The organism is Anaerobiospirillum sp. NML120448, assembly GCF_023050945.1.
Classification (GTDB): domain Bacteria; phylum Pseudomonadota; class Gammaproteobacteria; order Enterobacterales; family Succinivibrionaceae; genus Anaerobiospirillum.
Genome location: NZ_JALKIM010000027.1, coordinates 1 through 46,402, shown reverse-complemented (window position 1 = coordinate 46,402; position 46,402 = coordinate 1). Strand labels below are relative to the sequence as shown.

The 46,402-nt window shown below is 40.6% G+C and carries 12 protein-coding genes; 7 read left to right on the top strand and 5 right to left on the bottom strand.

Annotation, left to right across the window (positions count from 1 at the left end; all coding sequences use genetic code 11):
- The first annotated feature begins 669 nt into the window (after positions 1–669).
- From MXE38_RS06410 to MXE38_RS06390, 5 genes are all read left to right on the top strand, one after another.
- Positions 670–6,456 carry an autotransporter outer membrane beta-barrel domain-containing protein gene (locus tag MXE38_RS06410; protein WP_246913305.1) on the top strand — a complete coding sequence of 1,929 codons (5,787 nt, stop codon included), beginning with the start codon at positions 670–672 and terminating at the stop codon, positions 6,454–6,456.
- A gap of 1,092 nt (positions 6,457–7,548) precedes the next feature.
- A complete protein-coding gene (locus tag MXE38_RS06405; protein ID WP_246913303.1) occupies positions 7,549–13,347 on the top strand; it encodes an autotransporter outer membrane beta-barrel domain-containing protein in 5,799 nt (1,932 codons plus the stop codon).
- A gap of 1,010 nt (positions 13,348–14,357) precedes the next feature.
- The gene (locus MXE38_RS06400) at positions 14,358–20,078 is read left to right on the top strand and encodes an autotransporter outer membrane beta-barrel domain-containing protein (RefSeq protein ID WP_246913301.1); all 5,721 of its coding nucleotides are present in this window, start codon (positions 14,358–14,360) and stop codon (positions 20,076–20,078) included.
- A 901-nt stretch (positions 20,079–20,979) separates the two neighbouring features.
- Positions 20,980–26,781 (top strand): autotransporter domain-containing protein, encoded by a 5,802-nt coding sequence (locus tag MXE38_RS06395; RefSeq protein ID WP_246913299.1) that lies wholly within the window; start codon positions 20,980–20,982, stop codon positions 26,779–26,781.
- A gap of 1,724 nt (positions 26,782–28,505) precedes the next feature.
- Positions 28,506–29,870, top strand: a complete 1,365-nt coding sequence (locus MXE38_RS06390) for an MFS transporter (RefSeq protein ID WP_246913297.1) — start codon at positions 28,506–28,508, stop codon at positions 29,868–29,870.
- 189 nt (positions 29,871–30,059) lie between these two features.
- On the opposite strand, the gene MXE38_RS06385 is transcribed toward MXE38_RS06390, so the two are convergent.
- The gene (locus tag MXE38_RS06385; RefSeq protein ID WP_348647364.1) at positions 30,060–31,151 is read right to left on the bottom strand and encodes an ISAs1 family transposase; all 1,092 of its coding nucleotides are present in this window, start codon (positions 31,149–31,151) and stop codon (positions 30,060–30,062) included.
- Positions 31,152–31,369: 218 nt separating this feature from the next.
- On the opposite strand from MXE38_RS06385, the gene MXE38_RS06380 reads away from it, so the two are divergent.
- Complete coding sequence (locus MXE38_RS06380; RefSeq protein WP_246913295.1) at positions 31,370–31,513, top strand: hypothetical protein; 144 nt, start codon at positions 31,370–31,372, stop codon at positions 31,511–31,513.
- Positions 31,514–31,792: 279 nt separating this feature from the next.
- On the opposite strand, the gene MXE38_RS06375 is transcribed toward MXE38_RS06380, so the two are convergent.
- The 4 genes from MXE38_RS06375 to nadE all read right to left on the bottom strand — a co-directional run bounded on the left by MXE38_RS06375 (position 31,793) and on the right by nadE (position 42,192).
- Positions 31,793–37,144 (bottom strand): type ISP restriction/modification enzyme, encoded by a 5,352-nt coding sequence (locus MXE38_RS06375; RefSeq protein ID WP_246913293.1) that lies wholly within the window; start codon positions 37,142–37,144, stop codon positions 31,793–31,795.
- A 938-nt stretch (positions 37,145–38,082) separates the two neighbouring features.
- Complete coding sequence (locus tag MXE38_RS06370) at positions 38,083–38,589, bottom strand: hypothetical protein (RefSeq protein ID WP_246913291.1); 507 nt, start codon at positions 38,587–38,589, stop codon at positions 38,083–38,085.
- 34 nt (positions 38,590–38,623) lie between these two features.
- On the bottom strand, positions 38,624–39,580 hold the full coding sequence (locus MXE38_RS06365; protein WP_246913290.1) for a site-specific DNA-methyltransferase: 957 nt from the start codon (positions 39,578–39,580) through the stop codon (positions 38,624–38,626).
- 572 nt (positions 39,581–40,152) lie between these two features.
- Positions 40,153–42,192: an NAD(+) synthase gene (gene nadE / locus MXE38_RS06360; protein ID WP_246913289.1), complete on the bottom strand. Its 2,040-nt coding sequence runs from the start codon at positions 42,190–42,192 to the stop codon at positions 40,153–40,155.
- Between the two features lie 1,628 nt (positions 42,193–43,820).
- Here nadE and MXE38_RS06355 point away from each other — a divergent pair.
- Positions 43,821–45,908 carry an isoamylase gene (locus tag MXE38_RS06355; RefSeq protein WP_246913288.1) on the top strand — a complete coding sequence of 696 codons (2,088 nt, stop codon included), beginning with the start codon at positions 43,821–43,823 and terminating at the stop codon, positions 45,906–45,908.
- Positions 45,909–46,402: the final 494 nt, after the last annotated feature.

Sequence of the window (46,402 nt, the reverse complement as noted above, 5' to 3'; positions counted from 1 at the left end):
CAATATCAGTTTTAAATTTACGTACTTTCATGTTAAGAGACTATATTGAGCTATACCTAAAACTATTTTAACATGAATGTAGTACTAAGCTTATTTATTACCTAATTATTTATGTCGTTTACTATAACTTATCGCCATAAGGTTTATTTCATCTAATTTTAAAGAACCGATAGAATAGGCATAGATTATGCTTTTTTTTTTTTTCGACTAATTTTTAGATACACCGTTTAAAAACACCATTACAGAGCTCTTTTCACGTTATTGAGCTCTACGTATTTGTTTTGTCTTACGTCCCGCACTAGTAGTGTCTCTTTTAAGTTGGTACCTTCCAACAATAGAGAATGTGACCCTTTTAAATTAGCTTTAGCGTGCTAGTTTAAAAGCAAGTCTTTACTACTTTTACCTCTTAGCTACAAGCTCATCATAGACTGCTTGTACAACCTTAAATTTAGGCTTCGAGCCTATTAGCACTTTAGCTTTTGTGTATATATGTAAGGAATGACTTAGTCATCGACAAATTCCACATTATACCTAATGCTTGAACGTCATTTTTATCAGTAAATTTAAACGCCCTCTCAGTACAAGGCGAGAGCTTACTGCGACATCAACCAGATTAAGCTAAAGCTGCCAAGACAAAACATCCCACACATTTTTCATTTCATATTACAAATGAAGCAAACTAACAATGCCATTAAGTTCTTAATGGCTCAATACCGTGCAATCTTCCAGAATGCATATTTCAAAGGCTTAGCTACCGCAGCTGTAGTTACTATGGGCTTAGCCGCTGGCCAGGCTCAGGCTGCTGAGACCGTAACAAATCAAGCTTCTTGGGAAAAGTTACAAGGTAATGATTTAACTGGTACTGTTATCATTGATGTATCAACCAGTGGTGTAACAGCAAACAACACTAAACCAGATGGCTTCACCTTAGCTTTAACTGGTGGCACTAACTCTATTGCTGGAAGTGGAAGTAACGCTGTTTCTCTTACCTCAAAACAAGGTACTCTTAAGCTTGCAGACGCTTCAGCTGCTTTAACTATTGGTAAGAATTCTGATGGCGCTGCAACTACCTTAGATATCAAGGCTTTAGATATTCAAAAAGGCACTGTAACTGTTACAAATACAGCTACTAAAGCAACTACCGTAAGCCTCTCTGAGAAGTTAGGCTTAGGCAATGGCGGTAAATTAGTTGTTTCAGGTAGTGACACAAGTGTCACTGTTGGTACAGCCGATAAAACCACTATCGAGCTTGGCTCTGGCGGCACCATTGAGTTCCAAGCCTCTGGCTCAGTTATTGGTAAGCAGTTAGTTGGTACTGGTGGTACTATCCACTTCTCTGGTGATGGTGCTAACACTTGGACTATTCCTAACTATGTAGAAGGCTCTACTGGTACCGCTCAAAAGCAAAACATCACTGTTGATGCAGAAAAGACTGGCACTATTGCTTTAGTAGGCGATGATACAGCTAAAAAGCGTGGTGTTATGCACTTTGCTTCTGGATCAGTAATTGACTTAGCTTCACATGCTTCTACTCCATCAACCTTAAAGATTGATAGTGGTTCAGCTGCTCTTGGCTCTTTAGTTATTCTTGATGCTAATGTTGATTTAAAAACATCTGGAGCTGAAACTTCTGGCTCTTACCTAACTATTCAAGGTGTTGCCTCTGCTGACTCTCCAGAGAAGTACTCAGAATTACGCTCTGATGCTGATGTAATCGGTAAGTACTTAACTACTGGCCCAAAGGCTGACGTTGTTTTAAAGCAGGACGCAAAGCTTGTTTTAGAAGGCAAGAAAGTTGTTTTAGGTAATTCTACCGCTATTGCTGATGAAGCATTAACTCTTAAAATTGCTAGTGGTGCTGGAACAGATAAAGCTACAGGTGTTGTAGTTGTATCTGGAACCAATAGTATTGTTCACGCTGATAATTTTGAAATTGCAGCACAAGCAGGCAATGGCTCTAATCTTGCCACAAAGCTAACTCTTTCTGCTAATAATATGACCTTAGGTAAAGCTGGTTTTACCCAGGCTATTGGTGCAAAGCTTCAAGCTAAGAATGTTACCTTTGTAGAAAGTGCAGCAAATACTCCATTTGCATTACAGGACTCATTAACTTTATCTAATGTTTCAGGTACTGGTACTCACGCAACTGCACAGAAGGGTAACATCTCTGGTGATGTTACTGTATCTGGCACTAGTGCCACTTTTGCAGTAGATGGCGGTAATTACTCTGCAAATGGTATTAAGTTAGATAAGGGCTCTTTATCTGTAGGTAGCACTGCATCTTTAGCAAGTTCCAACTTATCCATTTCTAAGTTAACTATTGATAACACCAATGCTGCTAATACTATTACAGTAGAAGGTGCTGAGAATAAGGGTGCAACCTTAGACCTCACTAATACTGAGTTTGATTTAACTGGTAATGCTAATAATCTAACAACTATTAATGTTAAAAAACACGGTCAGTTAGATATTTCCGTTGATAATTTTAACAAGCTCTTATCTAATAGTGCTGAAGATTGGGCAAAAAATCAAACCAAGACAGCTGGTTTTGCACTTAGTGGTGGTGTCATCAATTTAGGCGATGGTACTCTCAAACTAAATGCAGATGCATTCACTGCAACAGGCACTGCTACTACTCAAAAGATTGATTTCCATGGCACTGATGGCGGTACCATCAAGGCTAAGAGCATGACTCTTACTGAGACAGCTGCTGCTGGATTAGGTATTGGTGCTTCTGGTAATTTAGCAATTGCTGATACTTTAACTATCGAGAACACCCAAACAGCTAGTGGTAATTTTGTTGTTAATACTGGTAATTTAGCAGTAGGCAATACTATCCAGTCTGAAGATACCAGCGCTAAGCTTGTTATTGGTAAAGATACTACTAGCAAGGCTACCTTAACCTTAGGTGAAATTGTATCTAAGACCAATCACACTGCTGACCAAGGTGCTATTAATGTTGACCTATCTTTAGCTGGCCAAGATAATGCTAATCGCTCACAATTAGACATTGAGTATGGCACTTGGGATGCTCAGTCTATTGCAACCAAGAACGCTAATATTGATATTGGTGCAGCCACTATTTCAGCTATTGAGCTACAAGATGTTGACCACAAGTGGGGCTTAAATGTTAAGAAGTTAGCTCTTGGCTCTACTGGCGATACCGTTAATGTTTACCAAAACATTGAGGGCTCAACTCAGGATCAAGAACTTACTGTTGCTGAATTAACCTCTGTTGCTGGCGCTAAGATCAATGTTAGTGGCGACATGACCTTAAATGGTAAGTTAGATAACAAGAACACTCCTGATAACCATGACGACGACACCTATGGCCTCGATATTAAGGCTGGCACTATTGTTATGCAGGCAGGTGGCCAATTAACCATTGATAAGGATGCTCTAACTGCTATTAATATCTCTGGTGGCACTGTAACCTTAAAGGGTTATGAGGCTGGTTCTATCGAATCAGCTACTGGCTCTACTGTTAAGCTCAATTTTGCTGCTGATTATGGTGTAATTTCTGATGCTGCGGTTGTTGAGCTACGTAAGCAGTTATTTGGTAAGACTCAAGATACCGACCGCTTAAAGGGTACTTTAAACTTAGGTGGTGCTGATCTTGAAGGCCTTAAAGTTGATAAAGAGACCAATGAAATTGCCTGGAAGGACGTTGAGGCCAAGAAAGACATCATTAGTGATGTTACCACCAGCAAGTTAGAGAATGCTGAGGTAACTGGCATCAAGTCTACCGATACTGTTCGTGGTACTTTTGGCTCCTTAACCTCTACTGAGATGAAGGCTGGTTCACAAATCAAGACTGATGAGAACTTAACCTTAGGTAATGCCACTGGCAACGATGGCTATTTTGCTGCTCAAGTTGATAAGAATGGCAATGAGGGCAAGGTTCTTGGCGCTCTTGGTTTCAATGTAGAAGCAAAGACCAACTTAACCTTAAAGAATGGCGGTATTGCTGATAAAGTAACTTTAGGTACTGGTTCTAAGCTTGTTGTAGACGGCAAGAACGGCGAAACTACTTTAACTAAGGTTACTGGTGATTCAGGTGTTGTTTCCTTAGAGTCTGGCGCTCTAAAGGTAACCCATGACGACGGTGTAGTTGTTGGTTCATTAAACTCTAAGGCTGGTTCTAGCTTAGCTGCTAACAAGTTAGAGTTAAAGTCTACTGGTAACTCTAAGATCGCTGGTGACTTAAATATTACTGGCAAGACCACTGTATCAGGCTCAGCTGAGTTTAGCGGTAACAACCAATTTGGTGACCTCTTCACTGCTAAGGACGATGTTGAGTTCACTGGTGGCAAGACTACTTTTACTAAGAATGCTAATGTAACTGATTTAGGCGTTTTTGGTGGTGTAGTAGATGTTCAAGGCGCACTTAAACTTGATGGCACTAAGACTATCAATGTAGGTCAAGTTTCTAATGCTAAGGAAGGCATTGAGGGCGCAACTGGTTCCTTATCCGTAAATCGTTTAGATTTAAATGGTGGTACCTTAGTTGTTGATCCAGACTTTGGTTCTAAGAGCTCATTTGCTGGTGTTACCAAGTTTGGTAACAATGACAAAGCAGCTGATGCTGGCTCTGTAAATGGTAACTTATATGCCTTACAAAACGGTATTGCTTCTGTAGGTAATAAGGACGAGGCCAAGGTTAAGGAAATCTTCGCTCAGTTTATCGACCCTACTACTGGTTCTTTACAAGATCCAGCTAAGCAGGCTAAAGGCGTAGGCGCTATTGCTTATGTAGCAGATCAAGTTACATTAGGTGCAACCTCTAAGATTGTTGTTGATCCAGCAACCACCTCTGATGCTAAGGCTGACAACTTCTATAACAAGAAGGCTGCTGAGTATGCAAAGGGTGATATTTATATCGGTACTAATGCTGCTTTAGCAATTGATGTTACCGCCTTAAACGAGGCTGGCAAGGCTGCTATTACCTTTGACAACAAGGGCGGTAATGCAACTGTATTTGCTGAGGACAAAGATAATTCCAAGCTCTTCATTACTGGTAGCTTAGCTGATGTAAATGGTCAGATTAACTTATTTGACAATAGCACTAATAAGGTATTGTTAGACGGTGCTGACTCCTTAACTGTTCAGACCTTAAATGGCTTATATTCTAAGACCTACAATAAGGGCGAGGACTTAGGTGTTGATAACATCAAGCTTGACTTCAGTCAGACTCTTGCAGAGCAACAGTTCTCTGTAGTATCTGAGCCAGTTAAGACTACCTTAATTGCCTTAGGTTCTGAGTACAACGACTACACTGCTGAGACTCCTGCTGACAAGATCTTAGGTATCCAAGCTGCTGGTTACTACACTAATGGTACCAAGTTCTACACTGATAAAGACAAGACCCAGGAGGTTGCTTCAACTGATCCAAACAAGGATCGTTTAGTTGCTGAGACTATTGATGGTCAGCAAGTTGCTTACTTCAAGTATGACAACAAGCTTCTCAGCAATATCCTTGTCAATGGCGGCAATGCAGTAGACGCTGAGACTGTAGCTCGTTTAGCTGTATTTGGTGGTGCTCCACAGGCAGCTATTGAGGCTGGTGCTTCTACCTACGAAGCTATCTCTGCTCGCATGGGTGTTGGTGTAAGCGGCGTGAGCGCAGCTGCTAACGGTCAGGGCGGCGCAATCTGGGTAACTCCAGTTTACAAGAGCGCTGAGTCTGATGGCTTTGCTGCTGACAACAAGTCCTACGGCGCAGACGTAACCTTATACGGCTTAGCTTTAGGTGCTGACATTGAAGTTGCTCCAAACTTCAAGGTTGGTGGTATGTTCAACGTAGGTTCTGGTGATGCAGACGGTCAGGGCTTAGGTTCTAACGTATCTAACGACTTTGATTACTATGGCTTAGGCTTATATGCTGGCTACAGCATGGATGCCTTCTCCTTAGTTGCTGACGTTACCTACACTGCTGTAGACAACGATATTGAGGGCAATACTGACTTAGGTAAGGTAACTACCTCTATCGATTCTACTAACTTATCTGTTGGTGTAACTGGTCAGTACAAGTTATCTGTTGCTGGTATGGACGTAACTCCACACGCTGGTGTTCGCTTCTCCAAGCTTGATATTGATGACTATGCAACTGAGTATGCTCAATCTTCTAGCGATAGCTTAAACATCTTCTCCGTACCTGTTGGTGTAACCATCGCTAAGGAATACGTAACTGATACTTGGACTGTTAAGCCAAGCTTTGACTTGACCTTAACTGGCAACTTTGGTGATGACGAGTTTGAGGGCAATGCTCAGTGGGCTACCTTCTCTAACTTATCTACCAATGTTAAGTCTGAGATCATGGACAACTTCACCTACGGTGCAGCTGTTGGCGTATCAGCTACTACTGGCAACTTTGGTTTAGGCTTAGGTGTTAACTACACTGGCTCCTCTAACACTGATGAGTTTGGTGTAAACGCCAATGCACGTTACATGTTCTAAGCTTAAATAGAACATTTAACTAAAACTACTTAAATTGAGGCTTGAGACTTGGCAGAAAGGCAAGCTCTGTTAGGTTGAGAGCCTCTTTTTAGGTAGTCCAAAATACAAAAGGCAGGACGCTTATTAAAATAAGCGAACTGCCTTTTTGGCTTGTACGCAAAACCTTTAAAAGTTAAATCGCCCGCTCAATCTATATGATTATGGCTGATAAATATCAGAAATTAGGAGACATGAGGCCAAATAAGAACTTGCTCATCCTTAAGCCTAAAGTGACTAGTTGCTTCCATGTAAGCAATACTGATAGCCGTTTTCTTACAAGGTGAAAAGCAGGAAGGAACGATACATTAACTTTAATAAGTCATAAGCTACAAACAATTTAATTTAAATCCGATAAATAAGCTGTTTTAATGGCTTATTTTGGCCATGCTTATTGCATTACTTAAAGCTACTCACAGAGATAGCATTACCGCTATAAAATATATAGCTTATCTGTTATTGGCCCAAAATCGCACCTGTTGCTACCCTTAAATTTTGCTAATGATCTCTGTTTTTATCTCACTGCAATAGGCTACTCCACAGTGTTTTATCAATTATGACTGATTTTTATTTGATTCGAACAATATAGGCACAATTTATGCTTTTTTTTTTTTCGACTAAATTCTAGACGCATCGTCTTAAAACACCCGCCATGGGCTCATTCACGTCTTATAGAGCTCTTTCTTGTGTTTTGTCTTATCTTTCCCGCACTAGTAGTATCAAATAGACTTTAGCAAAATATAAGCTTTAGCGTGCTTATCATTACAAGGTCTTAACTACTTTTACCTCTTAGCTACAAGTTAATCACTTTTACTTGTACAAAATCATATAAGGCTGTCAGCCTTATCCTTATCGCCCTTTAATTTGCCAACCTATTTTGTAAGACCTTATTCTCTTAAGTTAACTCTTACATCATATCACAAGCTTATAGCCTCTCTATTTATAGTAAAAACTATCATGCTCAGTACTAAGCATGCTCTTTTGCTATGGCCGTAATCTGCAATTTAAAGCGCTAAGACAAAACAATCACATTATCTTTCATTTTATTAAATACAAATGAAGCAAACAAATAACGCCATTAAGTTCTTAATGGCTCAATACCGTGCAATCTTCCAGAATGCATATTTTAAAGGCTTAGCCACCGCTGCTGTCGTAACTATGGGTTTAGCTGCTGGTCAGGCTCAGGCTACAGCTCCTACTCTAACAGACTTAGCCAATCAAGGTGAACTACAATTTACAGACACAGATCAGGTTGCAATCACAGGTAAGGACACTAAGGATTGGAAGGCTGATGTAAAAGTTACTGGTATAAATAACTCTACTGCTCACTCTATTAGGGCTGATGGTGGTGCTCTATCTTTATCAGGTAGTGGTTCTTTAACTGTACAAACTGGAAAAGCAACTGATGGCATTAGTCTTGCAGCTGCCGATGGAGCTGCTTTAACTGTAAAGATTAATCAGATTGACGTACAGTCTGGTTTATTAGATATTGCAGGAGCTGCTGGAACTACAGCTTCCGCTGCAACCGTTGAAGCTAATACCATTTCTGTTAAGGGTAAAGATGCAAAGATTTCTCTTACTGCTGCAACTGGCGCTGAAGTCGCAACTTTAGGTAGAGCTGCCGCTGAAGCTAAAGCAGCTTCTCAAATTAATTTATCAAGTGGTGGTACTGTTACCTTTGATGGTGGCGCAGCATCTAAAGCAATTTTACAAGGTGAACTTGTAAGTACTGGTGGTGTCTTAGATGTTACTGCTAAAAAGTTCGGTACAATTTCCACTTTTGGTACTGCTGAAAAGCTTGACATTAATGTTGGCAACTCTGGTTCTGCTACTATTTCTCTTGCTGATGATATAAAGAAAACTACTGATAAAGAAGATACTTTAAATATTACCAGCGGAACTATCACTCTTACCGCAGAGGCTAATGATACAACTCTTACTATTGATAAGGGTAACGTAAACCTTGGTAATAGCGTAGTTTTACAAGGTGCTGGTCAGGGTAATGGTAAAGCTGTAGTTACTGTAGGTTCAGGAACTAATGTTGCTAAGTTAGCTATTAGCAAGGATACACTTGATAAGTTCTTAAACTCTGGCACTGGTGTAGAAAATGCTAAAAAAGGTGCTTTAGATCTAGGCAAATCAGGCACTGTTGTTGTAAATGGTGATATTAACTTAGCTGATTACACATTTGCATCTGATGCCGCTGCCGCTGGTAAAATCAGTGCAACTGCTGCAGGAAATTCTACTCTTGAAGCCAACAACATTACCGTGGACAAAACTGTAACTGGCGCAGCTAATCTTACTTTTGAAGCTAAGGAAACTTTAACATTAGGCAGCACTGGTGCCGAAGTTAAGGCTGGTGCAGCATTAAAGACCAAGAACTTAGAGTTAATTGCTCAGAATGGTAAGTCTGCATTTAAGCTCCAAGATAAAGTTACCTTACAAGCAACATCTGAAGCACAAGATACTGATGGTAAGACTATTTTAGTATCTGACAATGGCTCTATTACTAGCAAGGCCATTAATGTTAGTGGCGGCGGCTTAACTGTTGCTGCTGGTAACTATTTATTCACTGGCGATGTTACCATTAATGATGGTTCTATCAAACTTACTAGTGCAGTATCTAATCAAGCTACTACTGCTAAGATGCTTGACTCTAAGTTGACCATTGATGGTGGCGATATCACTATTGCAAACAAAGCTGGTAATACACTTTCAGTTGATGGTGCCAATGCAGAATTAGATATTTCTGGTGCTAATAATGTAGCCACAAGCAAAGCTGGTACTGAGGCCGATATTGCTCTCTCAGTAACCAACTCTGGTACCTTAATTATGAAGGGTGAGCATGTTGCTTCCTTCGTAGGTAAAGTAACTGGTACTGAAGGTAATAAAGTAGCTTCTATCCTTCTCGATAGCAATGGTGTTTTAAAGGTTAACTCTTTAGAAATTGCTGCTGCTACCTTAAAATCTGGCAATAACTCAAGTGGTGTACCTGGCACTAATGGTGTTATTCAGTTTGATAACCAAAGCACTGACTCAGGTAAGTTAGAAGTAACTGATACTTTAACTTTAAAGGACTTTAATACTGACGCTCTAGATATCGGCGAGCATGGCAAGATTCAAGCTGGTACTTTAGAGTTAAAGCAAAGCAGCTCATCTAGCGCTACTGATATCAAGCTAGGCGCTGGCAAATACACTGTATTAAAAGGCTTAAGCTCTGATAAAGAAGTTAATCTTTCAACTGCAAATTCCGTATTGAAGCTAGGTGATGTAAAGACTGAAAATAGAATCTCCTCACCTTTATCTTCTGGCGGCAGCATTAACCAAAACCTCAAAATTTCCGCTGGTAGCGTTTCTGTAGTTGCTGGTGATTGGATTGCAGAAAAGGATGTTACTGCTACAGCTTTAACTATTGGTAATAACACCACTTTAGATGCTGATGGCAACCAAATCCATGCTGGTTTAAAGGTTAATGGTCTACTTACCGCTACTGCTGGCGTATCTGTAGCTAAGGGCTCTTCCTTAGTTGCCAACGCTATTGATGCTAAAGTCTCTGCAATTACAGTTAGTGGCGACGTAACTATCCTTGGTAAGCAAGACAAGGGTGCTGATAACAAACTTGGTACTGCTGACGATACCTATGGTGTTACTTTAGCAGCTGGCTCTATTGTTCTTAATGATGGTGCAAACCTTACCCTTTCAGGCGCTGCTACAGCTGGTATGACCTTAGACAAAGATGGCGCTCTTACCTTTGCATCAGATCTTAGCAAATTTGTAGACGGTGCTATTACTTCTGCTTCTGGCTCTAACGTAGATTTGATTTTTGCTGATGGCGAAAAGAAGATCAATCAGACTGGTTTAGATACTTTAACTAAGAAGTTATTCGGCGGCACAGCTCCAAGTGGTACTGTAACCTTAAGCGACAATGTAACAATTTCAGGCATTGACACTACTGGTGATACTGTAGCTTGGAAAGACAATGCTGACGGCTTTGCTAACTACTTACCAACTTATATTGATCAAAACTTAGTTGATAAGAAATTAACCAAGGTTGAAACCACTGATAAATTAGCTGGTCACTTCGGTTCTGTAGTAACTGATCTTATCACTAACGAAGGTGAGTCTGTAACCTTCACTAAGGGTGGTGGTCTTTACAATGCAGTTGCTAAGGAAGCAGGTTCTACTGACAAGTACTTTGCTCTTGGCAGTGGTGGTGTAGTTTTAGGTGTTACCTTAGAAGACAAAACCAACTTTACTTTAGCTAATGGCGGTATTGTTGACCATGCTAAGATTGGCGCTAACTCTACCTTAACCATTGATGGTGCTAAGGGACAAACTAAGGTTCTTAAAGACCTAACCAGCACCGATACTACTGGTAAGCTTAACATTAAGAGCGGTGTTACCCAGGTTGATGGTAAAGTTAAGTTAGGCACTATTGACTCTGCTGCTGGCTCTAAGCTCGTAGTTAATAAGACCTTTGAGTTAACAAGTGCAAATACCTCAAACATTTCAGGCGACTTAGAGGTTAATGGTAATACAACCTTAACAGGTCCAGTAAACTTTGCAGGTAACAACAACTTTAATGGCACATTCACCGCTTCCAAGGATGTAGAATTTGCCAACGGCGCAACCACTTTTGTAGGCAAGGCTACCTTCAATGAAGATTTAGCAATCTTAGACAATGCTAACGTTAATGTTCAAGGCTTATTACTTGGTGAATCTGGTAGGCTTATTTCTGTAGGTGAATACCACCCAGATCACGCTGATGAGCAAAACTCAACTGGTTTCTTATCAGCTAAGCATGTAAACCTTAATGGTGGTGTATTATTCTTAGATCCTGACTACTCTAAGAAAACTGCTGTTGCTGAAATTGGCTCTTTCACTGATCAAAGCAATACTGCTGGTGCTGATAGTATTGTTAACGGCAATGTTGTAGTTGGTCAAAATGCTGCTTTATTAGTTGGTATTAAAGAAAACGGTGAGATTAACTTAGACTCAGCTCGTTCTTACTTAAAGAGCATTCAAAACACAAATGGCTCATTAAGCAATGAGAAAGATCAGTTAGGCTCAGTTCTTTATGTTAACTCTCAGCAGACAGTTAATGATGGCAAGAAGATTATCATTGACTCTAATGCCAATGCTAAGACTGCATTTAAGACTGGCACTAATTTAGCTGATAAGTACACCAAGAAATATACATACAGCGGCACTCCTAATACCCCACAAGAAGCTGACTTATACTTAGGTAAAAACTCTGCATTAGTATTAGGTGATGGTGCCAATGTTTCTGGTGGTGCAATCAAGTTCTTAAGCGATGATGCAGCTGTTTATGCCGAGGAAGGTGCCAAGATTGTTCTTGATGGCAGTTCATTCTTAAACGGCTCTCGTGAAGTCACTGTATTTACTGATGCTGGCACGACTAATACTGGCGTTAAGATCTTAGGTGATGACACTAATAGCATTCGTGTTGAGACTGTAAACGGCTTAATGTACTTTACTCTTGAGGCAGGCAAGGAAGTTTCTAAGGACACCTTAACTCTTGATACCACTAAGGTTGATAGTGCCTTTACCGCAGCTTCTGCTCCAATGCGTGACTTCTTATTAGGCTACACCACTCTTACCAAGAACTGGGAGGAGATGTATCCACGTGATGGCGCTCAAGTAGATCCTAATAAGGCAGAGTACTTAGTTGCAGGCAAGGCTGATGTTCTTAAAGAAGATGGCACTATTGATACCTCTAAGTTACCAGAGGGTACTACTGCTAAGGACTTTGTAATTGTTACTGAAAAGGTTGACGGTCAGGACAAGAAGGTTGCTTATCGCTATGCTAACAACCAGTTCTTAGAGAAGGTTGTACGTAATACCAATGGTGCTGCCGCTGATCAAGCTGCACGTATGGGTGATTTTGGTGGTGCTGCTGAGACTGCTTTAGTTGCTACCTCTACCACTTATGACGCTGTTGCAGGTCGCTTCGGTATGGGCCAGCAGGCTGGTACTATGACTATTGCTAACAATGGTCAAGGTTCTGGCTTATGGGTAACCCCAGTTTACAAGAGCCACGAGTCTGATGGCTTCGACGCTGACGGCTTAGGCTACGGTTCTGACATTACCTTATACGGCGTAGCCTTAGGTGGTGATGTAACCTTAGCTAACGGCGTACGTGTTGGTGCTATGTTCAATGTAGGTTCTGGTGATGCTGATGGTCAGGGTGCTGCCTCTGTAGTATCTAATGACTTTGACTACTTCGGTGGTTCTATCTACGCAGGCTATGCTATCGACAACTTCTCAATCGTTGGTGATGTTTCTTACACCACTATTGATTCTGATGTTGAGGCTAACACCGCTGCTGGCAAGACCTCTACCTCCTTTGATACCACTGCCTTAAGCGTTGGTGTAACTGGTCAGTACGCCTTAAAGGTTGCTGAGATGGACGTAACTCCACATGCTGGCTTGCGTTTCACTCGCATCGACATGGATGACTACACCATTGATTCAGCTGATTTTGGTGAGGTTGGTCAATACAATGCAAGCTCTGCTAATGTATTCTCCATCCCTGTTGGTGTAACCATCTCCAAGGAGTATGTAACTGACACTTGGACTGTTAAGCCAAGCTTTGACTTGACCTTAACTGGCAACTTCGGTGACGACACTGTTGATGGCACTGTATCCTGGACTGGTGTAAGCAACTGGGACGTATCTACCAAGGCTGAGTTTGTTGACAACTTCACCTATGGTGCAGCTGTTGGCATCGCTGCTAAGACTGGCAACTTTGGTTTAGGCTTAGGCCTCAACTACACTGGCTCCTCTAACACTGATGAGTTTGGTGTAAACGCCAATGCACGTTACATGTTCTAAGCTTAAATAGAACATTTAACTAAAACTACTTAAATTGAGGCTTGAGACTTAGCAGAAAGGCAAGCTCTGTTAGGTTGAGAGCCTCTTTTGAGGTAGGCCAAAATACAAAAGGCAGGATGCTTATTAAAATAAGCATCCTGCCTTTTTGGCTTTTTGCTCTAGAATTTGACAAGAACACTGAGCACTTGATCTTGCATAGAGATATTTCGAATTTGCGGGAAATCGCAGTATTAGTTCTTTTGCAGAGTGAATGTTATTGAAAGCATAATCCTTAGCTTAACTTAACTTAACTTAACTTAACTTAACTTAATTAATGTTGCAAACAAACTACCCACGCATATTTTGAGCTTGTTGCTCGGCTGTAAAATCATACCTTTTGCATACCATTGCTCTCTTTCACGCGAAATTAATCACTGCTTTTAAAATTTTCCATTAACATTGAAACCACACACTAAAAGCATTATTAACTTATCGCCATAAGGTTTATTTCATCTAATTTTAAAGAACCGATAGAATAGGCATAGATTATGCTTTTTTTTTTTTTTTTTCGACTAGTTTTTAGATACACCGCTTAAAAACACCATTCCAGAGCTCTTTTCACGTTATTGAGCTCTACGTATTTGTTTTGTCTTACATCCCGCACTAGTAGTGTCTCTTTTAAGTTGGTACCTTCCAACAATAGAGATTGTGACCATACTAAATTAGCTTTAGCGTGCTAGTTTAATTACGGTCTTTACTACTTTTACCTCTTAGCTACAAGCTAATCAACGATTGCTTGTACAACCTTAAACTTAGGCTTTTAGCCTATTTGCACTTTAGCTTTTTGGTATTGTAAAGAACTTCATATTCTTATTGAAAGTTCCAAATTACACCTAATGCTTGAAGGTCATTTTTATCAGTAAATTTAAACGCCCGCTCAGTACAAAGCAAGGCTTTACTGCGACCTCAACTAGACCAAGCTAAAGCTGCCAAGACAAAACATCCCACACATTTTTCATTTACTATTACAAATGAAGCAAACTAACAATGCCATTAAGTTCTTAATGGCTCAATACCGTGCAATCTTCCAGAATGCATATTTTAAAGGCTTAGCTACCGCCGCCGTCGTAACCATGGGCTTAGCTGCAGGTCAAGCTCAGGCTGGATCCACTAACACTGCTTTAGAGGCTGACGAGCTTGCTGGTTTAACTGGAACTGTTGAAATCACAGGTGGCTCAGAAACAGGTGCCGATAATAAGTGGAAGAATATTACTATTGAAGCTACAGACGCAGACTTAACCTTAAATGCCAATGTAGTTATTAGTGGCGGTAAATTAGCCGAAAATAAAATTAATCTAGGTTCAAATGCATCTGCCGATAAATCTTTAACCATTCAGAATTTAACCATTGCTACTGGCGATGTTGCAAATGGTTTAACTATTGCAGGTACTGATACCAAAGGCAATATGACTGTTAAAGCAAAAGCAGTTGCCTTAGAGTCTGGTACTTTGAAATTAGCTTTAGATACTGGTAAAGTCGGTAAACTTGAGGCTGACACTATAACAATTGGTAAAGCAGAGTTAGCTGAAGGCAAGGCTGTATTAGACCTTGATGATAAATCTGTTGCAGGTAAAACAATTACAGCTACTCGCACCAATAACACCGACATTACTTTAAATGCTGGCGCTTTAATCAAGGCTGCCCAAAGTGGTGGTGCTGGAGCATCCTCTATTACTTTAAATGCTGATACCTTAACCATTAACGCTGGTGAAATTCAAACTCAGGGCGATGGCACTAATATGACTGGCTTAACCATCAACTTAGTTGATGGCTCTATGACTGGCGGTAAGCTTAGCGTTAAGTCTGGTGACTCTGTAAACTTTGCTTTTGCTGATGCAGTAACAGATAACAGCGCTAAGAAGTTTGATATTACTGGCGGTGTATTAGACCTTGAGGGTAAGGTAACTCTTTCTGGTTCTGGTGTTGTAACTCTTGACTTAGGTGCAGAGAAGGCTTCTATTGGCAAAACCAGTGATGAGTCTGCATTCTTAATTAGCGGTGGCTCTACCTTAAAGACTGATTTGGCCAGTGCTAAAACCTTAGCAAGCAAGGCTAAGACTGAAGTAGCTGCAAGTTCTACTCTTGATTTAGGTGCTTCCACTCTTGATTTAACCGCTGCTGATGGTTTGAAATTAGCTGCTACTGCTGATACAGCTGCTAATCAAATCAAACTTACAGATGGAACCTCTGCTGTAAAAGCTAACGAGATTATTTTAGGTGCAGACTTAGCATCAGCTGGTAAGCTTGTTGGCAACACTCTAAAGGTAACTGCCGCTGATGCTCAAGAGGTTGCTATTACTAATGCAGTTTTAAGTGCCAATAGCGGACTTACAATTGATGCTAAGACAACTCTTAAGGCTGATTTGAACTTAGGCACTGATTCAATTGCTGAAGTAAATGGTAAAAAAGGCTTTGCTGATTTAGATGATGCCGCTAAGATCAAGGCTTTATTAGCTAATACTGGCACTATCAGCAAGGGTGCTAACGCAGCTAGCGCCTTAACTGTTGAAAATAACAAGTCACTTAAGATTGACAATGGCTCTTGGACTAATGACGTTGCTTTAACTTTAGGTACTGACTCTGCAAAGGGCTCTTTAGTAGTTGGATTAGACGATACTACCAATAAGACTGCTGCTAGCTTAAAGTTTAATGCTGGTTCAAAGCTTACATTAACCAGTGGTGATATTACTGTAGGCGGCGGTTCAAATAATAACCTATTCCAAGCTACTCTTGATTTATCTGAGCTTGAGTCTGGTAACTTTGTTATTGGCCCTGCCCAATCTTCATCAATGAAAGTTGATAAGAAAGGTACTATCATTCTTTCAGAAGATATTGCTAAAAAGATTGTTTCAGCAGACAACACAAAGTTAACCACTCTTGTTAAAGAGGATGGTACTTTAAAGGTTAATGGTGACTTTGAGATTTCATCTGCAAATCTTACTAATACAGGAACTGGCGCTGCTGGCAAGATTGATTTGGCTGGCGCTTTACAAGCCAATGAGTTATCAGTAACTGGACTTAATGGTACCGCATTAAATATCAAGACTGGTACTTTAAAGGCCGAAACACTTAAGCTTACTGCCGATAAGCCAGATACTACAGAAGCAAATATTGGCTCAGGTACATTCTTAGCAAATAGTGCTGTGGATTCAACAGGTAAGTTAGCTAATATTGTTTTAGAGCAAGGCTCTGTATTGCAATTAGGTGATATTGAGAATGAAGTAGCTCTTTCTCAAGGTGGCAATGTCAATGTTAACTTAAATGTAAATGCTAAAGCAGCCAATAATGGACAAATCTTAGTATCTAACGGCAATTGGACTGGTAAGGATGTAACTCTTACTCAAAGTGGTGACTTTGTTGTAGGTGGTGAGACCTTAAAGGATGGCAAGTCTGTAGCTTCCTTTACTTCAACCCAAGGCGGCTTGACCATTGTTGATGCTAACTCAACAGTAACCATTAACAAAGACAGCTCTGCAACCTTTGCTAAGTTCAATCAAGCTGAAGGTACCGTAAATGTATATGGTAGCTTAACCTTAACTGGTCTTGAGTCAGGTACTGCTGAGTCTGGCGATTTAACCTATGGTGTAGAGAATGCTTCTGGTACCATTACAGTTGATGGTACCAAGGCAGTCTTAACTTTAGGTGAGACTGCAATTAAGGGCATTGGCTTTGAAGGCTCAGGCGATACTACAGCAATTAAGTATGCTGATGGCTTAGCTAATAAGGATCCTTTTGCTAACACTGTTAAGTTAGACAACTTTGGTACCTTAAAGCTTGCTTTTGCTGAGGGCACTGAGTTTACTACCGCTCAAATTGCTGCTTTACGTAAAGAGTTCGTATCTAACCCTGATGGTAATGGCTACCTCGACTTAAGCAAGGCAGTTATTACTGATGCTGGTGTAGTACAACAAGAAGATGGCTCTTACACCATTACTCATGAAGAGCTCAAGAAGATTGAAGATCTTAACAATGTTGTGATTGCCAACTTAGAAAAGGCTACGGTTACTGGCATTAAGCCAGGTGATGCTGTAACTGGTGTTGTTGGCAACTTACAGGCTGAGGGCTCTGTATCAGATATTACCATTGCAGGCGCAACCTTAAATGATGGTTCCAAGGGCTTTGCAAACAACCAGTCAGGCACTACTGTAGACTTATCTGTAAATGCCTCTGGCTTCTTACACTTAAAGAATGGCGGCACTGCTAACAAGATTACTTTAACTAATGGTACTGCTAACAATGTAACTCAGCTCATCGTAACAGATGGCTCTAACACTATTGCTAAGATTGATGGTAAAGGTGCTGAGACCTCTCTATCTTTAAATGGCGATGCTCAAGTTAAGGTTAACGAGAGTGTAAAGGTTGGTTCTATTAATACCCAAGAAGGTACTTCATTAGATATTACCACCAACTTAACCACCTCAAATAAAGATACTAAGAGCGTAATTAAGGGTGATTTAAAGGTTGCTGGCACTTCAACCTTTGCTGGTGAGACTGAATTAGCTGGTCAAAACAATGTTCTTGGCAATGTAACCTTCCAGAAGGCTGCAACTCTTTCAGGTAAGAGCAATACTTTAGGCGTAGCAACCTTCCAAGATAACGCTAAGATTACTCAAGGCCAGACTTTTGCTACTGATGTAAAACTTGCTTCTACCAAGCAGTTAGTTGTTGGCACTGAGCCTTCTGAAGCCTTAGTAGATGGTGCTTCTGCATACTTAGTAACTGACAAGTTAACTTTAGCTGGTGGTACTTTATATGTAGATCCATCCTACAATGTAGCAAGCTCTATAGTGGTAACTGGTGATTTAACCAATGCACCAGCAGCTGACAAGACTGATGCAGGTTCTTTAGGTGGTACTGCTGTAGCTTTACAGAACTCTATTTTAGCTGTTGGCTTAGACACCACTGATAAGGCTGCTGCTTTAGCTGCTGTTAAGTCTGAGTTAGCTCCTTTATTCAAGGCTAATGGTGCTCTAGATAAGGATAAGATTGGTGCTGTAGCTTACACCGCCAAGTCAATTACTTTAGGTGCTAATGATAAGCTAGTTGTTGACTCCACCAAGTCTTTAACTGACTACCAAAATGCCACTGCTCCAACTCAAGCTTTATACTTAGGTAAGAACTCTGCTTTAGCTGTTGATGCTCAGGCATTTGAGGGTACCAAGGCTCCTGTTACCTTACAAAACAACTCAGCAGTTTATGCTGGTGAGGGTGCCAAAGTTCTCTTAACTGGCTCTAATGTTGTTGCTAAGGTTAAGGGCGAGAAGTTATTTGATGGTACTGCCTTAACTCTTGATAGTGCTTCTGTAAATGCAGAGCAAAAGAAAGTATTACGTGTAGAAACCATCAATGGCTGGTTCACTCAGGATATTACTGACTTAAACACTGATACTTTAGCTTTATCAGTAAATGACACTAAGATGAAGGGCGACTTAGCAGGTATTTCCGCTCCTGTTGCTGACACCTTAATGTCTGTTGCTTATGGTCATAAGAACTATGAGGCTGTAAAGGCTGATCCAAATGTTGAACAAGATGTTGTTTATGGTGATGCTACTGGCTTCTATAAGAATGCTGATAAGTACTACACTGATCCTGAGTTCAAGAATGAGTTCACTCCTGATTCAGAGTTAGTGAAGAAGTTAGCAAACGAGCAGGTTGATGCTAAGACTGGTGCAGTTTACTTCGCTCCAAAGAACGAGTTAATCGACAACATTGTTTACAACAATGGCTCTGCTATCGATGCTGAAACCAATGCACGTTTAGCTGTATTTGGTGGCGCACCACAGGCTGCTATTGAGGCTGGTGCTTCGACCTACGAGGCTATTTCCGCTCGCATGTGTGTTGGTGTAAGTGGCGTAAGCGCAGCTGCTAACGGTCAGGGCGGCGCAATCTGGGTAACTCCAGTTTACAAGAGCGCTGAGTCTGACGGCTTTGCTGCTGACAACAAGTCCTACGGTGCTGATGTTAAGCTTTATGGCTTAGCCTTAGGTGCTGACATTGAAGTTGCTCCAAACTTCAAGGTTGGTGGTATGTTCAATGTAGGTTCTGGTGATGCAGACGGTCAGGGCTTAGGTTCTAACGTATCTAACGACTTTGATTACTACGGCTTAGGCTTATATGCTGGCTACAGCATGGATGCCTTCTCCTTAGTAGCTGACGTTACCTACACTGCTGTAGACAACGATATTGAGGGCAACACCGACTTAGGTAAGGTAAATGCCTCTATCGATTCTACCAACCTTTCTGTAGGCATTACTGGTCAGTACAAGTTATCTGTTGCTGGTATGGACGTAACCCCACACGCTGGCTTACGTTACTCTATGATTGATATGGATGACTACTCCACTGCTTACTCACAGAATGATAGCGATAGCCTCAATATCTTCTCTGTACCAGTTGGTGTAACCATCGCTAAGGAGTATGTAACTGATACTTGGACTGTTAAGCCAAGCTTTGACTTGACCTTAACTGGCAACTTTGGTGATGACGAGGCTGAGGCTACCGCTAAGTGGAATGGCTTCTCCAACTTATCTACCACTGTTAAGTCTGAGATCATGGACAACTTCACCTATGGTGCAGCTGTTGGTGTATCAGCTACCTCTGGCAACTTTGGTTTAGGCTTAGGTGTTAACTACACTGGCTCCTCTAACACTGATGAGTTTGGTGTAAACGCCAATGCACGTTACATGTTCTAAGCTTAAATAGAGCATTTAACGAAACTACTTAAATTGAGGCTTGAGACTTAGCAGAAAGGCAAGCTCTGCTAGATTGAGAGCCTCTTTTGAGATAGTCCAAAATACAAAAGGCAGGACGCTTATTAAAATAAGCGAACTGCCTTTTGGCTTTTAGCAAAATACTTTTAAAGTTTAAAACGCCCGCTCAGCAAATTGGAAATTTGATAAACAAGACCTTATTGTTAGGAAATGTTCTTAATATACAAATTGATTAATATCAATTAAAATCTATTCTTTGTGATAGTTCACATCACACTGTCATACCGTAAACTTGCTTCCAATTAGGCTTTTCTCTTCTTTTAAGTTTGCTCAGCTATGAGACACTTCTAACAATTACAAACTACCAAATTAGATATTTTGCGGGAAAAGGTAATTTTTTATTAGATTTCAACAATATAGGCACAATTTATGCTTTTTTTTTTTTTCGACTAAATTCTAGACGCATCGTCTTAAAACACCCGCCATGGGCTCATTCGTCTTTTCGAGCTCTTTCTTATGTTTTGTCTTATCTTTCCCGCACTAGTAGCATTAAATAGAAAATAGACTTGAACTAATATAAGCTTTAGCGTGCTTATCATTATAAGGTCTTTGCTACTTTTACCTCTTAGCTACAAGTTAATCATTTTACTTGTACAAAATCATTTAAGGCGTTTAGCCTTATCGCTCTTTATCTTGCCCCTATCTTGTAAGACTTTATTAACTGAAGTTAACTCTTACATCATATCACAAGCTTATAGCCTCCCAATTTCTAGTAAAAACTATCATGCTCAGTACTAAGCGTGCTCTTTTGCTATGGCCATAAACTGCAATTTAAAGCGCTAAGACAAAACAAACACATTATCTTTCATTTTTTTAAATACAAATGAAGCAAACAAATAACGCCATTAAGTTCTTAATGGCCCAATACCGTGCAATCTTCCAGAATGCATACTTCAAAGGCTTAGCCACCGCCGCTGTCGTAACCATGGGCTTAGCCGTAGGCCAAGCTCAGGCTGCTGAGACTGTAAACAGTAAAACTACTTGGGAAGCATTAAATGGCCAAGACTTAACTGGAACTCTTTCAGTAACTGGCGCATCTGCTGCTGTAACAGCCAACAATACTAAAGCAGATGGCTTTATCCTATCTCTAACTGGGGCTAACAATAAGGTTCAAGGTACTGATAATGCTGTTTCTTTAACTGCAGAAAGAGGTACCATCAAGTTAGCTACTACTGGATCTGCATTAGCTGTTGGTGATGGTTCTGCCGATTCTGGCACCACTTTAAATATCCATGCATTTGATATCCAAGAAGGTACCCTGACTGTAGCAAACACTACAGGCAAGGAAACAACTGTTGGAGTCAATAGTGTAGCTCTAGGCAAGAGTGGTGTTTTAACCATTACTGCTGCTGATGATAACTTAAAGTTTGGTAGCGGTGATACTGTCTATACCTTAGCTGATGGTGCTAAAGTTAATTTAACCAAGGCTACTTGGGAAGGTGATATCTCTAATGCATCTGGTGCAACCATCTCCGTTGAAGATAATTCAACTATCAAAAATTATGGTTCCAATGTTAAAGTAACCTTATCAGTTAAAGAAGGAAAAACAGCCACTGTTGAGTTAGCTGATGTGCCGTCCACAAAAAATAAAGACGAGGAAACATTACAATTAGTTTCTGGCTCCACTATTAATATTGGTGGTAATGGCACTTCTGGCGCTATTCTTAATTTAAAGGCTGGCAAGTTAATTCTTAACGATGGTGTAGTAGTTGCTAACACTTCATCAGATAGCACTGCTGCCACCAAGGCTGGTAATTTAAAAATTGGTGGAGATACTACAGAGGCAACTCTTTCTTTAAGCAAGACTACCTTTGATAATTTCTTAAAAGGCGACAAGAAAGGCGTATTAGATATTGCTCAATCTGGCTCTGTAGTTGTATCAGGTAATATTGATTTAGCTGATTACAAGTTTGCAGCTTCTGCTGAAGTTGGCTCAATTACAATGAGTCATGCTAAAGCTAAACTCAGCGCAACTAATGTTGTTGCAAAAGCCCCACTTTCTGGCACAAAAACTAATGCTAATATTGTTGCAACTGGAACTTTAACATTAGGTGGTACTGAAGCAATTGGTGCTGCTTCTTTAGAGGCAAAGAACCTTACAATCGAGTCTGATGGTGAGTACAAATTACAAGATGCAGTTACCTTAAAGGCTATGGGCGACGGCAAAGACGCTGATGGTAATGCAATCAAGGTAGCTCAAGATGGCACTATCGTTGGCAAGGCTATCAATGTAACAGAAGGCAAGAGCTTAACTGTTGCTGCTGGTAACTATACCTTTGGTGAGAATGTAACCTTAACTAAGGGCTCTTTAAGTGTTACAAGTGCTGAACCAGTAAAAACTGGTGGCGATAAAGTAGCCTCAAAGCTTGCTCTTAAGAATGGTGTTGTTACTTTAAAACTATCTAAAAGCAATGGCAGCGGCTCTATTCTAGTTTCAGGAAGTAACGCTGTTTTAGATTTATCTGGCGCTAATGAAGTTAAGTTAGATGCAACCGCTGATGTAGATGCAGATGTTATCGCAGTAAAAGCTTCTGATGGCGGTACTTTAATTCTAGAAGGTGCAGATGTCACTTCAATTGTTAAAAAAGTAGGTACTGCTCAAAAAGCAAGCTCAATCAACTTAGCAAAGGGCGGTACCTTAGAGATTACCGACAGCCTCTCAATTGATGGTGCTATGTTAGGTTCAACTGACAGCTCAACAGCACCAACAACTGCAACTATCAACTTTGATAAAAATTCAAGTAATTCAGGTGGCAAATTAGATGTTGCAGAAACTCTTACTTTAACTAATCTAACTACTAAAGCTGTTGACATTAGTAAAGATGGCTATATTCAGGCTGATAAGCTTGTTCTCAAGTTAAAGGCAAGTGACACAACAACAACTGCGTTCTCCCTTGATTCTGGTAACTTTACTGTATTATCTGGTTTAGATTCTGACAAGGACATTGAGCTTTCATCAGCTAATTCAGTATTAAAGTTAGGTAAGATTGTCCCAGTTGAGGGCTCTGATCCAGCGTATGCTACCTCTGTTGGTGGTGGCAACATTACAGCTGCTCTTGATAACTCTAGCGGCTCTGTAAATATTTTAGCAGGCTCATGGACTGCCGCTAAGACCGTAACTGTTGGTGCTGATAGTACTGCATTTGCTATTGGTTCTGCAGGTGGTGAAGTTGACGCTGAAGGCAATAAGATCACTGCTAATTTAACTGTCTCTGATAAGTTAACTGTAGCTAAAGCTTCTGGTCTAACAGTTAATTCTGTAGGTACTTTAACTGCTAATGCAGTTGATGTAACTGGTAGCGTAGCTGTTAGCGGCAACATGGTTCTTAATGGTAAGTGGGATGATAATCAGAAGTCTGGTGACTCCTCTGATGATTTATTTGGCGTTAAGTTAGCTGCTGGTGCTATTGTTCTTAACAAAGACTCTAAGTTAACCATTCAGGGCGATGCTATCAAGGCCATCCAAACTGATGCTGATGGTAAGGTAAAATTTGCTTCTGATTTTGACACTAATGTTACTAATGGTGCTATCAAATCAAATCCTGGCTCTTCATTAGAGTTAAAATTTGCAAGTGGCGACAAGTTTAGCGATGTAGGCTTAAAGGATTTAAATAAGAAGTTATTTGGCGATGGCAATTCACCTGAAGGCTTAGTTTACTTAGGCAATGCTGAAATTGTTGGCTTAACTCCAAATGCTAATAATGAAGTTTCTTGGAGCGATGCTGCTAAGAAGTATGAGGATTACCTCCCAACTTACACCAATGAAGATTTAATGGGTGCTAAGTTAACCAAAGTTGAGTCCACTGACAATGTAACTGGTCACTTTGGTTCCGTTGTAACTGATAAGATTACCCAAGCTGGTGCTGATGTTCAGTTCACTAAGAAGGCTGGCTTATACACCGCTACTACTATTGAGGGCGATACCACTGGTAACAAGTACTTTGCTCTTGGCAGTGGTGATGTAGTTCTTGGTGCTAAGGTCTTAGCTAACAGCGAGTTAACTCTTGCTAATGGCGGTATTATCGACCACGTAACTTTAGAGTCAGGTTCTGCATTAGTAGTTGATGGCAAGAATGGCGAGACCAAGTTATCAAAGGACTTAGCAGGTAAGGATAACTCTACTGTAGAGCTTAAGAGTGGCTTAACCACTGTTGATGGTAAGGTATCTACTGGCTTCTTAGAGTCCAAGGCTGGTTCTAAGTTAGTAGTAGCTAATAACTTAACCTTAACTGGCACTACCACTGCTGCTGAGGCCAATAAGATTGCTGGTGATGTTGAGGTTAAAGGCAAGACCACTCTAACTGGCGCAACTCATTTTGCTGGTAACAATACCTTTAGAGGTGACTTTAAGGCCAACAACTATGCTGAGTTTGCCAAGGGTGTAACCAACTTTGCAGGTAATGCAGAGTTTACTAATGAGCTTGAGATTATTGATGGCGCTCGTGTAACTGTTGAGGGTATCTTAAAGTCAGCCCCAGATATGGCCATCTCTGTTGGTGAGTACAGCCAAGCTGATAAGTTAAACTCTTCTGGCTTCTTAGCTGCTAAGTATGTAAACCTAAGTGGTGGTGCTTTATTATTAGATCCAGCTTATGGTCAGGAGTCATCCGTTGCAGAAATTGGTGCCTTTACTGATAAGACCACTCCATTAAATACTGATACCAGCTTAATCAATGGTGATATTGTAGTAGGTCAAAACTCTGCCTTATTAGTAGGCTCTGATTTAGCTTCTGCTCGCTCTTACTTAGCAAGCTTACAAGACCAAAATGGTTCTTTAAGCAATGCTGAGGGCAAGATTGGTTCTGTTCTTTACATCAATGCCCAACAAAGCTTAAAGAGTGGTGAGCAAATCATTGTTGATTCTGCTGCTAACTTAGACACTGCCTTTGATAAGAGTGGCGACTTAGTTGCTAAGTACACTGAGAAGAAGACCTTTAATGGTGTAGATGCCTCTCAAAAGGCTGACTTATACTTAGGCGGCAATGCTGTATTAGCATTAGGCGACGGCGCTAATAAGGATGGCGGTGCTATCAAGTTTAAATCTGCCAATGCTGCTGTTTATGCCGATAAGGGTGCTAAGATTGTTCTTGACGGTTCTTCTTTCTTAAATGGCTCTCGTGAAGTCACTGTATTTACTGATGCTGACAAAACTAATCCTGGCGTTAAGATCTTAGGTGATAAGACTAATAGCATCCGTGTTGAGACTGTAAACGGCTTAATGAGCTTCTATCTTGAGGCAGGTAAGGAAGTTTCTAAGGGCACCTTAAAACTTGATACTGATAAGGTTGATAGTGCCTTTACCGCTGCCTCTGCACCAATGCGTGACTTCTTATTAGGCTACACCACTCTTACCAAGAACTGGGAAGAGATGTATCCACGTGATGGCGCTCCAGTAGCCCAAGGTGTAAAAGAAGAGGTCTTATTAGGTGTTGCAGGCCCTGCACAGTCTAATTTTGATATCAATCCAGACGGCAAGATTACTGGCTTTAGCGCTACCGCTGGCGAGAGCTTAAAGAAGGAAGACTTCAACAACTACGTAGCTGTTGCAACTGGTAAGGACGAGCATGGCAAACCTACCTATGATATCTACAAGAAGGCCTACAGTGACTTCTTAGAGAAGGTTGTACGTAATACCAATGGTGCTGCCGCTGATCAAGCCGCACGTATGGGTGATTTTGGTGGTGCTGCTGAGACTGCTTTAGTTGCTACCTCTACCACTTATGACGCTGTTGCAGGTCGCTTCGGTATGGGCCAGCAGGCTGGTACTATGACTATTGCTAACAATGGTCAAGGTTCTGGCTTATGGGTAACCCCAGTTTACAAGAGCCACGAGTCTGATGGCTTCGACGCTGACGGCTTAGGCTACGGTTCTGACATTACCTTATACGGCGTAGCCTTAGGTGGTGATGTAACCTTAGCTAACGGCGTACGTGTTGGTGCTATGTTCAATGTAGGTTCTGGTGATGCTGATGGTCAGGGTGCTGCCTCTGTAGTATCCAATGACTTTGACTACTTCGGTGGTTCTATCTACGCAGGCTATGCTATCGACAACTTCTCAATCGTTGGTGATGTTTCTTATACCACTATCGATTCTGATGTAGAGGCTAACACTGCTGCTAGCAAGACCTCTACCTCTTTTGATACCACTGCCTTAAGCGTTGGTGTAACTGGTCAGTACGCCTTGAAGGTTGCTGTGATGGACGTAACTCCACATGCTGGCTTGCGTTTCACTCGCATCGACATGGATGACTACACCATTGATTCAGCTGATTTTGGTGAGGTTGGTCAATACAATGCAAGCTCTGCAAATGTATTCTCCATCCCTGTTGGTGTAACCATCTCCAAGGAGTACGTAACCGATACTTGGACTGTTAAGCCAAGCTTTGACTTGACCTTAACTGGCAACTTCGGTGACGACACTGTTGATGGTACTGTATCCTGGACTGGCGTAAGCAACTGGGACGTATCTACCAAGGCTGAGTTTGTTGACAACTTCACCTATGGTGCATCCGTTGGCATCGCTGCTAAGACTGGCAACTTTGGTTTAGGCTTAGGCCTCAACTACACTGGCTCCTCTAACACTGATGAGTTTGGTGTAAACGCCAATGCACGTTACATGTTCTAAGCTTAAATAGAACATTTAACTAAAACTACTTAAATTGAGGCTTGAGACTTGGCAGAAAGGCAAGCTCTGTTAGGTTGAGAGCCTCTTTTTAGGTAGATTTGAGCTTAACTCTGCATACTAAAGTAACCTCGACACAAATTTTAAAAGAACCTCATATATATCTTGTTTTCATGGAACATGATTAGAGGTTAGCCTAATTGTTAGGTAAACTATACGATTTTTTGATAAATATGATATATAAGGCAAATCTATTCCGAGGTTTCTTTAGTATGCAGAGTTCATTTTGATATAAAGGCATATTCCTTAATATATTAGGAATGTGCCTTTGTTCATTGTTAATGAACCTCTTTCTATCTTCTGACCATACCTAAGGTCTGAACGCAGCAAATAATTTAAACTTAAGATACATGTATATGTAGGCTTTATCTTAATTGGAGTATCCTTCCATGGATACTTGACTCATGGGTTGCAACAGAAAGCTACCTTAGTTTTAGTGCTTATCCAAAAGTATAGCCTACCCATAAAGCAGGTCTGAAGAGCATTATGACCTGCTTTTATAGCAAACATCATATTGATATTTATCAATTAACTTTACTATGAAAGTAATGTGCAATAAATGATTCCTACAAGGTTTTTTATCCATCATTTCATGAATCAATTGGTGTTAGAATGCATTAAAAGCAAATGCCTTGTTGTCATATATGGTCTTATTAAGGCTTATACTAAGTTAATACAGGTAAGTATGAATATAGCTAAAACTATAGCACCCCACTTTAGGATTTGCTTTATCAAAACCACTAGCACCACTACATGTATATGACTTTGGTCAGTTGGATAAATAATCAAAAAACAGCCTGTTTATCACTATTGTGATGAAAACCTATAGCCTCATTAGTCAGCTATTACTCTGCGAGAGTTGCAATTTCCCTTGTCCATATGACTATTTCTAAATTATGAATGCTCTATGACATACTCTGCCATAAAGAAAAATGGTTTTATAAGCCCCATAATTATGGAAGTAGCTTACCAATGTCAGGTATTAGTAGCAAAGAGCTTATTTTAGAGCACAAAAGCACACTAGGATCCAAGATGGTGCAATATATCGTATAGGCATTTTGGCATATTTATGGTATTTGTGCTGATGGTGTCGATAAATTTAGTGCCACATAGTTTTTTCTTAATGGCAAATAGGAATATACTTTAACCAAAGGCTTAAGCTTTCTTAATTTCCCTACCACGCATATTTTGTTTTATTTAATGATTTTTTGTTTTTTCGGCTATGCGCGTGAGGCCAAATCGAAGGCTTTTATCTCTTGCTTAGTCTTAGAAACTTTCTAAAACAACTCCAGTTGTACTCACTAACGTCATTTTGACCTTGTGCTTATTTAAGGTGCTCTTTGGCCCTACTAATTGGCACTTTAGTAGTGTTTGCTTGGTGATTGTTTAGGGAGTGGATTTACCTTCTAAACTCTATGCTTAGGCATTATGCTTATTTCTCTTTGCCTGTGGCTTTTATAAGCACACTTTAGCCTAACTTTTTAGAAACAAAGTACTCTCTTGTTTCCGCTGTTTTAGCAGAGGGAGTGCTAAAGACCAAAGCACTTAGGGCTACAAGACAATAGATTCTTGCCACACTTTACTTGCTGTGCAGGTAAAGCTTCTTATTAGTGTTTAGCTAGCTTATTTGTCTTGTTTAAGAAATTATTCGGAAACAGGAGATCCCCATGAATTGGAAAGTTGTTCTAGCTTTGATGACATGTAATGTAGTGTTAATGTCAGCAAGCTACACTATGCTTATTCCTTTTTTACCTCTCTACCTAAAAAATGATCTAGGAGCTTCACCTGAGTCTTTAAATATCTGGACAGGTGCTATCTTTGCTATTTCCTTTGCCGTATGCGCAGTAATGGCTCCTATTTGGGGCAAGATGGCAGACTCTAAGGGCAAGAAGCTCATGCTTATTCGCTCCAGCTCCTTAATTGCCTTAACCTACTTTTTAGGTGCCTTAGTACAAACTCCTTTCCAGCTATTCTTAGTGCGTATCTTGCAAGGTTTTGCTGCTGGTTTATGGCCAGCTTCCTTAGCTCTAACCTCAGCTTATACCCCAGCTAATAAGGTAGGCATTAGTATGGGTGTAATGCAAAGTGCCAATATTTGTGGTGGTATTTTAGGCCCTCTCTTTGGTGGTGTATTAGCAGAGTCTTTTGGTATTCGCACCTCTTTCTTTATCTCAGCTGGTGCCTTATGCGCAATTACCTTGGTAACCATCTTCTTTATTAAAGAACCACCAAAAGCCCAAGATCAAAAAGGTAAAGCAGTGGTGTCCTATGGTGAGCTTCTAAAGCGTAATGGCATTATGATTTTGCTCATCGCCACAGGCCTTACCAATATGGTGATTTTATTGCTCCAGCCTATCTTAACTCTCTATATTGGAGAGCTAAGAGGTACAGATGAGAACCTAATTTTAATTTCAGGTTTAGTATTCTCGCTATCAGGTTTTGCAGGAGCTATTGCTGCTCCTATTTGGGGTCGTAAGGGACAGGCTATTGGCTTTTATCGCACCATGGTTACCGCATTAATCGCAGCTGGTATCTTAATTGCGGCTCAATATATACCTAATACTCTGGTTCCTTTTGCTATTTTGCAATTTTGTGTAGGCTTAGGCTTTTCTGGCATTTTCCCATCAGCTAATGCCATGATTATTAATCTAACCTCACCATTAGAAAGAGGCTCAGCTTTTGGTATGCTGTTCTCCTCCCAGCAAATTGGTGGTGCTATTGGCCCGCTTATTGGTGGTTTGATTGCTACTTATGTCAACTTAGCCTCAGTATTCTTTGTCTCAGGCTGTACTTTAGTATTCATTGCTATCTTGGTAATTCTAAAAGCCCCTGCTAGCCTTAAGATTAATCCTCAGCTAGCCGCCAAAGAACCCCCAAGTCATGATGCTATTAGTGCTATTAAAGAAGAGGCTGCTAAAGAAATTGCCAAAGAAATGGCCGCCCAAGCTAAGGCTCAAGCCCAAGCTCAAAAGCTCCAGCAAGATGCTCATGATAAAGAGCCGGTGCTAAGCTCCAACGCAAGCAACAAATAATTCAGTTTATTTTTCGCAAATAATTAAAGGGCAAGATGGCCAAGCATCCTGCCCTTTATTTTTGCCAGGCAACTCCACTTTTTTCTTTGTCTGGGGCTCTAACGCCCTATTTCTTTAATTGAGCTTGCTTATGGGCAGTAATCTCATGTTTTCCTAAGCAGCCCCCAATAATAACAGGGTCGACGTGTCTTATTTTTCGATAGCCTTGTTGTAAAGTAGCTTCATCAAAAGATCTTTGGAATTTGCTAGTGCAAAGCATCTACTCTTTACGGAGCTCTTGTTTCTTTTTTCACCAAAATCAACTGAACGCACACAGTTAAGAGCAAAGCGAAGGAGACGAGAGAAATTCTTAGCGGAGTTTTTTGTTTTTCTAGTCTCATCCTCATTAAAACTTATATCAAGTTGCCAGTGGCAGTCATTCTCAATTGACCAGTGGTTTTTAGTGCTCGCAAGGTAGTGAGCTGCATCAAATTTGGAGTTAACAATATAATAACGAATATCTTCGGCTGTCTCACCTGATGCCTTGTTTGTAGTAGTGCAAGTAACTTTAATAACTTGTTTAAGTCCAGCCCATCTGCTTGAGGTTGTGATTACTTTTGGATTAGCTTTAAAAACCTCACATTTTCGCTGAATCACTTTACCACTATATGAATCAATTTCGTTGTCAACATCTATTGGCTTATAGTTGCAACATAACTCTTTGACCTCATCATTAAGTGACTTTTGATTATCTTTAACAGCAAGCAAATAGAATCCCTGCTTATCATTAATCAACTTAGCAATTTCAGTTTGTGTTCCTAAAGCATCTATAGAAACTTCGGCTTTTTTGATATTTAGCTTGTTTAAAAGCAAAGGAATAGCAGTAATTTCGTTGCTCTTATCATCAACAGACACTTGGCCTAAAGATAGTTTACAATCAGCACACCAGGCCGCAACAATATGGATGATTCCATCACTTGCTTTTGTTGCGCCACGCATTTGTTTGCCATCAAGGTTAATTAGTTTACCTTCGAGACTATCTCCAATCAGATACTCTGCAAAAGAAATAAATGCCTTTTCAAACTCTTCCTCTGGAAGAATAGAAAAGAACCGGTTATAAGTATCATGTGAAGGAATGCCATTAGTAAAGGGCAAAAACTCTTTAAGCAGCTGTAGCTTATCCTCAGCAAACTCTGCTATTTCGTACCATGATCTAGCTCCTGACCAAATAGCAACTAAAGCACTGAATATAAGCTCATCTAAAGGATATTTTTTGGTACGATCTATTCTTGGGTCTTTAATATCCTTAAAAAAAAAAAAACTAATTCCATATTAATATCCTCTTTAGCGAAATAAGAGGATGTAGAATTGCATAAATAAGCTAAAATAGCAAATTGTTTAGGTTTTCCATGCAAACTATATTAATATAATTTCTTCGGAAAAAAAGATGCGTCGACCCTGCCAATAATAAAGGAGTAACTTTGAGTTTTGTCTACCAACTTCCTTTAGGAGTTAACTCTATGAAATTTCTATCCTTAATTTGTGCCTTATTGTTAGCCACAGTATTAGTAGGCTGCAATAGTAATAGTAGCTCTAGCTCTAGCTCTTCAACCAACAGCCAAGACCAAGTCTACGTTAACAATGTCTACCCTGATATCTCTTAATTTGCTCTTGATATCTGCTCATCTCTAATAGAGCTCTTGCAAAGGCTCAGACATAGTAGAGACAATCACGTATTTACCTTAAAACACCAACTCTAACTGTATACAATCTAATCAAATTAATGGTCTACTTATCATTACTCGATTGCTATTAATGCTACTACCGCCCTAACACTCAAGCTGTTGGTTTGCATTCAAAGAAAAGCTCCTAAGCATTTCTGCATAAGAGCTTTTCATATTATGTGCTTAATCGACTACAGCTATTAGCTGTTTACAACAGACTTACTTATCTAATGGGTGGATATTAAGCTTTGGTAGAGCCTTTACTATCTTCATAGTTTCAAGAGAAACAGTAATCACTCTTAAAATAAGCTTAAATATGTACTTCTCATCACCCATTTCTTTAGCATAGTCATTAAAGTCATTAACAATGCCGCTGTCCTTATCGGTAGAAACACAGCAACGCTCCACAATCCAATCAAGGGCAGACTTCTTGTTAACAATGTACTCTTGAGCCTCAAGAGGAATGTTCTTAATGGCAATGCTGTTGTTGTAGATAATGGTTGAGCGATCCTTGGCTGCATCACCTTTTTGCCCAGCAATCTTGCCATAGGCAAGCTTTTCTACTCGGTAAGAAGGAGCATCAGCCATCTCTATGGTGCAGCCATCATATGGCTTTACAGTCTCATAGTTAACATGAAGCTCAGCTAGAGCACGACCAGCCTTTTCAAAAGCAGCAAATTCCTCATAAGTAGCCACACGTGGAATACGAGCCAGCTCCTTTTGTAGGTTGTTAGCATAAGTACTACGATACTCAGGGCTATGCAACACGCCATAAATATAGTAGAAAATCGCATCCACATCGACCTTATCAGCATGCTCATGATAAGCATCCTTAAAGTGCTGGACCGCCTCAGGATTGATACCATCACTGCGCACATAGCCATGCTCATCAGGCTGAACCGACTTGAACTCTCCAATCAACCCACCCTTAAGAGCTTCGGTATAAACGTAGCGTGGAAGGCATTGTGTACCAGAATCAAGGACATGTAGATCCATAATAGAATCTGATATCAAACAATTTATGTCTTTAGCTCCTACACTAACAATGCCAATAATTAAGTTTTTAGCGCCGCTATAAGGGAAGAGCTTTGGCATTTGGTAAGTACAGTTAATCCATAATGGATCATTGTAAAAGAACTGCTTAAAGAACGGTCTATAAACTGAAGTAACAATGCTTGATTCTTTAAATTCAGGATAAGCTCTGCCCATCTCAACATGTTTAATTTGAGGTCTATCCCACTTAATCTTTTTAGGATCAGTATCACGAACAAAGCTATCTCCTAGCTGTTTCTTAAGTGAAACTTGCTCATTATAGAAACTAATACATCTATTGAAATTAGATGTAATCTTTTCTTTTAAAGCGTTATATGACCAAACATCACGACTAGTGAAAATTCCCAAACTAAAATTATTAAATACAGCTAAGCCATCAGTCTTTTTGCCATCAACAGTAATAAACTTGGCAAAGTCAGTTCGTCTCTGATTGAGCCAATCATTATGCTCATCAGGAACAATTTCTGTTAATTTTGCACTCTTAATAGTACCTAACTTAGCAAGCTGACCGAGCTTATCCTCTCTGCTCATGTAGTCATCAACACACCCAAAGTAGATCTTGCCTTGTTCTGCGGCATTTGGATTCTTTACCAAAATAGTGATAGCAATAGGAGCACGGCTTCCAACACCAAAAACATTGTCCTTTTCACGACGTCTTTGTTCACCTGATGTTCTGGCATTACCCTTTAAGTGGTAAATGTAAATAGAGCTAAACTCTTCTGACAAGCACTTACGCATGCCGTTAGCAGATGCGCTATCAAGCCAACCTGCATTAGTAACAAAGGCAATCACGCCTTTATCGCCTAACTTATCAGAGGCCCATCTAAAAGCTTTGATATAACTATCATAGAGCTTTCCTTTTAAGTTAACTCCTTTTGCCTCTTTAACGTATGTATCCTGAACACGTGTATCCACACCGCCATCACCTAAATAGCGATCATTCTTGTTGTCATCATTTTGGTTATCCTGACCTACAGAATATGGAGGATTGCCAATAATGACACGCAGGTCGAGGCTGTCGACTTGCTTGCGGCGGGAGGTGTTTTTGCCGATGGAGTCCTTAAAGATTGGGGCTATTTCCTCATCGTGCAGGGCAAAGGTGTCGGTTAAGACTGTAATGTTGTTTGGAGCGTATGGAGCCTTTGGGAAAAACTCTTGATATACAGCTTCCATATTGATGGAGGCTACATAGTAGGCAAGAGGCATAAGCTCAAAGGCATGCAGTTCGTTAAAGTACTTGTAAGGTAAGGCATCCTTGGGGATTAAGTCCTCAGATTGCATTAGTCGGGTAATAAAGGTACCTGTACCAGTAAATGGATCAAGGACATGTACGCCAGGATCGGCAAAGGTCTGACCAAACTCTTGCTTTAAGATGTCATTTACAGAGTGGTTAATAAAGTCCACTACTTCTAATGGAGTATAAACAATACCCAGCTTTTCCTGTTGCTTAGGGAAAGCTACTTTAAAGAAGCGATCGAATAAGTCGACAATTACGGATTGGCGCTCGGCAATGGTCTTAACGTTTTGCATACGAATGCCAACCGATCTGTAGAAGTACTCCAGTTCCTTGTTAGCCTTATGCAACCCATTATCGTCAAACTTCTCCAGCATATCAGTAAGAGCTTTGGCAATTGGGTTGTTCTCTGTAAAAGCATAGCCCTTAAAGAGAGCATCAAGCACTGGCTTAATTACGATATGCTGGGAGAGCATCTCAATTACTTCGTCATCGCTAAGGGTATTACCACCAAAGAGCGCATCTTGAGCATTTTGGTTATCATTTTGAGTTGCCTTATGACCATTAATTGAGCATGAGAGCTGATCCTTAAAGTCATTAAAAGCATAGCGCAGTTCTTTGTTTTCGGTGTTGTTGAGTTTGTCTTTGATGAAAGCTACCTGATTCTTACAGATTTCAGCTACATCCTCAGCCCATTCTTCCCATTCACGGCGATTACCAAGCTTCTTGATAATGGCTGACTTAATGGTATTTTCTACCTTAAATACAAAGTCCTCACCAATAAGAGTTCCTTGAGTTGGTGCTAGAGAGCCACTTAATAAATCTCCAGCGCCAGAGCTTGAGCCTTCGCCTTTGCCTTCACCATCACTGTAAACTTTTGGTTTATTAGTGGCTGACTTAGCTTTGCGCTCAATAGCATTGTGGTTAACGCACACTACTTCGATACGATCGCTTAGTTTTTCTAAGGCACCGTCGACTATGACATCATTAGGGTTAATGGCTTTTAAGGCCTTGAGCACTTGCCAAATACAGGCAAACTTATCAGAGCGGCTTAAGGCATTATCAATATTCTCTAAATTGTCTACCACTACTGGCAAAATGACATAGCCACGTATCTTGCCAGGGGCACGACGCATTACACGGCCCACAGTCTGCACTACCTCAACTTGGGACTTACGTGGGGACAAGAAGATAACAGCATCCAGCGCAGGCACATCCACGCCTTCGCTCAGACAGCGCACGTTAAAGAGAATTTTGCAGTGATCCTGCTCTGGCTCTTCACGCAACCACTGTAAGAGATCGCCTTTTTGATTGGCATTCATAGAGCCATCAATATGCTTACAATCGCAGTGTAGTTGGTGATTGGCAACATATTCGTACTCTTGTTCCTCAAAAGCATCACGCTCTTTATTAGCAAGTTCTAAAACTTGGTCACGATAAACATTAACAACATTGTCAAACTCTTGAGTAAATAGCTTGGAGGCAATTTTGATGTTCTTAGCATCTCTGTTAATTACTTGAGCAAAGCCTACCACTCTTTTCATTGGCTTAGCATCATCATGTAAGTCCTCAGAGGTGCCATACTTGTTGAGAGCTTTCCAGCTACCAATAATACGAGCGGCGTGATCTTCATTAATACGTTCAATGATGTCTTCATCACTACGTATAAAGCGAGAGTCTGAGGCAAGAACAATGACCTTGTAGTCGACCAGACAGCCTAATTGCACGGCCTCATCAAAATTCAAACTATGGAATACTGGGCCAAATACAGCCTCATCATCCATAGAATAAAGGATTACTTCATTATTGTCTTTTTGCTCTTTAGCAGCATCACCATAGATCTTTGGAGTAGCAGTCATATACAAGCGCTTTTTAGCGTGGATAAACTGGTCATTATGAACACGAGTAAAGACAGCTTCCTCATCATCAATAAAGTCCAATTTTGACTTGCGTGACTTGGTTTTAGCCTTGGTTGCTGGTTCTTGTTCTGGTGCTGACAGAGCATCTGCCTTGGCAGTGCTTGGAGCATTAGGAACTTGAGGGGCTATAATTGCAGCTTGGGTCTCAGCAGTTGCTGGAACTGGTGCTGGCGCTTGGGTTTGCTCGGCATTGGTGGCACTAAGGTTGGTGTCATTTAGGAGGCCGCTGTGAGCAAGGATTTCCTTTTTAGTAAGGTCTGGATTGATAAGGTAGCCACCTGCGGTGCGGTGGGCCTCATCGCAAATTACTAAGTCAAAAGGACGCATGCCTAACTTGTTTTGAGCAAGGGCAATAACTTCAATGGATTGGTAGGTAGAGAAAATGACTACCATGCCTTGTTCTTGCTGCTGCTCTTTATATTGGAAAGCATTTTGCACATGCTTGGCTAAATCTTGCTCATTGGTAGTAGCAGGGTAGTTAAGCTCATTAGGAGTTAATAAATCATCGATAGAGCCGCTCTTAGTCTTCTTACCCACAGTGGTATCAGAGCATACAGCAAAAGCCCTAATTGGAAATTCACTTTGTTGTTTCCAATCAGATAGAGTTTGGCTTAAGAGGGCTAAGGATGGCACTAAGAAAAGCACAAAACCATTATTATTGGTCTGAGCCTCAGCAATCTTTAAAGAGGTATAGGTCTTACCTGTACCGCAAGCCATAATCAGCTTGCCTCTATCATGAGTCTTAAAGCCTGAGATGACGTTTTGCAATGCAGTTTGCTGATAGGTACGTAATGAGCGCTTGGTAACTTGTACTTGTCCAGTCTGTTGATATTTAGACCAGTTAATAGAGGATTGGGCTAATTGCTCACGATCAATCACAATACAAGGCACAGTCTTGCTTGCTAAGGTAGCTAAAGCATTGTCAGACCAATTGCTATTGGTAGCAACCAGTATGCGACCAGTAAAGAAAGAGGTATCAGAGGCTGATAGAAAGGAGTCGATTTCCTTTTTAGGAACCTTGGCATCCTGAGCATAAAACTTACATTGAATAGCAGTGTAAGTTTGAGACTCATTGTCTAAGCATAAGTTGGTAGCAACTAAGTCAATACCAATATCTTTCTTGTTAGGAACAATGTCAGTATGCTCTTGTGCCCAGTCAGCATAGGTTTGAATCTTAGCAAAATCATTCTTATAGGTAGGATCGTTTTGCAAAAAGTCTAAGACCAGATTCTCAAAACGAGTACCCTTATCCTTCTCATCGCTAGAGCTTTGCTCAATGCTATTAAGCAATTTGTAAAAGGACTGAATGTTTGTGTCCTCTACCTGCTCTTGAGCATCAATTTTGCCAGCCGCCATATCACTCATGCTCTTATCTCCCAACAGTCTACCAAATAATAGTTAAATCTGTACTTAAACCACTATAATATATTTTAGACTACACAAGTGCAATAAGCCGTGATCTATCTGGCAATATACTTGGCAACAAAAGTTTAAGAACCCCACCACCATCCTTACCTCGTGATATAACCCCTGCCTTTTTTCGCAATTTATTTCAGGGCTGATAGAGCCCAAAGGCTGGTTTTGCTTGTGCCAGAGCCAGTTCAATTTCAAAGGTAAAGGCAAATACAATTGTAAGTGCAAGTTTTCAAAAGTTCGTTTACAACTATGAGCTAGCTTAAGGCTAACATTATCCTTGTTAATTTTTGGTTTGACCATGAATAAACTTTCGTAAACTCTCACTAGTGCCAGCGTAAGGGTAAGTTCAATGACAAGTTCTAAGGGCAAGAGCAATGGCAATGATAGGGGCAAATGCAAGAGCAAGTTCTAAGGCAAGAGCAATGGCAAGTGCAAGGGTACGGCCAAGTGCGAGTTCAAAGGTAATTGTTCAAGTAAATATCTTGTGGGATACCTTAGTATGGCCGCATTATGGTTTACCTGACAATAGTAATAAACCGCTAAAATACCTTGCTCAGAAAGCTGCCATTTTCTAAATATCTGGATAATAGCCTGTTGATCCCACAGGACTTTTATTTGCCCCAGGTAATGGTAAGTACTAACAAATGTAAAAGCGCTAAGAGGCTTTAGCTGTCGCTATGGGCTGGGGTTCAGGTTCAGGCTGAGGTTTAATCTCAAGCTGTGGCCTATATTCAGGCTTAAGCTTAGCCTGAGGTTGGCTTGTGGTTGGAAGGGGCTTTAACTACGAAAGAACCCTGTTAAATGGCCAGGCTTTGGGCCTGGCGGATAATTTAACTGGGCTGGTAGTGTTTTAAGCTATTTGTAGCTTGCTGGAGTTGCGCTGAGGGCTAATCGTATAAGGAGGCGCTTAGCACTGGGAGGCGTAAGTAGCCCTTAGTGGAGCTGTCGTCCTTTTCGATGTGGAAGGCGGTGGCAAAGCGCTCACGCTTCCATTGGTTACGCTGGAAGAGGTTAAAGAAGCGCTTGACTGAGCGCTTAATATCCTCGTCGCTTAGACCTAAATCTACAGTAACGCTCTTAAAGTCATCTTCCTTGCCTGCAATTAAGGCATGCTCGATTTGATCTGGTAGCATGTCCTCTTGGGCAAAGAGGCGACGAATGGTGTCTAATAATGGATATGGCATTAAGTCCTTTTCATCAGTTTGCTCACCACCTGGACGCAACTCAGCTGTTGGGGCTTGGGCTACAATATAGCTCATAGCAGGAACTTTAAAGCGCTGCTCAAAGCCATCTAAGCCAATACCATCATGCATAATGGCACGATTCATCTTTAATATAGTGCTCTTACCAATACCTGCAATTGGGCTTAAACCACCAGCAGTATCGCCATCCATAGTGCAATTGTGTTTATTTCACCATTTTCTTGCACTATAATGCTGACGTTGTCGAATTTTGAAAGATAGGTGTGAAAAAATCATCAACGCTGCTGATTTCTATATAATCAGTGTTTTGCCCTAAATTCTTCATCAATTCAAGATGCTTATTGAAATAGTCTATTGAAGTAATGGCACTATCACACATCAAACAATGTCGTCCCTCTGTGATACAGACACGCCCAACAGTACCGCTGCCCGCAAAAAAATCAAGTACTACAGAGCCTGGGTATGATAGAGCTTTAACAAAACGACCAATTATTTCAATAGGCTTTTGAGTCGGGTGTCCTACCCGCTCTTTACTGTTTCCGTTTAAACGGCCGATTTCCCATACATTTGTTGGGTTTTTCCCTTTCATTGTGTTTTCGGGATTTAGCCGCTTATCTTTCAGTGCTAGTGCCAATTCCTTTTCAGAATATGGCACTCTAACAGAATCTAAATCAAAATAATAGTCATTAGATTTGGCCAACCAAATTACTTCCTCATGTCTATTGGCAAAATACCGATGAGCAGACATTCCATTTTTGTATCGCCAAATAATAGTGTTAATCAACTTGAACTTTGTATTATGTCTGATGTAATGAATTATATCAATCAAATCTCCCGATTTGACATCTCTAAACTGAATGCCACCAAAAATAACCATACTACCGTCCATTGAAAGAACTCTGTATGCTTCATCAAGCCATTTTGCAGCCCACTCAATATAGTTGTCGTAAATATCCCAGTCTGCAAGTTCGAGATTATATGGCGGGTCAATGCAAATTAACTGCACGGAATTGTCAGGTATTGCTTTCAAAAAATCACAGCAGTCCATGATATTCAGGCATATCTTAGTTTTATCAGGATTAGAAAAATCAGCCGCCGTCTTATGCTTAAGCGTATTGTCTTTGCGCATTTTATTCAAAGACATCAAAGCATGATTATGATGTGACTTATTATGAATAGCCATACGTTCACCTCAATTATTTGCTGCGTTTCTCTCGACTATAGTGACAAGTACGCACCCAAGAGCTGCTACGATTTTCGATATAGTGTGTTAATAGTATATAAATGCGATATAAATTTGCTCATTTATTCTAGCAAGAGTTGTTGAAAAAATCGTGGCAAAATACAATGCACTAGTGCCTGAAATTTGCTGAAAATTATCCCTTAACTTACGAAATTTCCCTTGTAAATCAGCTTTAAGAGCACAAAGAGCATTTTCGATTAAGTGATAAATATCACTTTCAAAAAACAACTATCCTGATATATATCGGATTTATATCAATAAGGGATAAATTTCAGCAAATTTCAGGTAAACAGACATTGAAATTCAATATACTCGGCAACAAAATTTTGGGTTCTACTCAACAAAAGTTGTGGCTTAGATTCAGGCTTGAGCTTCGTCTGAGGTAGAGGTTGGAAGGGGGCTTTAACTACGAAAGAGCCCAGTTATGGAGCCAGGCTTGAGGCTTGGCGGCTAATTTAACTGGGCTGGTAGTGTTTTAAGCTAGTTGTTGCTTGATGGGGTTGCGCAGGTGGCTAATCGTATAAGGAGGCGCTTAGCACTGGGAGGCGTAAGTAGCCCTTAGGGGAGCTGTCGTCCTTTTCGATGTGGAAGGCGGTGGCAAAGCGCTCACGCTTCCATTGGTTACGTTGAAAGAGGTTAAAGAAGCGCTTGACTGAGCGCTTAATATCCTCGTCGCTCAGGCCTAAATCTACAGTAACGCTCTTAAAGTCATCTTCCTTGCCTGCAATTAAGGCATGCTCGATTTGATCTGGTAGCATGTCCTCCTGGGCAAAGAGGCGACGAATGGTGTCTAATAGTGGATATGGCATTAAGTCCTTTTCATCAGTTTGCTCACCACCTGGACGCAATTCAGCTGTTGGGGCTTGGGCTACAATATAGCTCATGGCAGGAACTTTAAAGCGCTGCTCAAAACCATCTAAGCCAATACCATCATGCATAATGGCACGATTCATCTTTAAGATAGTGCTCTTACCAATACCTGCAATTGGGCTTAAACCACCAGCAGTATCGCCATCCATAGTGCAATAGCCTACCGCAGCCTCAGATAAGTTTGAGGTAGCAATTAGTAAAAAGCCCTTATGGTTAGCTAATAACCAAATACCAGGTAAACGAGAGCGTGCTTGAATATTTTGCAGAGCAATATCATCGCTGCTCCAGCTAAGCTCATAGCCTAAAGCCTTATTGATATTACTTAAGTAGTCACTTACAACATTGGAAATTGACCACTCATAGAAAGTAGCACCTAAGCACTCAGACATCTTGGTAGCAGCTACTCTGGTTACTTGACCCGAGTAGTCAGATCCTTGGTAGGCACATACCAATACCTGTGGAATAACATACTTTTTAAGCACCTCAATCATCTTTTCCATAAGAAGATTGCTAGTAGCGCTTGAATATGGGCCCATGCCACCAAGGCTTATGACCTCCTCTAAGAAGGCATCATAGTCAAACTTAATATTAAGCTCTTTGAGCTCTTGTACGTATTCTTGGGCACCTAAATGGCGTAAAGCATGTACCTGGCTTAAAGCTACTACAGTTGCACATAAAGCAGAGTCAGCACCACCTGACAAAGACAGAGCAAAGCCCTTAGAGTGGGTCTTTTTCATCCAGTCATACATACCAAGAGCCACAGCTTTGAGCATTTCATCGTACTCAGCCAAAGCTGGCTCTACACCGCTCTTAGCAGTAACTATTTCATATGGTCTAAAGGAGAATAAAGGATTACGGGCAATAACTTCATTATCTTTAATAAAGATACACTGACCATCATAAATGGTAGAACCACCCTCGCAACCTAAATTATTAACTCTAATTAAAGGCAAGTTATAAGTAGCAGCTAAGGCTAAGGCCTCTTGCTCATAACGCTGAGGTAATTCCACTTCATAGCCATAAGCCTCTGGCACTACGATAAAGGCAAATTCATCATGGTGCTGTGCAATGTAGTCCTGCAAATCAGGGCTAATAAATAATTGAGAATCACCAAAGGCAATTAAAATCTTTTGCTCGCCTACTTGAGCTACATAGCCATGAACTAAATCAAAGCCTGGAAATTCATAGGCTTGGTAGAAATAGCGCACACTATAATCAAGACGGCTATGCTCAAGCTTTAACTTACTTGGAGCAGTAAATACCACCTCATCACGAGTAAGTAAGACATAAGCACTAGCTAAAGGGCCATTTTCTAAACCATACAAGGCAGCTTGCTCTTTTTGCTCTTCATCATCATAAGCAATAGCAGCATTAAAGGCCTCCTCATTAGCAAAGCAAGAGGCAGTCATGATCTTAGGCATGCCCAGACCAACAACAAAGTCTAAAGGTAATGAGCTTTGAAACTCCTTTACTTGCTCTTGCACTTTAGCAATAAAGGCTGAGGAGAAGAATAAATCATTACACTCCATGCCGCTGACACACAGCTCGCTACAAAATAAAGCATTCTTTCCTTGCTCTAAGGCCTGTTGAACTGCTTGATTAATGCGCTGTAAATTTTGCTTAACACCAAAAGCTTGGGTATTTAAAGCTAAAGTAGCAACATTATCTAATGTAAGCTCCATATCTGCATTCCCTTTAAACAAAAACAAATGGTCAGCTAATTTCTCTGGCAACCCCTTATAGCTAAGACCAAACCAACTAACTGTTAAGCTCAGGTATTCCCTAAATTCACCTTGGCTCACATTGGCTAAACTTGGCTCACTTTAGATTATCTTAGCTCTCCTGTGCCCATATATAAGCATCTTAGCTAGCAGTGGCTGCCTTGGCTCGCCTTGACTTATCTTAGCTTGCCTGAGCATATACATATGCATCTTAGCTGGCCGTGGCTGCCTTGGCTCGCCTTGACTTATCTTAGCTTGCCAGAACACATACATATGCCTCTTAGCTAGCTGTGACGGCCTTGGCTGCCTTGGCTCGCCTTTGATTATCTTAGCTTGCCTGAGCACATACATATGCCTCTTAGCTAGCTCTGACTGCCTTGGCTCACCTTGGATTATCTTAGCTTGCCAGAACACGCATATGCATCTTAGCTAGCTATGGCTGCCTTGGCTCACCTTGGATTATCTTAGCTTGCCAGAACACGCATATGCATCTTAGCTAGCTATGGCTGCCTTGGCTCGCCTTTGCTTATCTTAGCTTGCCCGAGCACATACATATGCCTCTTAGCTAGCTCTGACTGCCTTGGCTTGCCTTGACTTATCTTAGCTTGCCAGAACACATACATATGCATCTTAGCTGGCTATGACTGCCTTGGCTTGCCTTTACTTATATTAGCTTGCCTAAGCACATACATATGCATCGTAGCTTAGCTCCCATTAACTAAAGCTTAGTTGAACTGAGCTTTGCTACACGGAGTTTTGCTGCACGAGGCTTAGCTTTGCTTTGCTAAGCTAGGCTGGGCTGAGCTGCCAAAGAAAAGATTAGCTCTTAAGTGTTAAGTTTAGCCTATTAAGCTTGCTCTTTCCTACTTTGCACCTTACCAGGCTAACAAAAAGTATTAACTGAGCTATTGTTCAGTCAGACTATACAGAAAGCATGAGAGCTTAATTTAATGAAGTTTAGCCCATTTTATGAGCCCGAGGCTATTTTCAGAGAATAGCTAAGCTTGTTTTGGATTGGTAACACTTGCTCCTTTTAGGAGCATTAAAGCCACAATTTAAATGCCCTTACTTAAAGCTTTTCCATGCAGCTTGATGTGAGTATGGTTCACTTGGTTTTATTAATGTATCTTACCTGCACAAACACTGTATCTTGCTACTTTGTATGCTCTTAATAGATAAAACATAATTTACATGCGTATTACTTTGGCTAAGACCTATGAGAACCTCTGTAGTGATGATAAATATCTTTTGGGATTAAGCATTGCAACAATCAGGATAAAAAAGCCGTTTTGTTGTCAAGTTTATCTTTAGCAAAACATGATATACATCTTGATTTTTTAAGTTTTGCTGGCAAAATATAGCCAGCACAAATTACCAGTATCATTAGGAGCTTGTATCCCTTACAAGAGGGCAATTAAGTGCTGAATCTTTGCATCTTTGCTGCATCTTAATTGAGTCTGTAATACATATCTAACCATTCATATTGGTAGCAGTATTGATCTGTCGTTAGAGCAACAAACTATCTAAGGGGAACTATCAAGTATTTAGCTCTTAGTTGTCTTGGCTCGTTTGGAAAATGGAGAAGAATCTTGGATAAATATGTTGTCTCTCAAGGACATTGCAATAAACTGGGAGCTACCATTGAAAATGGTGGTGTTAACTTTGCCATTTATTGCCCTGCCGCCTCGGTTATTGAGCTCTTATTATTCAAAGATGTTGACGATACTCAGCCAACAGTCATCTCCCTATCCTCACACTTATTCCGCTCTGTTTATTACTGGCATGTATTTGTTGCAGGCATTGGTGATCAACAAATTTACGCTTGGCGTGTTCGTGAAGCCGTACGCTCTTATAAGTCAGCTGCTAGCCACGTGGAAATTGGCAAGGTCTTAATTGATCCTTATGGTAAGCGTGTAGTATTTCCTAAAAACTACCAACGTTTCCAAGGCAATGATGAAGAGCAAAATGTTGCTACTGCCGCCCGTTCCGTAGTAGTAGATACCTCTAAGTATAATTGGGGCTTAGACTGTGCTCCTAAGCATGCTTTAAATAAGACTGTTATTTATGAAATGCATGTTAAGGGCTTTACCGCTCACCCAAGCTCTCAAGTAGCTGAGGACATTCGAGGCTCTTACCGTGGCTTAATTGAAAAGATCCCTTATTTAGTTGATTTGGGTGTTACTGCTGTTGAGTTGCTCCCTGTTTACCAATACGACAAGTTTGATGCTTTGCCTGGTAAAGAAAACTATTGGGGCTATTGCCCAATGAGCTTCTTTGCTGTTCATGAGGCCTACTCCTCTGATAAGTCCATTATGGGCCCATTAGATGAGTTTAGAGACATGGTTAAGGCTCTCCACCGTAATGGTATTGAGGTAATTTTAGACGTGGTTTATAACCACACCTCAGAAGGTGATGCCAACGGCCCATGTTATTGCTTTAAGGGCTATGATAAGCGCAGCTATTACATCATGAACGACCAAGGTGATTACTACAATTACTCTGGTTGTGGTAATACCCTTAATGCCAACAATCCAATTGTACGTTCCTTAATCTTAGATTCTCTTATTTTCTGGAAAGAGGAAATGCACGTTGATGGCTTCCGCTTTGATTTAGCCTCCATTTTAGCTCGTGATGCTGATGGTACTCCACTTAAGAATGCCCCTGCCCTCTTAGATATTGACCGCAACTGCCGCTTAGCCGATGCTAAGATTATTGCTGAGCCTTGGGATGCTGGTGGTCTTTACCAATTAGGTAACATTTCTGGCTCAAAGTGGCGTGAGTGGAATGGTCAATTTAGAGACGATGTTCGATCCTTTATGAGAGGTGACTCTAACTCTATTAAGAAGTTCGTATTACGCTTAATTGGCTCTCCAGATATCTATAACGAAAGAGAAATCGACCCACAAAAGAGTATTAACTTTATTACCTGTCATGATGGCTTTACCCTTAATGATCTTGTGTCTTATTCCTATAAGCATAATTTAGACAATGGTGAAATGGGCCGTGACGGTAATAATGACAACTACTCAACTAACTATGGTATTGAAGGCCCTACCGACGATGAGCATCTTAATGAATTACGCTTACGTCAATGTAAGAACATGTTAGCTCTTACTGTCTTATCCATGGGTACCCCAATGATTTTAATGGGTGATGAGATCTTGCGCACTCAAAATGGCAACAATAACGCCTACTGCCAAGACAATGAGCTCTCTTGGATGAACTGGGACTTAGATAAGCGCCAAGAGGAAATGCTTGCCTTTACCCGTCAAATGATTAAGCGCCGTACCATTAGAACTCGTGCTTCTAATACTTTCCGTCGCCGTAACTATACTATGCTTGATGGTGTGTTACGTAATACCAAATTACAGTGGCATGGTGTTAAGCCATTCCAACCTGATTGGTCAGATAACTCCCATACCATTGGTCTTATGGCTTACTGGGGTGTTTATAGCATTTATGCCTACATCTTTGTTAATGCTTATTGGGAAGACCTTGATGTTGAGTTACCACCATTACCACGTAACTCCAAGCGCCAGTGGAGCATGTTAGTCGACACCGCCGATAGCCTCCCAGATGATGTAGTAAATATCTTTACTATGCCTCACTACAATGCTGGTGACAAAGTAAAGGTCAACGCTCGCTCTCTCATCATTTTGGTAGCCCCAGCTTTCTAAAGCTAAAGTAAAGCTCCCCTTTATAGCTGCCTCCTAGCCCCAAACCCTAGAAGGTTGCTTAAGCCACTGCTGCACCATAGTCAGATGATGCAGCAGTTCAAGTTCTCTTTTACCTCACCCAAAAAAATCTTACACAGCTATAAGCCTCTAGCTTTGACATTAAACTATGCATAAGCAATTCTTATATCCCTCATTTTTTTATGTTTAATAACATCTATTCATCAATGCTTGTAGGGTATAAGTTATAGTAGGTTGCTTATAGAGCGTATTTCAAAGAATTTGGATGGTTTTAATTTGTTGCTTATAAGAAACAAGATAAATAAGCTGTTTAACGTATATATGTCAAGTTAACTCTGCTGGAGTTTGATATTATATCTTTTCTCAGTTTTATACGTGAATTTTCGCAAAAATGGTAATGACGTTTTGGTGTGATTAATTTTTAATTGTATTAAAACGGCATAAATATGCCTTTTTGCTTTAAAATATTATTAAAT

What these genes read in the sequence shown, in the direction of transcription:
- MXE38_RS06390 (WP_246913297.1), top strand. Translation starts at nt 28,506, where the DNA reads ATGAATTGGAAAGTTGTTCTAGCTTTGATGACATGTAATGTAGTGTTA.
- nadE (WP_246913289.1), bottom strand. Translation starts at nt 42,192, where the DNA reads ATGGAGCTTACATTAGATAATGTTGCTACTTTAGCTTTAAATACCCAA.
- MXE38_RS06365 (WP_246913290.1), bottom strand. Translation starts at nt 39,580, where the DNA reads ATGGCTATTCATAATAAGTCACATCATAATCATGCTTTGATGTCTTTG.
- MXE38_RS06380 (WP_246913295.1), top strand. Translation starts at nt 31,370, where the DNA reads ATGAAATTTCTATCCTTAATTTGTGCCTTATTGTTAGCCACAGTATTA.
- MXE38_RS06400 (WP_246913301.1), top strand. Translation starts at nt 14,358, where the DNA reads ATGAAGCAAACTAACAATGCCATTAAGTTCTTAATGGCTCAATACCGT.
- MXE38_RS06405 (WP_246913303.1), top strand. Translation starts at nt 7,549, where the DNA reads ATGAAGCAAACAAATAACGCCATTAAGTTCTTAATGGCTCAATACCGT.
- MXE38_RS06395 (WP_246913299.1), top strand. Translation starts at nt 20,980, where the DNA reads ATGAAGCAAACAAATAACGCCATTAAGTTCTTAATGGCCCAATACCGT.
- MXE38_RS06375 (WP_246913293.1), bottom strand. Translation starts at nt 37,144, where the DNA reads ATGAGTGATATGGCGGCTGGCAAAATTGATGCTCAAGAGCAGGTAGAG.
- MXE38_RS06370 (WP_246913291.1), bottom strand. Translation starts at nt 38,589, where the DNA reads ATGGATGGCGATACTGCTGGTGGTTTAAGCCCAATTGCAGGTATTGGT.
- MXE38_RS06410 (WP_246913305.1), top strand. Translation starts at nt 670, where the DNA reads ATGAAGCAAACTAACAATGCCATTAAGTTCTTAATGGCTCAATACCGT.